General features: G+C 71.2%; 46 protein-coding genes and 1 pseudogene (3 of these 47 only partly in view). 17 read left to right on the plus strand and 30 right to left on the minus strand.

Annotation, left to right across the window (positions count from 1 at the left end; all coding sequences use genetic code 11):
* Nucleotides 1–8, plus strand: the end of a protein-coding gene (locus WMF36_RS16910; protein ID WP_437580636.1) for a hypothetical protein. It extends 949 nt beyond the left edge of the window; 8 of the gene's 957 nt are visible here — the last part of the coding sequence; its start codon lies off the left edge, out of view; its stop codon occupies nt 6–8.
* Nucleotides 1–1,402, plus strand: the 3' portion of a protein-coding gene (locus WMF36_RS16915) for a hypothetical protein (protein WP_437580637.1). The gene continues 80 nt to the left of window position 1, outside the view; 1,402 of the gene's 1,482 nt are visible here — the last part of the coding sequence; the start codon falls outside the window, past its left edge; the stop codon is at nt 1,400–1,402. The genes WMF36_RS16910 and WMF36_RS16915 overlap by 88 nt, the downstream gene beginning before the upstream one ends.
* A 184-nt stretch (nt 1,403–1,586) precedes the next feature.
* Nucleotides 1,587–2,048 (plus strand): hypothetical protein, encoded by a 462-nt coding sequence (locus WMF36_RS16920; protein ID WP_437580638.1) that lies wholly within the window; start codon nt 1,587–1,589, stop codon nt 2,046–2,048.
* Nucleotides 2,049–2,103: 55 nt separating this feature from the next.
* Nucleotides 2,104–2,787, plus strand: coding sequence for a vWA domain-containing protein (locus tag WMF36_RS16925; protein ID WP_437580639.1), 684 nt, complete (start codon nt 2,104–2,106; stop codon nt 2,785–2,787).
* On the plus strand, nt 2,784–3,539 hold the full coding sequence (locus WMF36_RS16930; protein ID WP_437580640.1) for a PP2C family serine/threonine-protein phosphatase: 756 nt from the start codon (nt 2,784–2,786) through the stop codon (nt 3,537–3,539). The genes WMF36_RS16925 and WMF36_RS16930 overlap by 4 nt, the downstream gene beginning before the upstream one ends.
* 6 nt (nt 3,540–3,545) lie before the next feature.
* Nucleotides 3,546–5,252, plus strand: coding sequence for a protein kinase domain-containing protein (locus WMF36_RS16935; RefSeq protein ID WP_437580641.1), 1,707 nt, complete (start codon nt 3,546–3,548; stop codon nt 5,250–5,252).
* A gap of 55 nt (nt 5,253–5,307) precedes the next feature.
* On the opposite strand, the gene WMF36_RS16940 is transcribed toward WMF36_RS16935, so the two are convergent.
* Genes WMF36_RS16940 through WMF36_RS16955 form a run of 4 tightly spaced genes read right to left on the minus strand, consistent with a single transcriptional unit; the run spans nt 5,308 to nt 9,771 of the window.
* On the minus strand, nt 5,308–6,747 hold the full coding sequence (locus WMF36_RS16940) for a PLP-dependent aminotransferase family protein (protein ID WP_437580642.1): 1,440 nt from the start codon (nt 6,745–6,747) through the stop codon (nt 5,308–5,310).
* A 45-nt stretch (nt 6,748–6,792) separates the two neighbouring features.
* Complete coding sequence (locus tag WMF36_RS16945; RefSeq protein WP_437580643.1) at nt 6,793–7,380, minus strand: LysE family translocator; 588 nt, start codon at nt 7,378–7,380, stop codon at nt 6,793–6,795.
* Between the two features lie 48 nt (nt 7,381–7,428).
* Nucleotides 7,429–7,842, minus strand: a complete 414-nt coding sequence (locus WMF36_RS16950) for a GxxExxY protein (protein ID WP_437580644.1) — start codon at nt 7,840–7,842, stop codon at nt 7,429–7,431.
* A 15-nt stretch (nt 7,843–7,857) separates the two neighbouring features.
* Nucleotides 7,858–9,771: a M6 family metalloprotease domain-containing protein gene (locus WMF36_RS16955; protein WP_437580645.1), complete on the minus strand. Its 1,914-nt coding sequence runs from the start codon at nt 9,769–9,771 to the stop codon at nt 7,858–7,860.
* Nucleotides 9,772–10,068: 297 nt separating this feature from the next.
* Here WMF36_RS16955 and WMF36_RS16960 point away from each other — a divergent pair, with 297 nt between their 5' ends.
* Together WMF36_RS16960 and WMF36_RS16965 are read left to right on the plus strand one after the other, a co-directional pair.
* A complete protein-coding gene (locus WMF36_RS16960; protein WP_437580646.1) occupies nt 10,069–11,490 on the plus strand; it encodes a sigma 54-interacting transcriptional regulator in 1,422 nt (473 codons plus the stop codon).
* Nucleotides 11,487–14,825, plus strand: a complete 3,339-nt coding sequence (locus WMF36_RS16965) for a protein kinase domain-containing protein (protein WP_437580647.1) — start codon at nt 11,487–11,489, stop codon at nt 14,823–14,825. The genes WMF36_RS16960 and WMF36_RS16965 overlap by 4 nt, the downstream gene beginning before the upstream one ends.
* A gap of 13 nt (nt 14,826–14,838) precedes the next feature.
* Here the strand turns inward: WMF36_RS16965 and WMF36_RS16970 are convergent, their stop codons facing one another.
* Nucleotides 14,839–15,699, minus strand: a complete 861-nt coding sequence (locus WMF36_RS16970) for a hypothetical protein (RefSeq protein WP_437580648.1) — start codon at nt 15,697–15,699, stop codon at nt 14,839–14,841.
* A 392-nt stretch (nt 15,700–16,091) separates the two neighbouring features.
* Here WMF36_RS16970 and WMF36_RS16975 point away from each other — a divergent pair, with 392 nt between their 5' ends.
* The 5 genes from WMF36_RS16975 (at nt 16,092) to WMF36_RS16995 (ending at nt 19,889) form a co-directional block, all read left to right on the plus strand.
* Nucleotides 16,092–16,607, plus strand: coding sequence for a 3'-5' exonuclease (locus tag WMF36_RS16975; protein ID WP_437580649.1), 516 nt, complete (start codon nt 16,092–16,094; stop codon nt 16,605–16,607).
* 196 nt (nt 16,608–16,803) lie between these two features.
* Entirely contained in the window at nt 16,804–17,550 is a 747-nt protein-coding gene (locus tag WMF36_RS16980; protein ID WP_437581924.1) for an AAA family ATPase, read from the plus strand.
* A gap of 181 nt (nt 17,551–17,731) precedes the next feature.
* Nucleotides 17,732–18,178: an SUMF1/EgtB/PvdO family nonheme iron enzyme gene (locus WMF36_RS16985; protein WP_437580650.1), complete on the plus strand. Its 447-nt coding sequence runs from the start codon at nt 17,732–17,734 to the stop codon at nt 18,176–18,178.
* A gap of 320 nt (nt 18,179–18,498) precedes the next feature.
* Entirely contained in the window at nt 18,499–19,275 is a 777-nt protein-coding gene (locus WMF36_RS16990; protein ID WP_437580651.1) for a hypothetical protein, read from the plus strand.
* Entirely contained in the window at nt 19,272–19,889 is a 618-nt protein-coding gene (locus tag WMF36_RS16995) for a hypothetical protein (RefSeq protein ID WP_437580652.1), read from the plus strand. The genes WMF36_RS16990 and WMF36_RS16995 overlap by 4 nt, the downstream gene beginning before the upstream one ends.
* Before the next feature lie 13 nt (nt 19,890–19,902).
* Here the strand turns inward: WMF36_RS16995 and hxsC are convergent, their stop codons facing one another.
* Genes hxsC through WMF36_RS17015 form a run of 4 tightly spaced genes read right to left on the minus strand, consistent with a single transcriptional unit; the run spans nt 19,903 to nt 23,316 of the window.
* On the minus strand, nt 19,903–21,057 hold the full coding sequence (hxsC, locus tag WMF36_RS17000) for a His-Xaa-Ser system radical SAM maturase HxsC (RefSeq protein WP_437580653.1): 1,155 nt from the start codon (nt 21,055–21,057) through the stop codon (nt 19,903–19,905).
* A gap of 4 nt (nt 21,058–21,061) precedes the next feature.
* Nucleotides 21,062–22,513 carry a His-Xaa-Ser system radical SAM maturase HxsB gene (gene hxsB, locus WMF36_RS17005; RefSeq protein WP_437581925.1) on the minus strand — a complete coding sequence of 484 codons (1,452 nt, stop codon included), beginning with the start codon at nt 22,511–22,513 and terminating at the stop codon, nt 21,062–21,064.
* A 1-nt stretch (nt 22,514) separates the two neighbouring features.
* Complete coding sequence (gene hxsD / locus WMF36_RS17010; RefSeq protein WP_437580654.1) at nt 22,515–22,865, minus strand: His-Xaa-Ser system protein HxsD; 351 nt, start codon at nt 22,863–22,865, stop codon at nt 22,515–22,517.
* A 4-nt stretch (nt 22,866–22,869) separates the two neighbouring features.
* A complete protein-coding gene (locus WMF36_RS17015) occupies nt 22,870–23,316 on the minus strand; it encodes a hypothetical protein (protein ID WP_437580655.1) in 447 nt (148 codons plus the stop codon).
* A 211-nt stretch (nt 23,317–23,527) separates the two neighbouring features.
* Here WMF36_RS17015 and WMF36_RS17020 point away from each other — a divergent pair, with 211 nt between their 5' ends.
* Complete coding sequence (locus WMF36_RS17020) at nt 23,528–25,765, plus strand: hypothetical protein (RefSeq protein WP_437580656.1); 2,238 nt, start codon at nt 23,528–23,530, stop codon at nt 25,763–25,765.
* 249 nt (nt 25,766–26,014) lie between these two features.
* Here the strand turns inward: WMF36_RS17020 and WMF36_RS17025 are convergent, their stop codons facing one another.
* The 6 genes and pseudogenes from WMF36_RS17025 to WMF36_RS17050 all read right to left on the minus strand — a co-directional run bounded on the left by WMF36_RS17025 (nt 26,015) and on the right by WMF36_RS17050 (nt 32,389).
* Nucleotides 26,015–26,170 carry a hypothetical protein gene (locus WMF36_RS17025; protein WP_437580657.1) on the minus strand — a complete coding sequence of 52 codons (156 nt, stop codon included), beginning with the start codon at nt 26,168–26,170 and terminating at the stop codon, nt 26,015–26,017.
* Between the two features lie 98 nt (nt 26,171–26,268).
* A pseudogene (locus WMF36_RS17030) lies at nt 26,269–26,619 on the minus strand (phosphotransferase); the annotation flags it as partial.
* Between the two features lie 413 nt (nt 26,620–27,032).
* Complete coding sequence (locus WMF36_RS17035; RefSeq protein ID WP_437580658.1) at nt 27,033–27,512, minus strand: hypothetical protein; 480 nt, start codon at nt 27,510–27,512, stop codon at nt 27,033–27,035.
* Entirely contained in the window at nt 27,505–27,936 is a 432-nt protein-coding gene (locus tag WMF36_RS17040) for a hypothetical protein (RefSeq protein WP_437580659.1), read from the minus strand. Before WMF36_RS17040 ends, WMF36_RS17035 begins: the two co-directional genes overlap by 8 nt.
* A 126-nt stretch (nt 27,937–28,062) precedes the next feature.
* Complete coding sequence (brxC, locus tag WMF36_RS17045; RefSeq protein WP_437580660.1) at nt 28,063–31,674, minus strand: BREX system P-loop protein BrxC; 3,612 nt, start codon at nt 31,672–31,674, stop codon at nt 28,063–28,065.
* Nucleotides 31,675–32,071: 397 nt separating this feature from the next.
* Nucleotides 32,072–32,389, minus strand: coding sequence for a hypothetical protein (locus WMF36_RS17050; protein WP_437580661.1), 318 nt, complete (start codon nt 32,387–32,389; stop codon nt 32,072–32,074).
* A gap of 51 nt (nt 32,390–32,440) precedes the next feature.
* On the opposite strand from WMF36_RS17050, the gene WMF36_RS17055 reads away from it, so the two are divergent.
* A complete protein-coding gene (locus WMF36_RS17055) occupies nt 32,441–32,674 on the plus strand; it encodes a hypothetical protein (RefSeq protein ID WP_437580662.1) in 234 nt (77 codons plus the stop codon).
* Nucleotides 32,675–32,812: 138 nt separating this feature from the next.
* On the opposite strand, the gene WMF36_RS17060 is transcribed toward WMF36_RS17055, so the two are convergent.
* Entirely contained in the window at nt 32,813–33,682 is an 870-nt protein-coding gene (locus WMF36_RS17060) for a class I SAM-dependent methyltransferase (protein WP_437581926.1), read from the minus strand.
* Nucleotides 33,683–33,755: 73 nt separating this feature from the next.
* On the opposite strand from WMF36_RS17060, the gene WMF36_RS17065 reads away from it, so the two are divergent.
* Nucleotides 33,756–34,196, plus strand: coding sequence for a helix-turn-helix domain-containing protein (locus WMF36_RS17065; protein WP_437580663.1), 441 nt, complete (start codon nt 33,756–33,758; stop codon nt 34,194–34,196).
* A gap of 574 nt (nt 34,197–34,770) precedes the next feature.
* Here the strand turns inward: WMF36_RS17065 and WMF36_RS17070 are convergent.
* From WMF36_RS17070 to WMF36_RS17135, 14 genes are all read right to left on the minus strand, one after another.
* Nucleotides 34,771–36,039: a M23 family metallopeptidase gene (locus WMF36_RS17070; protein ID WP_437580664.1), complete on the minus strand. Its 1,269-nt coding sequence runs from the start codon at nt 36,037–36,039 to the stop codon at nt 34,771–34,773.
* 89 nt (nt 36,040–36,128) lie between these two features.
* Complete coding sequence (locus WMF36_RS17075) at nt 36,129–38,003, minus strand: hypothetical protein (protein WP_437580665.1); 1,875 nt, start codon at nt 38,001–38,003, stop codon at nt 36,129–36,131.
* Between the two features lie 177 nt (nt 38,004–38,180).
* Nucleotides 38,181–39,752, minus strand: coding sequence for a hypothetical protein (locus tag WMF36_RS17080; RefSeq protein ID WP_437580666.1), 1,572 nt, complete (start codon nt 39,750–39,752; stop codon nt 38,181–38,183).
* Between the two features lie 6 nt (nt 39,753–39,758).
* Nucleotides 39,759–41,108 (minus strand): hypothetical protein, encoded by a 1,350-nt coding sequence (locus WMF36_RS17085; protein WP_437580667.1) that lies wholly within the window; start codon nt 41,106–41,108, stop codon nt 39,759–39,761.
* Complete coding sequence (locus WMF36_RS17090) at nt 41,105–42,088, minus strand: hypothetical protein (protein ID WP_437580668.1); 984 nt, start codon at nt 42,086–42,088, stop codon at nt 41,105–41,107. Before WMF36_RS17090 ends, WMF36_RS17085 begins: the two co-directional genes overlap by 4 nt.
* A complete protein-coding gene (locus WMF36_RS17095; protein WP_437580669.1) occupies nt 42,088–44,628 on the minus strand; it encodes a type VI secretion system Vgr family protein in 2,541 nt (846 codons plus the stop codon). Before WMF36_RS17095 ends, WMF36_RS17090 begins: the two co-directional genes overlap by 1 nt.
* A 5-nt stretch (nt 44,629–44,633) precedes the next feature.
* The gene (locus tag WMF36_RS17100; protein WP_437580670.1) at nt 44,634–45,539 is read right to left on the minus strand and encodes a hypothetical protein; all 906 of its coding nucleotides are present in this window, start codon (nt 45,537–45,539) and stop codon (nt 44,634–44,636) included.
* A gap of 1 nt (nt 45,540) precedes the next feature.
* The gene (locus WMF36_RS17105) at nt 45,541–49,554 is read right to left on the minus strand and encodes an RHS repeat-associated core domain-containing protein (RefSeq protein ID WP_437580671.1); all 4,014 of its coding nucleotides are present in this window, start codon (nt 49,552–49,554) and stop codon (nt 45,541–45,543) included.
* Nucleotides 49,555–49,744: 190 nt separating this feature from the next.
* Entirely contained in the window at nt 49,745–50,203 is a 459-nt protein-coding gene (locus tag WMF36_RS17110; protein ID WP_437491988.1) for a hypothetical protein, read from the minus strand.
* Complete coding sequence (locus tag WMF36_RS17115) at nt 50,200–52,383, minus strand: type VI secretion system Vgr family protein (RefSeq protein ID WP_437580672.1); 2,184 nt, start codon at nt 52,381–52,383, stop codon at nt 50,200–50,202. Before WMF36_RS17115 ends, WMF36_RS17110 begins: the two co-directional genes overlap by 4 nt.
* Nucleotides 52,380–54,581, minus strand: coding sequence for a type VI secretion system Vgr family protein (locus tag WMF36_RS17120; protein ID WP_437580673.1), 2,202 nt, complete (start codon nt 54,579–54,581; stop codon nt 52,380–52,382). Before WMF36_RS17120 ends, WMF36_RS17115 begins: the two co-directional genes overlap by 4 nt.
* Nucleotides 54,578–55,150, minus strand: coding sequence for a hypothetical protein (locus WMF36_RS17125; protein ID WP_437580674.1), 573 nt, complete (start codon nt 55,148–55,150; stop codon nt 54,578–54,580). Before WMF36_RS17125 ends, WMF36_RS17120 begins: the two co-directional genes overlap by 4 nt.
* On the minus strand, nt 55,137–56,132 hold the full coding sequence (locus WMF36_RS17130) for a DUF2169 family type VI secretion system accessory protein (RefSeq protein WP_437580675.1): 996 nt from the start codon (nt 56,130–56,132) through the stop codon (nt 55,137–55,139). The genes WMF36_RS17125 and WMF36_RS17130 overlap by 14 nt, the downstream gene beginning before the upstream one ends.
* A gap of 161 nt (nt 56,133–56,293) precedes the next feature.
* Complete coding sequence (locus WMF36_RS17135) at nt 56,294–57,154, minus strand: SDR family NAD(P)-dependent oxidoreductase (RefSeq protein WP_437580676.1); 861 nt, start codon at nt 57,152–57,154, stop codon at nt 56,294–56,296.
* 355 nt (nt 57,155–57,509) lie between these two features.
* Between WMF36_RS17135 and WMF36_RS17140 the strand changes: the two genes are divergently transcribed.
* Nucleotides 57,510–57,671: the beginning of a (2Fe-2S)-binding protein gene (locus WMF36_RS17140; protein ID WP_437580677.1), read on the plus strand. It continues 300 nt past the right edge of the window; 162 of the gene's 462 nt are visible here — the first part of the coding sequence; the start codon lies at nt 57,510–57,512; its stop codon lies beyond the right edge, outside the window.

The raw sequence follows: 57,671 nt of genomic DNA on the forward strand, positions 1-57,671 counted from the left end.
CCTCGTGAACCTCCCCGTATGGGCGGCGCTGTTGCTCCTCTCGGCTTCCCTCATCACCGCCGCGGAGGCGCGATCCATCGACGCCCACCAGTCGCGCCAGCCGGCGCCGCGATCTCCCCAGAAGCTCCCGTCGAGCCCGGGAGGCTACTCCAACTCCACCGCGCTCGTTCCGGTTCGCGGCGGCACGGACGTGTGCCCGGTCCGGCCTCCGCTCGTGCGCACCCCCGGCATGATCGGCGGCTTGCTGCCCGTGCCGCCGCGGTCCTCGACCTCGCGGATCGGCTCCTCCGAGCTCGTCGAGCTCCTGCCGTCCCGCGAAGTCGCGCTGTCTCCCGGCGAACGCTTGACCCGATCGATCTTCGAGGCGTGGCGCCCGAAGGTGAAGGCGCTCGGCAAGCGCGAGAGCCTGAAGCCCATCTACAAGCAACTGGCGACCTTTCGAGGCGGCGGCGCCAGGCTGTCGGCCATCTCCGGCGGTGATGGAGGAGCGTACTTCCTGAAGGCGGGCGGGAAGACCGGCTGGGTCGTGAAGCCGGGCGACGAAGATCTGATGTGCCCGAACAACCGCAAAGGGTTCGGCTACGACGGCAAGCGCCTCCACGCCGGGATCCCGGTGCACACGGCGGTACAGCGGGAGGTGGCGACCCACCACGTGGCGAACCGCCTCGGGCTGGGCCACCTCGTCCCTGGCACCGTGGCGGCCGTCTTCGACGGGTCCGGCGTCTTCAGCACGAAAGGGCCGAAGCTCTGCTCCGCCCAGCAGTTCCTCCCCGGGATCATGGGCGTCGGCGACCTTCGCGACGAGCTTGTCACAAAGCTCCGCCAGGGAGGAGCGCCCATCCACGAGGCGACCGACTCGGCCACCCACCTCATCGATGCGATGCTCGACGAGAACGACTTCGCCGACATGATGGTCCTGAACTGGCTCACCCACGACAATGATGCGCACGGCGGCAATTGCGTGGTCTACGTCAAGGCGGGGCCGGGCGTCTCCGCGGAGACGCCGCTGCCGGTGAGAGATCTGCTGAAGAAGCCAGTCGACGAGATGGGCAGCTACAAGCTCGGCATGAGGAAGATCGACAACGGCCTCGCCATGCCCGAGGAGAACACCAACGGGCGGAATTACCTGTCCGTCTTCCCGAAGTTCAAGCAGCCCGTGAGCGCTCGTGTCCACGACAAGCTCGAGGCATGGACGACGTCCGCGAAGGGCGGCCTCACGCCCGTCCAGGCCGTGGCGGCGGAGCTCGACGAGCTCGATCTCAACCCGGAGGGGATCAGCACCGCCGGCGACGCCATGGTGGAGCGCGTCCGCAAGTATGCGAGCAAGGTGAAGACCGTCCAGAAACGCGGCTGGAGCTACGAGCGGTTCCAGAGCCTCGTCGGCTACAACTACCGAGGCTGAAGCGTACGTGGGCGAGGCGCGACGCGCAGAGGCTCGACAGCCCTCGCCGCCCGCGCGACGACCGCCGCCGCTCCTCCCTTCCCGCCTTCATGTTCAGATCCGGCCACCCCCCGGAGGAACGTCCCGATCGACGATGGCGCCGTAGTTGCCCGCGCGGCCCCCGGCGCGGGAAGATTGGCGCCTCATGCGCGTCGCGTATCTGATGATCCTCGGGGCGGCGCTCGCGCTCCCGGGTTGCGGCGGCTCGACAAGGGAGCTCCGCCTCACCCTCACCCCCGCGGCCGACATGAACGACGCGCGCTCGTGCTACGTGCTCGCCCGCGCGATCGACGGCAAGGCCTTCTCGACGGAGACGTACGACGACGTGGCGGGCATGGCCATGGCGCCGGACGACTCGGTCCTGAGCGCGCTGGCGGTGCTCCCGGGGGTGAGGCAGGTGCTCATGGTGCCCCTGCCGGAGAAGGGGCGGGTGGCGATCTACGCGCTGTTCAAGCAGCCGGAGGACGAGGCGTGGCGCCTGATCCTGCCGGAGGAGCTGCCGCCGGAGGTCGAGATCCGGCTGGGTCGCAGCCGGATGTGCTGGACGAGCGGCAGCGCGCCGAAGGGGGCGACGGGGCTGTGCCGGCAGCGGAGCGAGGGGCGGTAGCAAGAGCCCCGCCGCTTTCTTGTCCCTCCGCGGCCGGCTGCCCTTCCATTCCGGCATGCCGCCGTCCCTCGTCGACCGGGTCCGGGTCAACGACAACAACCGCGAGCCCCGCCAGCCGCTGGTCCTGCTCGTCGACACCTCGGGATCCATGACCGCCGACCTCCCGGACCTCGCCGCCGGCCTCGACGGCCTCCGCGCCGCGCTCGCGCGGGACACCGTCGCCCGCAACCGGGTCGAGCTGGCGGTCGTGACCTTCGGCGGCAAGGTCACGGTCCACGGTGATTTCGGCGAGGCCGCCGTCTTCGAGCCCCCCGCGCTCGCCGCAGCCGGCGATACGCCCATGGCCGCCGCGATCGAGCAGGCCCTCGAGCTCCTGGAGGCCAAGAAGCGCGCCTACCGCGAGAGCGGCCTCGATTACTACCGCCCGCTGATCTTCCTCCTCACGGACGGCGAGCCCACCGACACCGCCCGCTGGCCAGCGGCCGTCCGCCGCGTCCGTGAGGCCGAGCGCGAGAGGCGGCTCGTCCTCCTCGCGGTCGGCACGAAGACCGCCAGCTTCCAGCGCCTCAAGGAGCTCTCGCCCGATCGCGCGCCGCTCCGGCTCAAGGAGGCGCAGTGGGACACCATGTTTCAATGGCTCAGCAGGAGCCTCCAGGCGCGCAGCCGCTCCCGGCCCGGCGAGGAGGTCCCGCTCGAGGACCCCACCGGGCCGGCCGGGTGGGGGGCGCTGCCGTCGTGACGGGGTGGCTCGTGTTCGGCGCGTCGGTGCGCGGGCCGCAGCACGAGCAGGAGGGCTCGCCCTGCCAGGACGCCTGGGTGTGGGGCCCTGCCGGCGGGCGCGGGGTCGGCCTGTGCCTGTGCGACGGCGCCGGATCCGCCGCGCATTCGGAGATCGGCGCCGCCGCGGTCGCGGCCGCGGTCGTCGAGGCGCTGCGCGAGCTCGCGCCGGCCGGTCCCCAGGCCCTCTGCGACGCGGTGCGCGCCGCCTGCGCGGCCGGCCGGCAGGCGCTCCTCCGCGAGGCCGAGGCGCGCGCCCTCGCGCCCGAGGATCTCGCCTGCACGCTGGTGGCCGTCGCCGCGTGGGGCGACGCCGTCGCCGTCGCGCACCTCGGCGACGGGGCCGTGGTCGGGCGCCGACGCGGCGACGGGGAGCTCGTGGTCCTGAGCGCGCCCGATCGCGGTGAATACGCGAACGAGACCTGGTTCGTCTCCTCGCCCTCGTGGGAGGCGCGCCTGCGCGTGGACCTCCACGAGGGCATCGACGCGCTCTGCGCCTTCACCGACGGCTGCGAGGGCGCCGCGCTCGTGCGGGGCCGCGCCCTCGCGCCCTTCGCGCCGTTCTGCGCCCCGCTCCTCGAGTTCGCGGCCGAGGTCACCGACGCGGGCGCCGCCGGCGGCGAGGTGGCGCGGCTGCTCGACGCCGAGCCGCTGCGGCGGAGCTCGGGAGACGACAAGACGCTCGCCGTCGCGCTGCTGCGCGCGCCCCCGTGAGCGCGCATGAGCGCGAAGGCGTACCGGGATCCCGCGGGGAGGGTCGTCGAGCTCGGCGAGGAGCTCGGCGCGGGCGGCGAGGGATCCGTCTTCGCCGTCCGCGGGCGCCGGGCGCTCTGCGCCAAGATCTACCGCCCCGACAGGGCCGAAGGACGCGAGCGGAAGCTGCGCGTCATGCTGGAGCGCCGGCCGTCCTGGCTCCTCCGCCGCGCGCTCGCCTGGCCCGTCGCGCTGCTGACCGAGGCCGAGGGGCGCGCGGCGTTCGCGGGGTTCCTCATGCCCCTGCAGCGCGGCGCGATCGAGGTTCACCGCTGCCTCGTGCCCGACGAGCGCATGCAGATCGCCGGGTGGCTCACCCAGCGGGACCTCTGCGTCCTCGCGGCCAGGCTCGCGCGCCTCGTCGATGGCGTCCACCGCGCCGGCCATTGCGTCGGCGACCTGAAGCCGCAGAACATCCTCGTTTCCCCGCTCTCCGGGCGCGTCGCGCTGGTGGACGCCGACTCGTTCCAGATCCGTGATCCCGCTGCAGGGCAGGTGCACGGCTGCCCGGTGCTCACGCCGGAGTACACAGCGCCGGAGCTCTGCGGCGCCGATCCCGGCCGCGCAGCCCGCACCCCCGCGTCCGACGCGTTCGCCCTCGCCGTGCTGATTCACCAGCTGCTCCTCGGCGGGGCGCACCCGTTCGAGGGCGAGCTCGCGCCGGGCGGCGCCGGCGGCGCCGAGCGCATCCCGGCCCGGATCCGCCTGGGCCTCTGCCCCTTCGTGCCCGGCGTGACGGGCGTCCGGGCCGCCGCGGGCGCGATCCCGTTCGCGACGCTCCACCCCGGCCTGCAGGCGCTCTTCATCCGCTGCTTCGGCCCTGGCCATGGCGCGCCGGCCGAACGCCCCGGCGCGGCGGCGTGGCGCGCCGCGCTGCTGCGCGCGAAGCGCGAGATGGTCCGCTGTGCCCGCAGCCCGGCGCACCTCCACGACAAGGCGCTCCCGCGCTGCCCGTGGTGCGAGCGCCGGGAGCGCACCGGGATCGACCTGTTCCCGGCGGAGCAGCGGTTCCAGCGCGCGATCGCGCGGGTCCGCGATCCGGCGGCGGCGCCCGAGGCCGAGCGGATCCGCTGGCTCGGCCTGCACGCGCGCGGGCGCTTGCGGGACGGCGCGCTGAGCGCGGCGGAGCGGGCATGGCTCGACAGGGCGGGGGCGGGGCTCGGGCTCGACAGGGGCGCGGTGGCGCGGGTGGTCAAGGAGGCAGCGGGTCGGGCGACCGAGGTTGGGGTTGGGGGTCGGGCGACCGAGGTTGGGGTTGGGAGGCGGGCGACCGAGGTTGGGGTTGGGGGTCGGGCGCGCGCATGGCTCCCGCGGGGGAGGGTGGTCTTCACCTCGGTCGCGTCGATCGCCGCGGCCGGCGCCTGCGCGGCCGGCGTCCTCGTCACCTCGAGGCTGCTCGCGACTCCGGGCGCGTCCCCGATGCCGCGCCCGCAGCCCTGCGCCGTGCTCGCGCAGCGCGCGACCATCGGCCATACCGGGGGCACCGGCGCGTACCTGCGCGCGGCGCCGTCGACGGGGAGCGACAGGCTCCCGCTGCCCGACGGCACGGCCCTGCGCCTCACCGGCCGCACCCGGATCGCCGAGCAGCTGGCGTGGGCCGAGGTCGAGGTCGTCGCGAGCGGGCGCGTCGGCTGGGTGGCCACGCTGTATCTGGTCCAGGAGGCCCCCCGTTGAGCGGTATCTCGTGGTCCCAGCGGCCCTCTCGACGTTCGCTGCCCCTCCCTGCGCGCTACGCCACCGCCCCCGTCCTCGCCATCGCGCTGCGCGCGCTCTCCAGGGCCGTAAACCGCTCCGCCAGGTACTCCGCCACGCTCACATGCTGGCTGAACACCACGTTGAACCGGATATGCGGATCGCCCGCCCCATCCGCCATGAACGTCGCCCCGCGCGCGAGCAGGATCTTGTTGAGGTACGCGTCCTTCACCAGCTCGTCGACGTCCACGCCCCGCGGCACCGCGCCCCACAGGAACAGCCCGCCTTCACCCGGATGATCGAGCAGCACGCCGGCGTCGCTCAGCCGGCGCGCCGTCGCGTTCCGGGCCGCGCCGAGCTTCTGCTGCAGCCGGTCGATGTGCTTGCGCCACCGGCCGGCCGACAGCACCTCCAGCAGCACGAGCTCGTTCAGCGCGCCGGTCGTCAGCACCGAGTAGATCTTCTCGCGCAGCAGCGGCTTCAGCCGCCCTGGCTCGGCCGCGATGTAGCCGAGGCGCAGCGCCGGGCTCAGCGCCTTGCAGAAGCTGGAGTAGTAGACGACCCCCTCCAGCCCCGAGAGCTGCGCCAGCCGCGTCGGGTGCCCGGGGTGGAAGTGCCCGTGCACGTCGTCCTCGGCGATCAGAACCCCGTGCTGGTGCGCGATCATCAGCACCCGGTGCAGGTTGGCGGCGCTCGATCCCCAGCCGGTCGGGTTGTGCAGCACGCTCTGGAGGAACAGCAGCTTCGGCCGGTGCTCGCGGCACGCGGCCTCCAGCTCCCCCAGATCCACGCCGTCCGGCCTGCGCGCCACCGGCACGATCCGGTAGCCCGCCTGCCGCAGGCGACCGAACATCAGGAAATAACCCGGGTTTTCGACCAGCACCGCGTCGCCCGGCTGGAGGTAGCTCCGGCAGATCAGGTCGATGGCGTGCGTGCCGCCCCACGTGGTCATCAGCCGTCCCGCGTCGGCCGCGATGCCTTGCGAGCGCAGCAGCATCGCGATGCGCTCGCGCAGCTCGGGCAGCCCCTGCGGCGGGCAGCGCGCCGCCATGCCGGCGTCGTTCCGGGCGAGCGCGCGCTGGAGCACGGTCGCCGGGATGGCGTCGCTCAGCCAGCTCGCCGGCAGGGCGCCGCTGCTGGCCAGCAGCACGCCGGCGCGCTGGTCGTTGGACTGCTGCGCCAGCCACACCGGCTCCTGCTCCTCGCCGGCCTCGAGCCACACCTCGCTGGGCATGGCCGACGCCGCCTCGCACACGAAGAACCCGGCCGTGCCGCGCGACTCGAGCAGCCCGGCCGCCACAAGCCGATCGTAGGCCGTCACCACGGTGTTGGGGCTCACGCCCAGCTGACCGGCCAGCTGGCGGATCGACGTCAGCCGCGCGCCCGGCGGCAGCTGCGCGCCCTCGATCAGCGCGCGCAGGCGCGCCTCGATCTGATCGGCCAGGGGAACGGCGGAGTCGCGGTCGAGCGAGAACATGGGTCAGGATCAGCGCAGGAACAGCGGTCAGCGCAGGAACAGCGGTCAGCGCAGGAACAGGAGCGCCAGCACCGCCAGCGCGCCGGCCATGATGCCATTGAACACCCGCTGCCGTCGCGGGTCGGTCAGAAATCGGCGGATCGCCACGCCGAACAGCGCCCACGCCGAGATGCACGGAAAGGCGATGACGAGGCCGACGACCGACACGAGCAGCGCGCCGCTCGCCACGCCCATGCCCGCCGGCATGAACACCGAGGCCAGCGTGATCGCCTTGACCCAGCTCTTCGGGTTGACGGCCTGGAACAGCGCCCCCTGCGCGAGCGACAGCGGCCGCGGCACCTCGGCGCCCTGGACCGCGGCGCCGCCGGTCAGCTTCCACGCCAGCACCAGCAGGTACAGCGCGCCGGTCACGCGCAGCACGCTGTGCAGCACCGGGTAGGCGGTGAACAGCGCGCCCAGGCCGAGGCAGGTGACGAAGGTCTGGACCGCGCCGCCCGCGCAGATGCCCAGCACGTGCGGCAGCGATCCGCGGTAGCCGAAGTTGGCGCCCGAGGTGGTGAGCATCATGTTGTTCGGCCCCGGGGTGCTGGACATCACGAAGCAATAGGTCGCCAGGGGCAGCAGCTCGGTCATCGCGGGTGGCTCCGGTCAGGTGTGGCCCGGAGCTTAGGAGGGCGCCGTTCACCCGTGAAGGCACAGGGGCCCCGCCGCGCGAAAGCACTGTGTCAGTCGCGCGACCGGTACAGCTCGGATCCAGGCGCCCGGGGCAAGCCGGCGAGGGGATGCCGACGGCCCGAGCCCGTACGACGATGGCTCCAGCCCGTAGCACGACGGCTCCCGGTCGAATGACGGCGAGCTCCGCCTCGGATGACGAGGACTCCTCGCGGCGTGACGACGGCCTCCGCCTCGATGCCGGCGGCGCTGCTCACCACCGATCATGACATCGAGACGGTCGCCACGCTCGAGATGCGCTCCCTTGTAGATGAGTGGGAGCGGACGCTGACGCTCAAAGCTCAGGCCGCGAAGCGAAGGCTCATGGCAAAGACAGTGCTCGTACGTGGATTCAAGCAATCCAGGGCCGAGATGCCGATGCACTTCGAACCACGCCGCTCAGTCGCACTCCCCGACGCTCCACATCCCCGGCGCCTCCACGTGGAGCGTGACGACCTCGTTCTTGTCGAACCCCAGGCCCTGATGCGCGCCCGTGGTGCGGTATCCGAGGAAGATCTGGTCCTCCTCCCCGACGTCCAGGATCTGCTTCTGAACACGCCCATGGATCTCGTGCTCCGCCACCGACGCCGTGATCGCATTGCAGTCGAACGGCACATAGCTCACGTGCGCGAGCATGATCGGGCCGGAGGCGTTGAAGTCCGTGACCGAGAGCCCCGTGAACTGCCCGTCCGCGTCGTCGCTGCTCGGATCGGTGAGCGGCGTGAAGGTCCGGCCCCCCTCCTCGTTGTAGACGTTGGCCAGGGAGCTCGGCGAGCCCGAATTGCTCGCCATGAACGCGATCTTCCCGCTGCCCGCCTTCTTCGCCTCGTCGATCCGGTAGATCCCGACGCCGCCGGAGACGTCATCGAAGTTGAACCAGCGCTGCAGGCCGCGGTCGTAGCCCTCGTTCTGGCGGTTATCGACGAGGAAATACTGGTCCGGATCCGAGGTCTTGATCTTGTAGATCGTCGGCTCGACGCTCTGCCCGAAGAACTCGGCGCCGTCCGACTGGACGATCGGAATGTCCTGCGGCGGGGCCCCGGGCTCGATCACGGTCGGCGTGAGGAATCCGGCATGGAGCCGGCTCCAGGCGCCCATCGCCACGGGCACCGTGCCGGCGGGCGATCCGCTCGTCGCCCCCCAGCTCCCGCTCGCCATCACGCACCACGCCCCGAGCGGCGTCGGGCCCTTGTAGAGATCCGGCAGGCCGACCGCCGCGTGCCCGAGCTCGTGGACGATGACCCCCACGGTGGCCGGCATCGTGGTGGGCACGCCGCCGACCGAGTGGATCTGCCGCTCGCCAAGCGCGACGTAGCCGGTGAGGGACTTCCCGTCGAGGGTGATCGGCGTGTCGAAGCCCTTCGCGTGGGCCCAGACGGACGGCGTCTTCTGCGTGTTCGCGGCCTCGTAGCCGGCCACGACGAAGACCACGTTGAGCTCGTCGCCGCGGACCTTGCCGTCCGCGTTCTTGTCGAACGAGGCGAAGTCGACGTGCGGATTCGCCATCACCAGCGCCTCCTTCAGGTACAGCTGGATCAAGGAATAGTCCTTGTGGCTGTTCGGGTGCGCGAACGGGAGCCGGATCCGGACGATGCCGTCGTTGGCGGTGCCCTGCGTCTCCTTCGCGCGGGTGAAGGAGAACTTCCCGCGCGACATGTCGGCGTAATAATGGTTCACCGAGCCCGGGAGGCTCCCGTACATCGTTTGCTTCCAGTACGCGATGTCGGTCGAGAAGGTGCCAGTGAACGCGTTCGGGGCGGTGAGCCCGCCCCCCTGGGTGAACTCCAGCAGGATGGTGAGCAGCGGGCGCCGGACCCCGGTGGTCACGGTCGGACCCGCCGCGTACGAGAGCCGGCCCGGGGAATGCGCGATCGCCGCCTCCCACAGGGCGTCGAGCGCCTCGTCGTCGATGCGCGGGAGCAACGCCGGATCCACGCGGCCGCCCTGCGAGCGGAGATCGCGGACCAGGACCCCGGAGGGGACGAGCGCGAGGGCGCCGCTGCGCCTGTCCGTTCCGAGCTCGGCGACCTCGTAGTCGCCCGAGAGCTCGTTGAGCACGACGACCGTGCCGTCCGCCATCCGCAGGTAGTCGAAGTGCTCGTCGCCGATCACCTCGGCGCGGAAGGTCGCGCCGGTCGGATCGAGCGGGATCGCGCGGATCCCGGGCTCGGCGCTCACCGCGGCCGCCGGGCGGCTCACCGAGACGGCGCTCGCCAGCACGGCGAGCCCGACGAGCCCGAGCCTCGCTCCGCGCCGCGCGCCGAAGATCCCCTGGTGCTCCACTTTGCCTGCGCCGCTAGTTCGAGACGTCATGTCCGCATCCTCCTCAAGCCGCGTTTCGTCGCGTTCGAGGGGGACGTATCGCAACCCGCGTGCCGCCCCCGGCCGGCGGCGCGGATCGCCGCGTTTTCAGGCCGATCCGCGCATCTCCGGCGATCGCCGCGCCCCGCGCCGACACGCCGCCGGGACACCTGTCACGCGCGCGTGACGGCCGCTGTCGCGCGCGCGTGACAGCGACCCCGCCGGCGCGGCTTCGCAGGCGCCGGCGCGTTCTCGCGGGCGCACGGGTTCCGGGTTGACGCGGCCCTCTCCAGGGGCACCATGGCGCTCATGAGCGACGATCCCGGGGCGACCTGCACGCTCACGAGCTTCGATCAGGGGCGCTCCCTCCGGCTCCCGGCGGTCTCGGTGACGGTCACCCTCCCGGACAGGCGCACGCTCACCGCGCCGCTCGATCTGCGCCCCCTCGTCGTGGGGGCGGGCGCCGACTGCGATCTTGTCCTCTCCGATCCGCGCGCCTCGCGCAGGCACTGCGAGATCCGGATGACCGAGCAGGGGGTGCTCCTGCGCGACCTGGGCAGCAAGAACGGCACGCTGGTCCGCGACATCCGGATCCGCGAGGCCTTCCTCCCGCCCGGCGTCCCCGCCACGGCCGGCGGCTCCGAGATCGTCGTCGGCCCCGCGGGCCCCGCGGCGATCCTGCCGCTCTCGGCCGCGGACGCGTTCGGCGGCGCCGCGGGCCGGAGCCTCACCATGCGCGCGCTGTTCGCCAAGCTGGAGCGCGCCGCCCCGACCGACGAGACCCTGCTCCTGCTCGGCGAGTCCGGCACCGGCAAGGAGGTGCTGGCGCAGGCGATCCACGCGCGGAGCCGCCGCAACGACGGCCCCTTCGTGGTCGTCGACTGCGGCGCCATCGCGCCGAACCTCGTCGAGAGCGAGCTGTTCGGCCACGCCCGGGGCGCGTTCACGGGCGCCGCGGCGGCGCGGCCGGGCCTGATCGAGCAGGCGAACGGGGGCACGCTCTTCATCGACGAGATCGGCGAGCTCCCGCTCGAGCTCCAGCCGAAGCTCCTCCGCGCCATCGAGGGGCGGCAGATCCGGCGGCTCGGCTCGAACGACTGGGCGCCCTTCGACGCGCGGATCGTGGCCGCCACGCACCGGAACCTGCGCGCGAAGGCCCAGGACGGCTCGTTCCGGGCCGATCTCTACTTCCGCCTCTCGGTGGTGGAGGTCCACGTCCCCGCGCTCCGGGAGCGCAAGGACGACATCCCGCTCCTCGTCGAGCGCTTCCTCCTCGCGCGGGATCCGCCGCGCGCCCTCGCCGACCTGCCGCCGGGCGCGCTCCCGCTGCTGGAGGCCTACGACTGGCCCGGGAACGTGCGCGAGCTCCGGAACACCGTGGCGCGCCTGGTCCTCTTCCCCGAGCTGCTCCACGAGATCGTCGGCGCCGGGCCGCCGGCGCCGCAGGGGGCCGCGAGCCCGGATCCCACGCGACCCGATCCCTCCGGCGGGGCTTCCTCGGGCGCCTCGCCCTCCGGCGCGTCGGGGCCCGGGGATGCCCGCCTCCGCACGCTCCTCGAGCTGCCGCTGCCCGAGGCGCGCGAGGTCGTGCTGGAGGAGCTGGAGCGCGCCTACGTCACCGAGAAGCTCCGCCAGCACGGGGGCAACATCTCGCAGGCGGCCGACGCGATGGGCGTCTCCCGCCAGCTCGTCCACCGGCTCATCCAGCGCCACGGTCTCCGCGCCCGATGATCCCGCCCGCGGACACCGACGATCCCCGCGTCCCGGCCCCGCCGAGGCCGCGGCGCGGCCGCGACGACGCGACCCTCACCGGCCCGGCCCCGTCCGGCGCGGCCGAGGCCCCGTCCGGCGCGGCCGAGGCCCCGCCCGGCGCGCCCGAGGCCACCGCCGACCTCGGCCTCGGCGAGGAGGGCCAGCGCGCCGCCGATGCGCAGGAGGCGCCCTCGCCGATCCCGCCCTCGCTCCACGCCCGCTTCGAGGACTTCCACCTCCTCGGACGCGGCGGCATGGGCGTCGTCTACCGGGCCCGGGATCTCCGGCTCGGCCGGCGCGTGGCCATCAAGCTCCTCTCGGCGGGCGCGCAGGTCGACGGGAGCCTCCTGCGCGAGGCGCGCTCGCAGGCGCGGCTCCGCCACGAGAACGTCTGCGAGGTCCACGAGGCCGGCGTCGCCGATCGCGTGCCCTTCCTCGTGATGCGCCACATCGACGGCCCCTCGCTCCAGGAAGCCCGCGGCGACCTGACCCTCGAGGAGAAGGTGCGCGTGGTCCGCGCCGTCGCCGCGGCGCTCCACGAGGCGCACCGGCTCGGCCTCGTGCACCGCGACGTCAAGCCGAGCAACGTCATGCTGGAGCGGGGCGAGGACGGCGCCTACCGCCCCTACCTCATGGACTTCGGCATCGCGCGCGACGCGGGCGAGAGCGGGTCCACCCTCACCGGCGCGCTCCTCGGAACCCCCGCGTACATGGCGCCCGAGCAGGCGGCCGGGAAGGTGCGCGCCCTCGACCGGCGGACCGACGTCTACGGCCTGGGCGCGACCCTCTACGCGCTGCTCGCCGGCCGCCCGCCGTTCGTGGGGGGCACGGTGATGGACGTGCTCCGTCAGGTGCTGGAGGCGGACGCGCCGCCGCTCCGGACGCTGGACCGCGACATCCCCCGGGATCTCGAGGCGGTGGTGATGCGCTGCCTCGAGAGGGAGCCCGGCGCCCGCTACGAGTCGGCGCGGGCGCTCGGGGACGACCTGCAGCGCTTCCTCGACGGCGATCCCGTGCTCGCGCGCCGCGCCTCCCTCGGCCGCCGCCTCGCCCGGCAGGCGCGGCGCCACCGGGCGGCCGTCGCGGGCGCGACCGCGCTCGTCGTCGCGGCGCTCGTCGTCGCCGGTCTCTTCGTCCGGGACCGGCGCGCCGCCGCGGAGCAGGCCACGCTGGCGCGCGAGCTCGGCGAGACCGTGAAGGAGATGGAGCTCTTCCTCCGCGGCGCCCACGGGATGCCGCTCCACGACGTCGAGCGCGAGCGCTCTGTGGTCCGCGCCCGGCTGAAGACCGTGGAGGCCCGCATGGCGCAGGCGGGCGGGCCCGGCCGCGGCCCCGGGGAGTACGCGCTCGGCCGCGGCCTGCTCGCGCTCCAGGAGCCGCGCGCCGCCCTCGAGCACCTCCGCGCGGCCGAGGAGGCCGGCTACCGGTCGCCGGGGCTCGACTACGCCGCCGGGGTGGCGCTCTCCGAGCTCTACCGCCGCGGCCTGGAGGAGGCCCGCCGCCTCCGCACTCCGGCGCAGCGCGAGGCCCGGATCGCCGCGCTCGAGGCCGAGCTCAAGGCCCCGGCGGTCCAGCACCTCCGCGCGGCGCTCGGCGGCGCCATCGAGGCGCCCGGGTACGTGGAGGGGCTGCTCGCGCTCGCCGAGGGCCGGCACGAGGAGGCGCTGGAGAAGGCGCGGGCCGCGTTCGCGGGGGCGCCCTGGCTCCACGAGGCGAAGAAGCTGGAGGGCGACGTGCTCTTCGCGATGGGGAGCCGCTACCGCCACGACGCCGCCTTCGATTTCGAGAAGATGAAGGGGTATTTCGATCGCGCCGCCGAGGCGTACGGGATCGCCGCCGATCACGGCCGCTCCGACCCCTCGGTCCACGCCGGCGCGTGCGAGCTCTGGACCCAGACCATGAACGCCGCCGGCAAGCACGGCGCCTCGATGCGCCCGAGCTTCGAGCGGGCGCGGGAGGCCTGCGGGCGGGCGCTCGCGGCGAGCCCGCGGAGCCCCGAGGCGACCGTGAAGCTGGCCTGGGTGCACAGCTGCTTCGCCTGGTGGGTCGCGAGCGGGATGCAGGAGGGCGAGGACGCGGAGGCGGCCCTCGGCGAGGCCACCGCGCGCGCCGAGGAGGCGCTCGCCAGGAGCCCGGACGACGCCATGGCGCGGTACGTGGCCGCCCTGGTCTTCCGGGCGCGGGCCTACCACGCCGACGGGATCGGCCGCGACCAGGGCGAAGCCCTCGAGCGCGCCATCCAGGGCTACGAGGCCGCGCTCCAGCGCGATCCGGACTTCGTCTGGGCCCTCAACGACCTCTGCGTCGTCCACGCCGAGCGCGGCCGCTACGAGTCCCTGCGCGGCCTCGACCCGAAGGGCTCGTTCGAGCGCGCCCAGGCCCGCTGCGACCACCTCCTGGCGCTCGATCCCGGCTTCGGCAGCGCGCGCACCTCCCGGCTGACCACCGGCTTCTACGAGGTCGAGCACCTCGTCCGCGCCGGCCGCTCCCCCGAGGAGAGGGTCCAGCGAATGCACGGGGCAATCGACGCAATGCGTCAAAACGATCCCTCGTGGACCGGGGCTCCCTACTGGCGGCTCTGGCTGGATCACGCGCTGGCGCTGCACGCGCTGGACGCTGGGGTCGATCCCGGCCCGGCGCTCGCGCGCGTCCAGGCGAGCGCGCGGGAGATGGCGCCGGGCGCGGCCGCGTATCCGGAGTCGCTGCGGGCGATGCTCGCGATGCTCGAGGCGCGCGTCCGGCTTGCGCGGGGGGAGGACCCGGCGGGCGCGATCCGGATCGTGCGCGAGACGCTCGAGCGCCGGCTCGCCGAGACGCCGGGGGACGTGTGGGACCGGGTGCAGCGCGCCGAGGCGGAGCTCCTCGCCTTCCAGTGGAGCGCGCGGCGGGGCCGTCCGGACGCGGCGCGGCTCGACGCGGCGCTCGTCCCGCTCCGCCCCCTGCTCGTCGGCGAGCCGCGCGCCGATCCGTTGCCTTACGCGCTGCTGGCCGAGCTCCACGAGGCCCGCGCCGCCCTCCGGGCGGGGCGCCGGGAGGATGCCGCCGCCGACATCGACGAGGGGCTCAGGCACGCAGGCGCGGCGCTCCGGCTGAACCCGCGGTCCGACCGGGCGCTCGTGGCCCAGGGAGGGCTCTTTCGTCTGCGCGCCGCGGCGGCGCCCGGCGCGGCCGCGCGGACGGAGGCCACGCTGCGCGAGGTCGCGGCCCTGGAGGCGGCGATCCAGGCGAACCCGCTGCGCGCCCGGACCGTGGGCGCGCGCCTCGCCGAGGCGCGGCGGCTCGCGGGCGAGGCGCCTGGCCCCGCCGCGCCCTGAGCACGCCCGGAGCTCAGTCGCGACGGGGACGGAGGTCGCGCTCGCACCAGTGGGGCTTGGGGTTCTTCAGCCACGTCATCGTGCACGGCTTCCCCTTGCAGCGGTAATGGCCGTCCTCCGCCGGGCCCATGGGCTCGCATACGCTGTTTTCCGTCACGAGCCCCATGTACTCGAGGCCGCAGGAGCCCTCCTGGTAGCAGTACCGCCGCTTCAGCGCCTCCTCGATGTCGTACCCGCACTCCTTCTCGAAGGACTCCGTCGCATAGACTTCCACGCCGACGAAGCCCGGGAGCGGGGGGAGAGGGGAGGTGACGTTCGCGCACCAGACCGCCTCGCTGTAGATGAAGCCGTCGTGATCCCCCTTGTCATCGTTCACATTGGCGCCCGTGAGCAGGACTTCGACCCCGTCGGTCTTGTCGTTGACGAACGCGATCACGCACTCGAGCACGTTGTAGATCACGTCCATGTCGAGCCCGCCGTTCACCCAGCCCGACGCGCCGATCACCGCCCCGCGCCCCTTGTACTCGCGGTCGCCGTGGATCACGACGGTGTCCTTCGCGACGGCGCAGCGGAAGGCGTGATCGAAGACCTCTTCGCCCTCCGGATCGTCGAGGAACCCCACGTCGACGATCTCCGGGTTGAACGTGCCATCCTTCTGGAGCAGCGGGCGCTTCAGCGCCCCCACCAGCCGCTCCTTCCATGTGTGCCAGGCGTGCTTGGGGGTGCCGTTGGGGTCCTGCGTTCCGGGCTTGCCCCACATCACCTCGAGCCCCGGCCCCTCGAGCTCGCCCTCGAGCTGCGACGCCTGTCCGCAAGCCGTCGTGAAGAACCCGACGCCCATCACGATCCCGAGCGCACCAGCAGAGCGCATCATTGCGATCTCCTCGTCCAAAGAGTTTCGAGCCTTCGTTCCGGCGACCTTGCCGAGCAAGGATGCAAGGGGCCATGCTCGCCGCCCTGCGCGCCGGACACAAGGAGCACGCGCCGTGCCACGCCCGTGAGCGGCGCGTCATCCGCGGATCGTCCGCGCTCTCCGCGTCGAGGTGGTACGGCGGCGTGACAGGTGACCGCCGCGCGGACAGCGGCTGTCGCGCGGCGGTGACAGCGCTGCCGGCCGGCGGGGAGCGCGCCCTCCCGGAGGGCGACGTGCGCGCGCGTCGGCGCGCAGGCCTGGTGCCTCGAGCGGTACGACGAGCGCCGGCAGGAGGTGACGCCCCCGTGCGAGCGGTTCGACTACGAGGTCTGGAAGCCGTATACGTCGACTCCGTGACGTACGATCGGCACACTTCGGCCCGCATGACCACCTTCGTCGCCCTCGACTTCGAGACCGCCGACCGCTACCGCGACAGCGCGTGCGCTGTCGGCGCGGTGCGGGTCGAGGGCAATCGCATCACCCACCGCGTGCATCACCTGATCCAGCCGCCGCGGCGAACCTTCGAGTTCACCGGGGTACATGGCATCTCCTGGGCGCGCGTCGCGGGCGAGGCCCGGTTCTCGGAGGTGTGGCGAAGGGTGACTCCGCTGTTCGAAGGTGCCGAGTTCATCGCCGCCCACAACGCGAGCTTCGACCGCTCGGTCCTCCGGGCCTGCTGCGCCGCCTTCGCCATGGAGCCCCCGCAGCTGCGCTTCGAGTGCACGGTGCAGCTCGCGCGGACGCGCTGGCAGATCCGCCCCACGACCTTGCCGGACGTGTGCCGCCACCTCGGCCTCGCGCTCCGCCACCACGACGCCCTCAGCGACGCCGAGGCCTGCGCGGGGATCGTGCTGGCCGCGCGGGCCTGAGCTGCGCGCCGAGCGCCGGGGGGACGCGCGTCGCCGCCGTTCGATCGACCCGCGGGGGCGTGTATACTCGCCGCGTGCGCGCACTCCATCCTGCATGCAACGCGCTGTCTCGGTGCGCGCTGCTCGTCGCCGCCGCCGCCGCCGCCTGCTCGTCTGGCGAGGAGACGGGCACAGCGTCTACGGCCTCGATCTCCTCATGAAGCGCGCCCAGCTCCCGGGCGGCTTCATCCGCTCCGTCCAGCTCCTGCGCGAGCGGGTCGAGGACTTCTCCAGGTATCCGTTCAGCATCCCCGCCGTGCGCGCCCTCGAGGAGCTCGCGCTCCATCCCAAGGTGACCTTCTTCGTCGGCGAGAACGGCTCCGGCAAGTCGACCCTCATCGAGGCGCTCGCGCTGCTGGCCGGCTTCAACGCCGAGGGCGGTTCGAAGGGCTTCAATTTCGCGACCCGGCGCTCCGAGTCCGAGCTGCACACCGCGATGCGGCTCGTGCGTGGGGCGCGCCGGGAGAAGAACGGCTTTTTCCTGCGCGCCGAGAGCTTCTTCAACGTCGCAACGCAGGTGGACGAGCTGGCCGCGACCGCGTTTTACGGCGGCACGTCGCTGCACGAGCAGTCGCACGGCGAGTCGTTCCTGGCCCTCGTGAAGCACCGGTTCAAGCCCGAGAGCCTCTTCCTCCTCGACGAGCCGGAGGCCGCGCTGTCGCCCGGAAGGCAGCTCACGCTGCTCGCGCGCATGCACGAGCTCGTCGAGAAGGGGCGATCGCAGTTCATCGTCGCGACGCACTCGCCCATCGTGCTGGCCTATCCGGACGCGACGATCTACCGGCTCTCCGAGGACGGCATCGCGGAGGTGGCGTATGAGGAGACGGAGCACTTCGCGTTGACGCGGGATTTCCTGCTGCACAGGGAGCGGTTCTTCCGGGAGCTCTTCAGGGGGGATGAGTGAAGATCGCGCGAGGGCCCTGGGCTCGTGCGGTTCGAGCTCGACCGTGGACGGGCGAGACCTCGCAGAGATGAGGGGATCGCGCGACCGGCTTGACTGGACCGGTTCGCGTGTGGTCCAAACGATGGGGAATCCCCGATGAACGCTACCGGCCACGCTGTCCGCGCGGTGGCAGATGCTGGACATGGTGTCCATCCCGGCGGGCCGGTTCTTGATGGGCAGCGAGGCGGGGGAGCCCAATGCGTTCGATGACCAGCACCCGCGCCGCGAGGTGGTGATCGCGGCGTTCGAGATGGCGTCCGGTGGGTTCGAGATGGCGCCCGGTGCGTTCGATGACCAGCACCCGCGCCGCGAGGTGGTGATCGCGGCGGTCGAGATGGCGCGGGTGCCGCCTGGACATGGCGGGCAACGTCCTGGAGTGGTGCTGGGATCGCTACGGTCCGTACCGGAAGACGACGACTCCCGAGGTCGATCCGACGGGTGCGGCGAAGGGGAGTTCCGCGTCCTGCGCGGGGGGTCGTGGTTCAGCATGAGCCCTGCGTGGGGGCGCGCGGCCGACCGCGAGAGGCATGAGCCGTCGTGGCGTGGTAGCCGCGTTGGGTTTCGCTGCGCGCGTGGACCTGTGGAGTGAACGCAGATCTATGGCGGCCGGAGCGAGCGCGCGTCTGGCCCGGGCAACGGTCTCAAGAAGGCGCATGTGTGCGCCATGGTGCGGTATCGACGCGCGGGCGGAGGCGTTCCCCCTGCGCGCTCTGGAATCCTGCCGAGGTGAACCTCGTGCATGATCAAGGCGGCGGGGGTGCCTTTCAGGCTTCGTTCCTGCGGCGCGTGCGCGGCTGCCATCGAGGCGCAACTGCCGACAGGTCTGGCACGTGCGGCGGCGCGGCGTACGTGGCGAGCACGTTGCCATGGATGACAGCCGGGTCATCAAGGCTGTAGCCTCAGTCGTGCATGCTGAAGGCGCTTCTGCACGGGAAGCTCGGCCGCGTTGCGGTCGGCGTCGGCGTTGACGAGGAAGGCGGCGGAAACACGGAGGAGGACGGCGACGCGCAGGGGACGGCGTCGGACGGGCTCACGGAGCTCGAGGACCCGCTCACGTCGGCGGTCTTCGAGCGGTTCGAGTACCTGCCGGCCGAGCTCGCGTGGGACATCCTGCGCGGCGCGAGCAAGCCTCTGGGGGATGGCTCGGCGATGCCCGCGGTCCCTCCCGCGGGGAGCCCCTCCTGGTCATTCTGGCCCGGGCTTCGGCCCGGCGATGGAGGGCGGAACAAGCAGCGGGTCGAGCCGGACGTGCTCGTCTCGTGGGGCGACACGCTGCTCCTGATCGAGGCCAAGCACCGGGGTCTCCAGGACCCGGCGCAGTGGGTGGAGCAGATTCGCGCGGCGCGAGCCGCGCCCGCGCATGCAGCGAAGCAGCTGTGGCTCATCGCGGTCGGAGGGATCGTGGCGCAGGAGGGCCATGGCAACCTCGCTCATGTCCGTCGCGAGCTCGCGGGTGAGCTTTGCGGGCTGCTCACGGTTCGCTGGGAGGACCTGCGCGAAGCGCTCTATGCAGTCGAGGCTTCGACGCGTCCGTCAGTGCAATCGGCGGTCCTGCGGGACATGGCTGCGGCGCTCGCAGCGTGGGGGTACCGAAGGAAGGTCCGGTTCTCGTCGCTGCCGGCGGCCGCGGGACGACTCCGGGCCGAAGACGCGATGTCCGTGCTTCATGCCTGGAGGATCCGATGAACGAGATGAATCTCGACTTGGCTGGAGCGCTCGCCGAGGTGCGTCGCGCGTACAGGCTCCTGCACGCCTACCACCGGCGGCTGTGCGATCTGCTGCAGCTGACGGATGAATTCCTGGCAGAACGGGGCTTCGAATTCGAACAGTGGGAGCCCCTCAACGTCGCGCGGATCCCCCGATCAGCGAAGCCGTTCTTCAGACCTGAACGTTGGGCATGGGATCTGACTCCGGCCTACCAGGTCGAATGCAGCTGGCTCGGATCGAGCAACGGGATCCACTGCAACGTATACATCCATGCTATCGCGGACACCGGATACGATGACTCCTGCGACGGCGAGCCGGAACCGACCCGCTTCAGGGCCGCCGAGATAACGGCCTCCGAGCTCCGGGTCGGCTTGCAGCGCACGCGAGCCAGAAAACCGGATTGGAGCGCTGCCTGGAAGCTGTTCTCGCGCATCACGAACAGGAAGGATGGAACCGACCATCAGGTGTGGGTCGACGGAGATGAGTACACGTACCGTTACTTCAACCTGAACCTCGCAGAGCTCGGGGACGAGGGGGCCATCAACGGTAGGCTGCTCCTTCCGCTCGACAACTGGCGGAGGGGCGGCGCGTGATCAATCCCGCCGATCAAGTGTACGCAACGATGCTCCTGCTGCGCCTCAGCGTCGCAGACGCAAAGAACCCCCCACAGTCCTCTTTCCGACGGCATCCTTCGCACGCTTCGACGTAGATGTTCTTCCAATCCGAGATGCTCTTTCGCGCGAACCGATGCAGCCTCGGATCTAGCGCGCATAGCTGATGGTTATAGATCGACGTCGCCAGCCCGGCCCGCTCCAGCGTCATGACGGCCTCGCCGAGGGCACCCTGGTAGTCGACCGGATCAATCCACAGCGTCTCAAGGTTGGCCCTCGCGAACCCCACGGGCTCGAGGCCCATGAGCGCGACGTGATCCACGAAGGTCAGGTTCCTCGCGACGAACCGCGCGAACTCGGGCATCCGCTCGACCGTCTCGCGATGGATCACGAACCGTAGCTCCACGCGAACACGCCGCCGCTTCAGGTTCAAGATCCCCCGCACCGTCTCGTCGAAGGCTCCCCTGGCCTGTACGATATAATCGTGCTCCTCGGGCAGGTCCGAGTAGAGCGGGATACCGAACATCAGGTCCGGATGCTTTACGTCACCTATGCCACGCGCAAAGCTGCCATCGGCGAACCTCCGACCGTTCGAGAGCACGTGCAAGCTCGTGCGGGGCAGGTGCCGGCGGAGAAGCGCGAGAAGGCGGACAAGGCGCTCGCCGAGAAGAGCAGGCTCGCCTCCGGTGATCCCGATCTCCGTGGCCTCCGAGGAGATCAAGGGAATAGCCTGCTCGAGATCGTCCACGAGCCAGCTATCGTCGTGGAATTTCGGCGGCTGAGAGCACATCACGCAGAAGTTGTCGCATCGCTCGGTGACGAGGAACGTGTTCGACCGGGATGCCGTTCTGTAAAGCGCAGAGACCGAGCCCCGCGCGGGGTCAATCCGCACGACGTCCCCGGTCCGCAGGTAATGGTGGTCCGAGCCGAGGAGATAAACGTCCTCTCGATCCGAAATCGGGGTCGCCCGGCGTAGGAGGTATCCTCGAAATCCCTGCGGTAGCTCGGATGCTTCCCCGGAGAGCAGAAGCAGGTCGCTCGCTCGCTCCGCCTCGGAAAGAGCCGGATCTTCCGAGATCCGCGCGACGAACGGCGTGCGCGACGTCGCCGACAACGCCCGCAGACCTCGCGCCGATAGCTTCACGAGCATGAGCTCATACCCATCGCAGCAGGATGTCACGCGCCTCGGCGTCGGTCTCGAGGAGCCCGATGACGTGTCGCAGCACGCCCATCTGCTTCGCACAGAATGCGCTGAATGCCTTGTGCCCGACGGCGTCGCCCTGCGTTGCGCGGTGGAACACGGGATCCGCGCCGCAGTAGGGCAAGAAAGGACAGTCGGCACACATGGGCATGCCCTCGAGGATGGTCTCGCCCAGAGGCGAGAGGAGCGCTTCGGATGTTATCAGGGCCTCGTAGCTGTCCTCGTCGAGGTGCCCCAAACGGAAGGTCTGGTCCCCCATCTCGGCCAGCATGCGACCCTCATCCGAGGCATACACCGCCCCGTCGTAGTTGTATACGAGCGCCCCGATCCCGATCCCCGCAGGGGACTGGAGATCGACATATCCCGAGCCGAGTGGAGAGAATATCTTCTGAAGCAGGATGGTCGTGTATTCCTCCCGCAAGAGGTGCCCTCCAGCATTGATTCGCAGGATGTGCGAGAGGCCGCGCTTATAGAAATCGAGCCAGTCTTCGACGCCGTACCGCTTCACCAGGCTCCGCGTCGCGAATCCATAGGGGCTGAGGCTCCGGAGGAAGATGCCGTGGAAGCCGAGGCGCACGTACTCGTCGATGATCTCGTGAACGCGGTGCAAGCTTCTCGGCGTCGTCGTCATCAGCGCCGAGATCCGGTCCGGCCCGAGGACCTCTCGAGCCCTGTGAATCCCCTGGATCGTCTTCTGGTGGCTGCCGCCACCGCGTGTCGGCCGCTGGGTATCGTGTAAATCTGGAGGCCCGTCCACCGAGGTCGATAGGTACACACCGTGCTCGTTGCAGAACGACAACACGTCGTCGGACAGACGCGAGAGGTTGGAGGCGATCACGAACTGGAGATCGCGCCGATGGTCCTGGTTGAGCTCCTGTGCGCGCTCCACGATGTGGCGGACGAGGGCGAAGTTGAGGAGCGGCTCGCCTCCCTGAAGCTCGATCTTGATGCGCTCGTTCGGGCTGCAGAACACGAGATCGAGCGCTTTGTTGGCGTGCGCGACGGTCATATCGTACTGGGTGCTGTCCTCCGATTGCCTCGAAACCTGGCAATACTGACACGAGTGATCGCACCGCAGCGTGACGACGAAGATGTGGAGCCCCGTGAACTCGGCGATACGTTCCGCGCGGCTCCGGTACTTCAGCGCTAGAAGATCGAAGGCAACGGAGGAATCATCTTCGTAGAGGAGATGGCGCGACTTCAGGGCCTTGTAGGCGCTCGTGTCCGGTGCGAGCCTCCGCTCGACGAACGCAATGAGCTCGTCGCGATCGAGGCGAACATACTCCCCGACGTCATTCGTTACGACGTAGGTGGTCTCATCAAGATGGCCGAACCTGAGAGGCAGGAGGCGATATCCTCCGCGTGGTGCGTAGGCGCTCCTCGGCTGGAACACTGCGTGCGCCATGTCATTCACGAGGAGGAACACGCGCGCGAGAGAAGGCATGCGCGAGGATGAGTGCGCGGAGCGATGCCGTCTCTTCTCCAACCTTCTCCCGGAGCTCCTGATCAAGCAGCTCCTGAAAGAAGAGCCTCGCTGCTTCGCACGCGGCCCGCTCACCTGTCGAAGGGGGGAAGGCGAGCGTCACGTCGAGCGAGTGATCGTGGACCTCGCCAATCACGGCGGTGCACTTCGCGGCCATCCGGTAGGCGGCCTTCTGCACGGCCGCGAGGCGGTAGACACGGAGATCGACGATGACCGCGATGCGTCCGTCTCGAAAGGCGAACGGAGCACTGGTATCGGCACCCAGGGGCGTCATGCGACTACCACTGGACCACGATCATGCCGGTTTGTCCCTCGGACAGGGAAATGCTGGTGTTCGTGTCGCCAACAAACTGGTTTAGCACGCGGACCTCGTGCGTGCCCGGCTTCAGGATGAGCGGCGCCGTGGAGTCGGTGCCCACGAGCTTTCCATCCACGAAGATCCGGCCACCAGGGTATGCCACGAGCGACACGGCGGCCGGCTTCGGCGGCGGGGGCGGTGCCTCGGGCGCCTCGTACGAGCCCATCGATCCCGACCTGGAACTGCCGGAGTAGTGGCTGCTGTGTGATCGGTGCGACTGATGGGAGCGATGGGATCGATGGGCGAGGTACATCGGCTGCTCGATGCCGGGCGCGGTGAGCAGCAGCGGGTCGTCACCGTCGACGTCATCGTCGGGCCTTCGAGGCGCCTGCGCGAGCGCGCTCGGGACGAGCGTGTTCGAGGACATCGCTCCCTGGATGATCGCCATGACGGCCGTTCCGAGAGCTAAGAGAGGGGACCGCGGAGGCACACCGTATTCTCGTCGGGGGTAGGCCTGCGCGTCAAGACCACGTGGTTGGCGGACACCAGCCTCGACGGACGATGCCGGCGGGGCGGCATGGTGTAGGCGGCTCGCGAGATCTACACGGATCGCCCGAACAAGGGTACGCTTCTGCGCGATGGGTTCAACGCCGTACCGGGGCGAGGAGCAGGACAACGCGGGCTCGAGCGTCGACGTGCGGACCGCGTTGCGATCGTGGGGGCGCACCGAGCTTGGCGCTCCTCGACGGCTCGACGAGTTGATCACGTCCGTGACCGAGCGCGACGAGTTGATCACGCGCGTCGCAACGACGGTGATCCGCCGCGACCTCATCCCGCAGGGCATGCCCACCCACGAGCGGAGGAGCCGCAGCGCGAACCCTGTGGATCCTGCGTCGCTCGATCCGTTCAGGGGCCCCTTGGAGGAACTGCGCGCGCGTACGGAGCACGTCGGTCGCTGCGCGCCGTGCAGCGGCAGCGGCATCGGCCCGTGTCCAGCATGCGGGGGCAGCGGCAGGCAGCGCTGTGGGAACTGCTCCGGCAGCGGGAGGGTTCTGAAGCACTACAAGAAGTCAAGTAAACACATCAACTGCTCGGTCTGTCGTGGCGGCGGCGCCGTCGGGTGCGGCGGGTGCTTGTCCAAGGGGACGATCTCGTGCGCCGGCTGCTCGGGGAGTGGCCAGCGGCTCGTCTGGTGGACATACCAAGAGAGTGTGCGCGTTCTCGTACAAATTTCCACCGACAGCCCCATCGTTAAAGCACACCCGCAGCTGCTGGAGGAGCGGTTTCTTGGGCCATCGGATCTCGAAGCCTTCGTGCAGCTCGCCTCCGCAGAGGGCGAGGGGAGCATCACTGGAGGAAGACTCTCGCCGGAGGACGACGCCATGGTGCGACGGCAGACGCCCGCGCTCGATCCTCGGCTCGAGCGGATCCGGGCGCAGCAGCTTATCCGCTTCGGCGTCCTCCGACGCGACGTGCACTATGAGATGTGTGGCGCGAAGGGGATCGTCGTCCTGTCCGGCGCGAGCCTCGCCGGGTCCTCGACGCCGGAGGCGGTGAGCCCTATCCGTCGCCGTCTGGTGCTCTGGGGGCTCGCGTCGTTCGTGCTGCTCATCTGCGGCACCTGGTACATGTCGGCCCTGCTCGGCCCGACCAGTTACTTTCGCTCCGGCAACCGGGTCATCGTATTTTCCTCGTTGACCGGCATGGCCGCGGCGATCGTGGCCATCGGGGGTCTGCTTCGGGCGCTTCGCCCCGGCTTCCGCTTCTGGTCCCCTGGGGTCGTCGCGCAGCTCGCGACCGGGGTGAGCGTCGTGGCGTTTCTGCTCGGTCCGGTGGTCGGTTACTTGGGTAGGCCGAGCACGGAGGAGTTGCAGCAATCGGTCGCTGCGGGAGATTTCGATCGTGCGCGGCTCGTCGCTGAGGCTCTGGAAGCTACGGATCCTTCCGAGCTGGCGGCAGGCGCCGTCGACGAGCTCCATCTCGCAGAGGCAGAGCGGCTCTCCGGAGATGCGCGTCTCGACAAGCTGGACGCGATCGCTGCGCGAAATGGCAGTCATGCAGGCCGTGCCAGGACAAGCGCGCAGCGGGCACGCGTCGAGGCGGTCGAGGCGGCCCTCAAGGCGAACCGCGCTGCGGATGCCGTCGGCCTGCTCAAGCGCTGGTCGTCGGAGCTCTCCGATGCGCCGGAGTTTGGCGAGCTCGCGGCGCGCGCGTTCGAGGTGCAGGGGGCCGTCTGTTCCGACGACGCCTGCCGTCTTGGCGCGGCGAGGGGGGCCAAGGCGGCCCGCGGCTCTCCCGAGCGCGAGGCCGCGCTCGACAAGGCGCGGCGGAAGGTGATCGAAGGGCTCGACGCCCGAGCCGTTCCCGCGGGCGATCTCCTCTCTCGGGTGCGCTGGCTTCGAGCCTCGTCGAAGCTTTCTGCGATGGCGCAAGGGGTCGCTGAGGGCGACAGCGAGGTTCAGGAGAAGGCGAACGCAGCGTCGACCTGGGCGCGCGCCGAGCTCGGCAAGGTGGCGCTGATCGGCGCACCGACGCCCGTCGTGGACGAGCTCCTCGAGCGGGATGCGGGCTCAGCGAGCACGGGGTGGACCGGGTTGAAGGGCGTGTCCGTGTACGCGGCGAAGGTTGGAGGCGTTTGCTCTGGGCTTTTCGTGGTCGGGGCGACGCCGGGCGCGCGGTCTCTCTATGGAAACGAAGAGGGGCTGCGGCGGCTGCTCGCGCAGGCCACGGGTCGACCCGGAGCGACGTTGCGCGCCCGTTCGGCGACGTCGAAGACGCACTCGGTCTCAACATGGGCCGAGGGCAGCACGCCGGTGATGGCGCGGTGGAACGACACGACGTTGATGGAGTTGCGCATCGGGAGGGCAAGCCCGTAGCAAGAGCACGCTTCAGCGTGCTCAACTCGCGGAGTAGCGCGTTGTTGGCCCCGCGCTCGCGGGCGAACGTCTGCGCCAGGCCCCGATGCTCTGGCGAGCTGAAGCGATCCATTGTCCGGACGAGGTCGCGCTCACCATGCCGGAAGCCCCGGAGGCGGGTGACGACCTGGCGAACAGCCGGTCGGTCGCTCGCGGTACGTCCTTGGGCGTGCCCGGCGTCCCCGGTGGAGAGCCGACTCATCGTCCTCGTCACGCCTTCTCCCGCCTCGCGCTCGCCGCGCGGGCTCGCCCGAGGACGTTCTCGATGCGCCGCAAGAGCTGGTCGGCCGGCTCTCCTCCTCCGCCCCTGCCCTCGAGCGCATCCCGGTACCAGCGCCCCACCAAGCACAGCTCGTACAGGCGCACGGCTGCCGCCTCGATGCGCGGCCGCCGTGCGCGGCGTACCCATCCAGCAGCCGCCTCAGCCCATGGCCGATCTGGAACGGCCTCGCGCTGCCGCGTGTGACGATCGCCATCTCGTACGCGGGGTCGCCGCGCGTCGCATACTCCCAGTCGATGACGGCGAACGGCTGCTCCCAGTGAAGGAGGATGTTCTGCCCCAGGAGATCCCCATGGATGAGCGTCGCGGGCTCTTCCTCCGGCAGATGAGCGAGGGCCCATTGCTCCGCCTCGCGGAGCTCGGGCACCCCATGGAGGGCCGAGATCTCCGACAAGGCGTGCGCCCGCCGCGTGGCGTGTCCCCCGAGGCCGGGGATCTCGTCCGCGCCGACGGCATGAATCGTCGCGGCGACCTGCGCGACGACCTCCCAGGGAGCGACGCCGGGCTGGCGGCCGGCGCGCAGGTCGAGGGGGATCCCTTCGAGGTTAGGGTCGCACGGCGACGTCGACCTCTCCCATGGGGACGATCGCTGTCAAGGCCGGCACGCGGATCGCGCGCGCGCTGGCGGCGACCCGTTCGAGAGGTGATCGGCGTCGAACCGGGAGCGAGCCTCACCCTGCGCGACGTGCTCCACGGCGGCGAGGTCCGCGTCCGCGAGCGCGCGGGCATCCTCACCAGGGGAGGCAAGCTCGCGAAGCTCTACACGAGCTGGGGAGACAAGGCCTCCCGCACACCGGAGATCAACGAGCGGGCGAGATGGAGGGCTGAGAGCGCGGGCGCCTCGGGGCGCTCACCGCAGCCGCACGTGGTGGCGCGCGGCGAGCTCGTGGAGGATGCGGCGGCGGACCTCGTCGAGCAGGCGCTCCAGGTCGGCCGCGCTGGTGAGCTTCAGCCGCCGAACTGGATGTGGGCTTGGTGCGAGCCGACGAACGTGGCGGCGAGATCGTAGACCGGCGTGGGGAATCGCTCCGCCTTGACGCGCACATTGGCGCCAAGATCGTTTCCCGCCATCTCGACGATCTCGATCACGCCGATGCGACCGGCCGTGTCGGGCGGGTACAAGATCTCCTGCGAAATCAGGGAATTCGCGGTAGCTTCATCCTCCGTGCCCCTCACAAAGGCGATCCAGCGGAAGGGAGCCCGTGCCCCGAGGAGCTGCGGTATCGAGGCGAGCGCGTCGGCGGCTATTTTCTTGATCTGCACGAGGTGAACGTCGCCCACGCCGTCCCGATCGATGGCCAGCACGTCGACGCGACCCTGCGCCGTTCCAGGCCAGTCTGCGTCGAAGTAGATGCGTGGCACGATGAGCTGGCGAATCAGACATCGCGCCACCGGGTCTTGGGCTCGAAGCTCCAGGCGATCACGCACGGTCCGTCTCCTTGAGCTGTGCAACGTCGGGGAAAGCCTGAGAGGCCCATACGAAAAATTGGTCCATCTTCACCCTCGCGAGCAGGAGATCTCCCTCATCGACGTAACGGTCCTCGTAGGAAAAATGTGTCTTGCGGCTCAGCAGCCACTCGAAGTGCTTCACGCCGCCGTCCTGGAGCTGCTTGGTCGAGCACCAGCCGCGGAGCCGCCGCGCGGCTTCGCCATGATCTTCCGCCTTGGCGTGCTTCTCGCCGACCGCGACGAGCACCGCATCTGCGAGGGCGATGCATGCATGCACGGCGAGCAGGCCGATGGCCGGCGCGTACACGGGTGGATCGAGCATCTCCAGATCGCGGGCGGCGCGGTGGAAGCTGTCCGCCCGCTCCCGGTAGCGGAGCACGATCACCGGCTTCTGCAGGCTCACGCTGGCGACCCTAGCACGAGCGTGCCCGTCGCCATGCGTCCACGCGCCGCTACGGCGACAGCGATGGGATGAGCGCCCCGGTCAACCGGGCAGGAACCGCGGGGACATGCCGGGTCGGGCCCATGGTCACCGCAGCCGCACGCGGTGGCGCGCGGCGAGCTCGTGGAGGATGCGGCGGCGGACCTCGTCGAGCAGGCGCTCCAGGTCGGCCGCGCTGTCGACCTCGCGGCCGCTGAGGTCGAGCATCACCTCGACGACCGGCGTCTCGCCCAGCGTTTCGAGCTGGGCGTCGAGGTGGGCCAGGGCCTTCGCCTCGGCCGCCTCGCGGCGCGTCGCGAGCTGACCTTCGAGGATCTCGAGGGCCGGGACCACCGCGCGCTCGTCCGTGTTCGGCGCGGCGCCCTCGCGCAGGTGGCGGAGGACCTGGTGCCGCTGATCCGGGTCGAGGCGCTCGAAGCCGCTCCGCCGCTTGAGGCGCTCCACCGCGCCGTCGACCTCCTTCGCGTGCGCGTCGAGCATCGCGCGGCGGCGGGCGCGGTGCTCGCCGCGCAGGAGCTCCACGCGCGGCAGGAGCTCCGCCGTGTCCTCCCAGGGGCGCTCGGTCCGGAGGTGCGCCTGGATGGCGCCCGCGGCCGCGCGGGCGTCCTCCGAAGGGGACAGCGCCTCGAGGCCGGGCCAGGCGTGGTTCAGGGCGTCCTCGGCCTGGCGGAGCACCTCGCTGGCCTGGTCGGTGAGATCCGTCTCCATTCGTCGGAGCAGCGTGAGCCCGTCCCGCAGCACGTTCAGCGAGCGCTTCACGGCGAGGACCGTGGGCTCCACCCGCCGATCCCGGCGGCACGTCTCGAGCGCGCGCTCGAGGCTGGTGAGGGCCGCCGGATAGGCGGCGTCCTTCGGCAGACGGCGGAAGCGCGTCCCGAGCTCGGTCAGCCGCTCGCGCACGCGGGCGAACCGCTCCGCCACCGCATCGGCGATGGCGTCGTTGTCCCGGGCCACGTCCTTGCCGAGCAGATCCCGGAACAGGGCGCAGATGGCGTTCCGGTCGCGCGGGGAGAGCGCCTCGACCGTGTTCTCGGTGAGCTTCGCCTTGCGGAGCCCCGTGTCCTTGAGCAGCTCCCGCGCGCCCTCGTCCCGCGGGCTCGTGATCTCGCCGGCCCCGGCGATCTCGATGCGGAGCTTCCTGCCGCGCAGCAGGCCGACGACGGCGGCGCGGAGCACGTCCGGCGGCACGCCGTGCGGGGGCGCGCCGAAGTGCGCGAGGAGCGTGGCCCCGGCGATACCGCCGTGCTCCCTCACGTACGCCAGGACGTCCGTGGGGACGCGGCCGGTGCAGGTGACCTCGTAGCGCCCCGCGTCCAGGCTCAGGATGCCGAGGCGATCCTGGCCGAGCACCGGGGGCGGCGCCGTGAGCTCCGTGTTCTCGATGAGGTACAGGATGTCCTTCTCGGAGACCGAGAACATCGTCGGGTGCGGGTAAAGCTCGCTCACGATCAGGTTGCCAAACGCGGAGAGCGCCGTGGTGAAGGTGGCCCCCGCGTCGCGCGGCGACCTCTCGCGCCCGCGGAAGTAGAGCTGACCCGTCATGAACGCGCCCTTGACGGCCTCCGTGAGCTCCCGCCGGGCCGTGTCCAGGCGGTTCCGCTCCTCGATGAGCAGGCGCTGCTTGTCGTCGCCCAGCGAGCTCTGACGGGCGCCGTAGCGCTCGATCATGCGCTCCGACCGCACGAGCTTCTTCGCGGCGTGCCGGGCGGCGTCCACATCCCCGGCGACCCACACGATGCGATCCCGGTACGCCTGGGTGTCGCTGCGGGGCACCCACTGCTCGGCGCCTTCGCCCTTCGTGAACTGGAAGTCCATGGTCACCACCGTGTACTTGCGCTCGTCCTTGATGTGGACGTCCTTCGATCGGACGCTGTCCGAGAAGAGCGCGAGCCAGGGGAGCGAGAGGCCCTGGAGCGACGGGCGCTCCGCGTCGCCGAGGAGCAGCTCGAGCGCCTTGACGACCTGCTCCGAGAGCTGCTCCGCGCCCGGCTCGTAGCCCTCGCGCTCGCGCTGCCACTCCTGCCCGGCCGAGCTCTCGATCTTGTACCCGGTCTTCTCGGAGTAACCGAGCAGGCTCTCGCCGGCGAGGACGTCCAGCTCCTTCTGGACCTCGGGCTGGAGGTTGCCCTGCCCGACGAGCGCGTAAAGGCACCGCGCGATGAGCTCCGCCGAGGTCTTCTGGTGGTCCCGCACCAGCTCGAGCAGGGCAACGGCCTTGACCACACGCGCCATCAGGGCGTTCTTCTGCTTGGCGGCGAGATCGAGCGCGCGGGCGATCGTCATCTGGACGTCGGCCCCGAGCGCGCTGTGGAGCACGTCGTAGACGAGGTCGATGGTGATGAGGCGGCCCACCTCGAAGCGCGCGAGATCCCGCTCGCGGAACAGGTCGCCGAGGAGCTGGAGCAAGCCGCGGATCGTGTGCGCGTCGCCCTGCGTCCGCACCGAGCGCGACCGGAGGGCCGTGGTGATGTCGAGCAGCAGGTCGATGTGCCCCGGCAAGAGCGGGTACACCTCGACGAAGTCCGTCTCCGAGATCTCGTCGCCGCGGTAGGCGTAGAGCGCGAGCTCGGAGCGGTGGGCGTGAAAGAGCGCCTGCAGATCCGGCTCGAGGAGCCGCTTCTTCCGGAGCAGGCGCTTGTGGACGACGTCACGGATGTTCGCGACGCCCAGGTGCACGCGCAGGGAAGGCGGGAAGCGGTCCTTCAGCTTGAGGATTGGCGCGGCGACGCCGGTCCCTTCCTCGAGCTTCTGCTGCCCGGTGGCGAGCAACCAGGCCTTGCCCTTCATCCGCTGCCCGAGCGCCGCCACGAAGGACTGGAGCGCGAGCAGCCGGTCGGGGTCGTCGTGCACGTACTGGCTCACCTCGTCGACGACGAAGAACAGCGTCCGCCCGGGGCAGCGCTGGTCCATCATCTGCTGGATCGCCTGCACCGCCTCGTCCGCGGATCGCTTGTCCTCGAAGCGGGAGCCGGTGCGGCTGTCCACCCACGCCATCGCGTGCGTGAAGAGGTCCGGCTGGAGCGCGTGCAGCGCCGCGGACAAGTAGTCCTCCACGAGCTGGCTGTCCTTGAGCTGGCCCCAGGGCTTCTTGTGCACGGCGAGCACCTTGTCCATGAAGGGGGCGTGCAGCCCCTCGAGCTCCAGCTTCAGCTCGTACTCGGCGGCGAGGTTGCTGGTTGTCGAGTAGCCGAGCCGGTGCTGCAGCTGCCGCACCACGACGGCGTGGACGTGCTCGTCGTCCCGGGCCTTGCTGCCGATGTCGAAGACGACCGCGACCGGCTGGATCCCGGTCACCACGCGCTGCCAGGCGGCGCGCAGGTCGGGCGCGCCGGGGGAGTGATCCTGGGCGAGCAGGGCCTCGGCGAGCGGCTTCCCGCCGGGGAGCCTCCGGCCGTCCAGCGACAGGCCCAGGAGCTTCGCGAAGCTCGACTTGCCGGAGCCGTAGAAGCCGGAGATCCAGCTCGCGGGCAGCTCCGGTCCGCCGGGCTTCTGGAGCTCGCGGTGCATCGCGGACAGGAGGCGAACGAGCTGCTCGTGGATCCCCCCCTCGGTGGCGCGCGGATCGCCGGCCGGGTAGCCGCCCGTGACGATGTACTCCTCCACCTCGCGCTTCAGCTCGGTCGGCTCTTGCTCGTGAAAGTACACGACCGGCGGGATGGTGCGGGTGACCTCTTTTTCGAACAGGTCTCCAATCAACATCGGGTCACCGGTAGATCCTTGGGCGGTAGTAGGTGGCCCCCGGCCTCGGGATCGACGAGGTCGGACCTCCACCACCCGAGGCGAGGCGGTTCCCCGGCAGCCTCCCCCGCCCACGCCACCGTGACCTGAAGCGCGAGGATCTCGTCGAGATGGGCGGGGCTGAGGCGGTGGGACATGGCTGGAGCAGGGAACGGGCGACTCGGCCCCGGAGCCGAGCCCCGCGGAGGTCCGCCGCCGCGTTGCGGGGAGGCTACCAGGGCGCAACGCTGCGGAACAATGGGGACGGCCTCGCTCGCGGCGAGGAGGGAGAGCGGCCGGACTCTGCGGGGATCCGAGCGAGGTCTCGCTTGCGATGCGGGCACTGCGATAGCCGGCATTTCGCTCCTCATGGTGCCACTCAGCGTGGCTTGGCGCGGGGGCATCCTCGGACGAAGCCGGCGAGGTCCTTGCGCAGTTGCTCGCCGCGCTCGGAGAGACGCCCTCGGACGACCCGCTGGAGAGCGTGAGCCGGCTGATCCGGTGCGTGCGCGGACGCCGCACGATCGTCGTCATCGACGGGTTGGAGCCGCTGCAGGATGCCCGAGGAAACCTGATCGACAAACCGATGGGAATCCTCGTCCGAGATCTGGCAGCTCAGATGAACGGCGGACTTTGCGTGATCACGACGCGCCCGCCCTTCGAGGCTCTCCAGGGTACGGGTGTCGTCCTCATCCATCTCGGCTCTCTCGACTCTACGTCAGCCATCGAAGTGCTGCGGCGCCGAGGCGTGAGCGGGTCCGACGAGCAGCTCGCGCGCGCGGCAGCTCGCCTGCGCCACCACGCACTCTCGCTCGCCCTCGTGGCCGACTACCTGAGCGAGGCGCACGGAGGCGAGAGCGAGGCCTCGGCTCAGGCCCCCGCGCTCGCCGCGCGGGCTCGCCCGAGGACGCTCTCGACGCGCATCGCGTACCCCCAGTCGATGACGGCGAACGGCTGCTCCCGGGAGTACCGGCTCACATGAGCCCGGGGCGCGGGGCTGGCCCCCTGGGGATAGGACCGGCTGGGCGTGGTCAGGCAATCGCGGCGTGGGTGTCAGGGCTCTCGTTACGGATCTCTTCGCCGGATCTGGTCACCGGAATCCGCACGCCAGGTCGTGGGCTCACACTCCCTGCGCTGCAAGCGGGGTTGCGCGCGCGCTCACGAGCCAGCAGGCCGCGGTGAAGCGGGCCGCGCCATCACGGATGTACGAGTCGAAGGCAGCGTGAACCACCTCGGCCGTCCGGGCGCGCGTCGGGTCGTCCAAGTCCCGCAGCGCCAGTCCCACCGGTCCGAGCTTTGTGACGTAGGTGAGCAGGTCCTTCTCCGCGACGCCGCTCGGAACGTCGATCGCGCGAATGTCGACGTCCGTCCAGCCGCTCACGTCCAGGATCCGCTGCACCCGGTCTCTGTCCGCGAAGGCGAATTGGCCAGGTGCGTCGGGGGCCGGAGCGGGCAAATTGGGCAGGAAGGGCGCGGCGGCGCGGGCGGCCGCGGTCATGAACGGATTCTCGGCGGGGCTGCGCCAGGCCACGAACACGAGCTTTGCATTGCGTCGCGTGGCGCGCCTGATGCTGGCGAACGCCGCCGCAGGATCCTCGAAGAACATCACGCCCAAACGCGAGATCACCGCGTCGAAAGCGTCCGGCTCGAAGCCATGGGTCTGCGCGTCGGCCTGGACGAAGGCGGCGGAAGCCAGGCCCTCGGCGGCGGCGCGTGCCCTGGCGGCCGCCACAAGGGGCCCGGAGATATCCACGCCGAGACAGTGGCCCGCTGGCCCGAGGCGCCGCGCCATCAAAAGGGCCGTGGCGCCCGCGCCGCAGCCGATGTCGAGCACGCGGCCGCCCTCGCCGGGGAAGGCCTCCTCCAGGAGCGGCGCCTCGAGCGGCGCCAGCATGCCATCGAGCACTTCCTGCATTTCCACCCAGATGGGCCCGCCGACATCGTTCCACAGCGCGGCCTGGTCGCGATTCGGCTGATTGGCTTCGGACATCGGAGTCTCCTTCGGCTTGCGTTCGGCGATCATGCGCCCTAGTCTGCAACCTCAAGTCAACTTGAGGTCAAGGGTGATCGACCTGGATATCGCGGAGGTGGCCCGGCGCTCCGGCGTGCCCGCCTCAGCCCTGCGGTTCTATGAAGAGAAGGGGCTGATCGCTTCCACCGGGCGGCGGGGCTTGCGGCGCCTGTTCGACCCCGGGGTGCTGGAGCGCCTGGCGCTGATCGCCCTCGGCCGGGTGGCGGGGTTTTCGCTCGACGAGATCGCGCAGATGTTCGCGCCCGACGGCCGGCTGCGCGTCGAGCGCGAGCGGCTGACCGCCAAGGCCGATGAGCTGGACCGGACCATCCAGCGGCTGGGCGCCATGCGCGACGGCCTGCGCCACGCAGCGGCGTGCTCCGCGCCGAGCCACATGGAGTGTCCGCACTTCCGCCGTATCGTCCGGCTCGCCGGCGCCGGTCATCTCGATCCGCCTGCACCGAGAGCTCCCCGGCGGAGGCGGTCCACCTGAGCCCGGCCGGGGGCCGCCAGCGCGATGGCGACCGCCGGCGCGCGGATCCTCGTCACCGCTGACACCGTGCGCTCCGCGCTCCGCCGAGGAGCGTCCGGGACCCCCGGCGCACGCGCCAGAATGCGGTCCGGAAGGGGTCTCGAGCCCGCGCGAGCGCTCTGAATTGCGATCCGGAGGGGTCCGGACCCCCCATCTGGCACAAGATCATGCGCTTCAGAAGGGAAAATGGCACAAGTTTGCGCAAATTCGAGTGTTCTTTGGCACAGATTCTGCCGGGAAGACGCTCGGTGGAGCGCTTCGGAGGGGTCCGGAACCCGGTGTGTCGCAATGCATTGCGGTTGAGCCAGTGTTCGACCCCCCCTCCCTTGGCACAGATGGAGGTTGGCTGGCACACCTCTCCCGCGCATGGCGGACGTCACCCGGCCAGCGCTCGTCACGAACCTGGCAGGCGCGATCTCGCCAGGTCGGTGATGCCACGCGCGGGCGGCGTCGGCGCGCTGCGTGGCGGGCACGGGGGCCATCGCGGCGGGGCGTCAGGGGTCGTCATGCAAAGCGGCTGCTACGTCCCCTCCGTTCAGCGGACCGTGAGCGTCCTGGTCGCTATCGCTCCTGAATACCAGAGGGAGACGGTCGCCGTGCCCACGGCTCTGCCCCTGGCGTTGCCGTGGCCATCCACGCTCAGGACAGCCGGGGCCGACGACTTCCACCAGGTCCGGTCGTACATGCTCGGGTCGTTCAGATCCAGGGGAGCCATGCGGAACCCGGTCGAGTGGACGTGCTCGGCCGTGGCAGCGAGCTTCGTCGTGCCTCCCACGCCGAGGGAGTCGACGCTGCTGGCGAGCGAGATCACCGTATGATTCATGACGTAGTCGACATGGTACGATTTGAGCGCCGCGCCGGTGTTCGCACCCGTGTAGGCGGCGAAGTGAAGGTGCTCGGGGTAGCCCGTGGAGCCGCCTATCGTCCCAAGAACGGTCCACGGCGTCACGTAGTCTCCAGCTCTCACGTGGACAGCGCTGGCGTGGAGATACCCGCTCCACCAGCCGTCATGCTCGACCAGGATCGCCTTCGTGCTCCCGCTCCCCGGGGCGACGGCGCCGGCCCAGTCGACGACGGTGCCGTGACCGGCCGCAACGAATGGCGCCCCCTTGTCCAGGTTCGAGCCCGCACCGGTGATGTTCAGGTTGATGTCGACCGCGTAGGTGTCGTCAGCGCCTTCGATCCCACCTCTCGGCTTGTGATGTTCACTCCGATGCTCCCAGAACGACCACTCATGCGCTGTTCTGTTCGATATCGTGCTGCTACCGAGCTGCACGAGCGCACCGAACACCGGGGCGTAGACGGTCGACGGGGGAGCGCCTGCCGATCGGGCAGACATCTCGCGATCGGGCGGGTGCAGTCCCTCCGCCGCGTCCAGCGTGACCGTCCAGTCCCGGTCGAGCTCGGACCGCTCGCTCGGCGCGCTCAGCGTACCGGCTCTGTCGACGCTGTAGATGACGGCGCGGGTCCCGTCCGTCACGTCCAGGAAGTTGTGCGCTGTCTCGAAACAGCCGGCGTCCGTGCAAACCTGGTAATGGTCGACACGCCGGTCGTCGGTGCCGTCGTCGACGCTCCGACTGAAGACGATGCGCACGCGGTCTCCAGCGCGTACCCAGTGGACGCCCGTCGGCGGATGAATCGCGCTGCCGTTCGAGAATCGCTCCGCCATGCTCTCCGGCTCCGCCGGCAGCTGCTCCTGCGACGAGCCCTGCGCAGCGCACGCAGCGACGGAGGCGGCCAGCGCCGCGACCCCGAAGCCAGCAAGGCGCTGCGATCCGCGTCGATTCAGATCGTGTTGGAACATAGTCGTGAGCCCCCTTCTTGGGATGACGTTTCCCTGGTGGCCACGCTGCGTAGAGCCGGCGCGGGCCACGGTCGAAGAATGAACGGGAGCTACGCGACCTGCTTCTTACCCGAGTTCGTCGGAGGAAAACTCGACGAAGCGACAAGGCTGTAGAGACCTCGGTGGTGACGCGCGATACGCCAGGGCAGCTCGTGGTCCTCCAGGAACTTGCTCAACTGATGAATGGCGCGGATCGTCCTCTTGATCCCCGAGGCGTCAGCAGGCAACCCTGCGCACGAGACCAGCGCGTTCACCGAGAGATAGTGCGGGTAGGACAGCGCGAAGGTGCGCCAGAGGCTCGCCAGCGCTCCTGGAAGGTGCGGTAGCGACGCTTCGACCTCCGGCCCGGGCACCTCCCACAGCGCACCTCTGAGCACGAGCACACGGTGCATCGAAGGCATACCGGTCAGGTGCCATCGCCCTGTACTACGATCCAGGACCACCTGGAAGCCAAACGACCTGATGACCTGGTTCGTGCGCGTCTTGAGCACGTTCACCCTGTCGAGCCGCGCGGCGTCGAGCTCCAGGCTCTCCCGCGACTGCGATCTCCATGCCTCGGGTAGGCTGGATGTGTCCTGCGTCGCCAGCAGATCGAGCTCGAATGTCAGCTGTTTCACCTCGTGGATGCTGAGCCCGAGCTCTCCTGCTGTCGTGAGCGACGCCAGCATGTTGGCCTGGCTGCGCGTGATGGTCGCCTCGCGGCTGGTGCTCCGCTCCTTAAGCGTCAGCGTGTGGAGATCGAGCGAGATCTCCTCCTCCGTGGTCGGCTGATCCTCGCCGAGCTGCGTCCCGAGCACGGCTTGCACCGAGAGCTGCCACGGACCCGGAAGCAGCGTCGGGGCGAGTCGGGGCTCCGCTCGCGCCGCAGCGGCGTCAGCAATCTCCGCAACCCGGAGCAGAGCATCCCGCGGATCGCGGCATTCGCTGCAGCGAGACCGCGAAAGGTCCTCCACTGCGGGGTCGAGGTCAGGCGCGAGGAGGAGCGGACGCAGGGATGACCACTCGGGCGATTCCGCTAGCTCGAGCAGCGCGTCGCCGTCGAGGCGCAGCAGGCTCTCCGGATCGAGCCCCAACCGGCTCAGCCGCGGGACGACGAAGGACGGATGCGCCGCCCAGTTGTACGGCGGCTGCTGCTTGGCCGTGAGGGAGCACGCAGGTTGGCGCAGCATCCGAGCAAACCGTCCTGGATACAGCGTGCAGCCTCCGGAGAGCTCCTTGCTGTCCCAGGCGTCGTGCCCGGCAGCACCCATCCTGAGGTAAGCGGCCTGGATCGCGAGCGCCAACTGGGAGAGCTCCCGGGGCGGCCGGGCTCCCCGGAGGTGAGCGAGGCAGGCCAGGAGCGAGCCGCGATCTATCTTGTCTCGGCCGGACTGAAGAGTGCGATCGATGAGCTCCAGCACCCGCGTGCTCGCGACCGAGGTGTCGGCGGTCGTTTCACAGAACTGCCGTACGTCGGCCACGAACCCGACCACCTGGGACGCCGTGTCGCGATGGATCGTCCACCGGTCGGGCAACAGGTGGCGCCAGGCGATCCTCAGATCCTCGAACTCTCGGCGCCGCCGCGTCTCGCTGGGTCTTTGCCGCGGCGCGGGACTGATCCATCCGCCCCGCTCTTGAAGAGCATGGCCGTCCTCGTGACGGCGTATGAGCTCGTCGATGTAGGTCCGTGGGCTCCGACTGGAGGGGTCATCCGTGGTGCCCAGCTTGCCGGCACGAACGAAGGGGGCGAGAGCCTCGAAGGCGGGGAGCGCCAGGCCGTGCTCGACGAGGTTTCTGGGCGGCACAATCACGAGATCGTGTAGAACACACGACAGCCTCAGCTCACGCACGAGCAGCGCGAGGTTGGCGTGTCGCTGCCCGACGCCGCCGCTGAACGGGTCGAGCTCCCCGTAGTAACATATGCTCCTGGTTTCCCGAGCGCTCATGTCGTCCTCCGATCGCGAGCGCTGCGCGGGCAACAAGAGCGCCAAGCAGGACCTGCGCGGGCGCGATCGGGCAACCGCATCTCGTTTCGTCCGGCCTACGGCGCGAGCGGCACCTGGCGTCCGTCCGGCGCGCGCCCGAGTGCCGGAGCGCCCCGGGCGCTCGTATGTGGCACCGTATCACTGCCTGCTCGTGCTCCGGAGGCGCCACGCCCGGTACGAGCCGCAGGCCGCCTCGAACGCGCTGCGCTCGGCGGGGTTCTGGGCGAGCCTCGCCGTCCAGGTGGCGTCGACGAGCGTCCTCTGTGCCGGGGTGAGGCCGTAGCGACGCAGCGTCTCCGGGGCGCGCTCGGGCTCGAGCGCGAGGTCGACGGTGAGCGACGCGTACTGCTCGAGCGAGAACTGGACCGGCCCGCCGGCGGCTCCGTCCGCGGCCTTCGCGGCCGCCGCGGGGGCGCCGGCGGGCGGAACCGGGCGCGAGGCCGGCGCCGACGGGGGCCCGGGGCTCACGAACGGCAGCGGGTCCGCGCTCTTGCCGCCCGGGCGTGCGGCCGCTCCCGGAGCGACGGTCGCCCCGTGATCGACGCTCGCCCTGGGACCGCCTGGCGGCCTCGACGGGGGCGAGGAACCGGCGATGAACGGCAAGATGGGCGACATCACGACGTCTGTCGGATCGACGGTGCTGCCGAAGTCGACGCGCGGCACCGCGGCCGGAGGCGCCTTCGCCTGCGCGATCGCCGGCGATGGCGTGGCCGAGCTGGCCGGAGCGCGCTCGCCCGCCTTGGTGCGGGCCGCCTGATAGCGAGTCACCACGGCCTTCACGCGACCCTGGAGCGCGGGATCGGCGTTGATTCGACCCTGCCAGTACTGGAACGCCTGCGCCCGCTGCGGGGGCGTCAGCCGGTGCTTCTCGCAGAGCTGCGCCTCCGTCATGCCGAAGAGCGTGTGGTCGGCGAGCATCACCGCATACCGCTCGAGCGGGATGGGCGGCGGTGACTCCTCCGCCGGCGCCTGGCCCCGCGGGGCGGGGTCCTGGAACGGCAGGCCGTCCGTGAACGGGACGGCCGCCATCGCCGTGGTCGCGCCCTTGCGAGCCCTCGCCGCCGGTAGGGCGCGCTCCTCGCGCATCGCCGGAGGCGGAGGCGGCTCCACGATCGGGCGCGCGACCTGGGCTGGCACCATCGCGGGCCGCACCCCGACCGGCGGCACCCCGACCGCCGGCACCCCGGCCGCCGGCACCCCGACCGCCGGCGCCTCCACCGCCGCCGCAGCGAGCAGCGGCGACGGCGTCCGCGTCAGGGTCGGACATTCCTCGAGCGGCCCCTCCATGTGGCTCCGGAGCGTCGCGGCGAGCGCCTCGTCCGCCAGGACCCGGTTCGCCCAGCTCGCCTCGAGGCTCGCGTACGTCGCGAGCGGGAGCTCGTGGCGCGAAAGGAACGCGATTGGCTCCGCCGCGGTCACGAAATACCGGCGAAAATGGGCCCACGCGCGCACGTCCGACGCGATGGGCTCGAACGTGGGCTCGAACCGCCGCTTCGCGGTCAGCAGGGCGGTGTCGAACGCCACAAGCAGCTCGAGATCGGAGGCGGCGCTCTCGTCGATCCTCGCCTGCCAGTGCTCCGATGCCCGCTCCCACGCCGCTGCAGGCACGCCGGCGTGAGCGAGCGCCCGCCCCAGGTCGAGCCCGGCCCCGAGCCCGGCCATCACGGCAGCATACGACTCCAACGAGATGACCGTCTCCTGGTTCGACATAAGCCCTCAGCGCGCGAGGCGAGCCAGATCCGACAACGCACCTTCCAGCGTCGCCCCGAACGCATCCCACGCCACCTGCGCCGGTCGGCCGGCCCGCACGAGCAGCTCGTCGGCGCGCACGCGCACGGCCCCGGCCGAAAGATCCGGGCGCCGCATCTCCGCGAGCACCGATCGCGGGGAATGAGGCTCGCCCCCCCGGAGGCGCGCCGCCTCGGCGACCGCGGGGAGCGCCGCGATCGCCGCCTCCCACGCCGCCACCGAGGGCCCCTCGACGCGAGCTCCCAGCGCGGTCACGAGCGCGAAGTGCGCGTCCTCGTCGAGCTCGTCGCTCCCCAGCTCGGCGAGGAGGCGCGGAAACAAGGACGGCAACCCGATCCGCCCCATCGCGTCGAGCGAGCCCGGGGTCGAGGGAAACCCCGCCGCGAGGTCGCGCGCGAGCTCCTGATCGGCCGCGTCGCCCGCGAGCGCGATCACGTCGAGCGCGTGCGGTCCGAGCGCGGCCAGGGCGCGAGGATCCCTCCTCCGCACCCGGTCGAGCGGCTCGAAGTCCCGCTGGAGGATCCGCGCGCGCGCCACCTCGTACGCGAAGGCAGGGACCGCCACGTCGATCCACGAGGCGCGTCCCGGCGCGGGGCGCGCGGCGTCGAGCGGCGCGCGGGCGTCGGGCGGCGTGCGCGCGAGGTACCGCTCGACCGCCGCCTGGACGAGCGGGCTCCGCACCCGCGCCAGCGCGGCGAGCGCCTCACCCGCGACCTCGCCGGGCGGCGTCATCTCCAGCGCGATCCCCGCGAGCACCGGCTGCTCCACGCTCGCCACCCAGCGCCGCGCGCGCTCGCGCAGATCCTCGCTCGGCTGGGTCGCGATCGCCTCCGCGATCTCGAGCACGCCCACGTACGTGGGGAACGCCGAGCCGTCGAGCGACGCCAGCCACCCCTCGAACGCGTCCTCCACGCCCGCCGCGTCAAGGCAGCCGAAGAGGACCGCCAGCGCCCACGCCGCGCCGGGGTGCTCGAGGTCCGCCTCGCCCGCGAACGCGGCGAGCTCCGCGGGCGTCAGGCCGGCCTCGGCGAGCGCGTCGATGTGCGCGAGGAGGCGGCGCGCGACCTCGGGCCGCGCGCAGTGCGGCCCGGCCCGGTGATCGGCCCCCAGCGCGACCGCCCGCTCCAGGAGGCCGGTCCGCACGTGCTGCTGCCACAGCGCCGCGGACAGCCCTGCCGCCCGCCCGGCGTCGAGGCGGACCTCTCCCTGCCAGTCGAGCGCGCCCAGATCCCGCTCCGCTGGCGGCGGATCCCGCCCGGCGAGGGGCGCCGCGGAGACCACCCGCTGGAGCCCCACAGAAGCCTTGCGGAGGCTCATGACCGCTCGTCCCCCACGAGCGCGGCGCCCACGGTCCCGTCGCCCGACCGCGCCCAGGCGAGCGCCACGCGGCCGCCGACCTGCCCGGCGCCGGCCGGCCCGGGGAGGGGGAGCCCGTGCCGCAGCCAGGCCAGCGCGAACACCGCCGACATCAGGCCCGCGGCGCTGCCGAAGAGGCCGATCTGCCCCTCGAAGCTCGGCATCTCGGCGCGCTCGAGCCGCGCATGGTGCCGCACCGACGCGAGATGGAAGTCGCGGATCCGGAGCGGATCCACGTCGAGCGGCCCGACCACCAGCGGCACCGCCGGGCGGAGCCGGAGCGCCGCGAACACGCGCGTGAGCGCGGCGCCGTCCGTGGGCAGATCGTTGTCGTCCCGCGCGTCGCTCTCCGCCGCGGCGTACGAGTGCACCTTGCCCGCGAGCGGCGCGCCCTGACCCGCGCCCGCCACCAGCCGCACCGCGGCCGCGCCCTCCGAGGGGGGCAGGGGATTGCGCGTGAAGGCGGAATAGCGCTGCTCCAGCCACCGCTCGAGGTCCTGCCGCCGGATCTGCGAGTCGACGGCGAGCACCACCACCTCCGGCTCCCTCCGGAGCAGCTCGTGCGCCTCCTGCAGCGCCGGCACGTACGCCGCCGCCCCCGAGCGCCGGCTCACGACGGTGTGCCCCGCGAGCGTCAGGAACCGCGCGACGTCCGCCTCGCCCTCGAGCGCCTCCGGGGGCGCGACGAGGAGGATCGGCGTGCTCCTCGACCCGGGCGCCGCGCGCGCCAGCGCCTGCTTCGCGAGCAGGCGGATCCGCGACGACCACGGGCGCGAGGGGGCGATCCACGGGCAGTGGTGGACGGGGAGGGCCTCCCCGTCGCGCGTCGTGAACGCGCCGCCCGCGTGCGGGTTGACCTCCGCCCGGTGGAAGAAGACATGCTCGCTCGGGCTCAGCCCGAGCGGCGAGACGAGGGAGATCTCCGCGACGCCGAGCGACATCAGCCGGCGTTCTCCTTGCCTGTGTGCTGGGTCTTGCCGTTGATGGTGATCGTCGCGGACTCGAGGGTGAGGCCGCCGCCGTGCACCGAGACCGTGGACGCGCCGTCGCCCACGTCGAACACCACGGTGCCGCCGTCGAGGGTGAGGGGACCGCCCGCCTGGATCGACAGCGCGCCGCTGGCCTTCACCGCGAACTCGGCGCCCGCGTCGAGCCGGATGGCGCCGCCCGCCTTGAGGGTGTGGGCGGTCTTGACGTTGCGCCCGAGCCCGGAGGTCGCCCGCAGGGAGGTCGCCGCCGCGGTGTCCGACGAGGCGGCCATCGTGAGGCGCGAGATGCGGACCGCCGACGTGGCGTGGCTGCCGCCGATCGCGAAGCTCGAGGCGCCCAGGGTCGTCCACTTGAGCGCCCCCGGCGTCTGGATGGCGTGGATCGCGCCGATCACCTCGGTGACCGCGCCGTTCACGACGAGCTTGCGGTGCCCCGGCGCCGCGGCGGCCGCGCCCGCGCCGGCGCCGCCGGGGCCCGCCGCGCCGCCGCCGCCCTGCTGCTCGGCCGCGCGTTGCTTGGCCTGCTCGGACCACGGCGTGAGGCCGGCGCTGTCGGCCGCCGCGACGATGGCGTCGCCGCCGGGGATCCGGCCGGCGACCTCGCCGAGGCCGGTCTGCACCGCGGCCGTCGCCAGGCCGCTCAACCCGCCGTTCCGGTATCCATTGCCCAGCGCCTTGCCCCACGAATAGCCCTTCGTGAGCGCGGCGCCGACCCCGGGGATCTGCCCGACCCCGGCCAGCACCGCCGCCTCGGCGAAGCCCTTGAGGCCGCTGATCGGATCGCCCACCTGCTCGACGAGGTTGGCGCCGATCGAGACGGTCTCGCTCCCCACCTTCGTCGTGCCGGTGGCGTTGATCGTGATGTCCTGATTGCCGCCCACCGAAGCCGTCTGGCGGTCGACGCCGACCGTCCACGCGTTCTCGAGCGACAGCGTCTCGTTGCCGCCGATCTGCCACGATTGCGCGCCCTTGATGTGGATGTTCTCGAACCCCACGGTCTGGTTCTGCATGTCGGCGCCGACGGTGGTCGTCTTGCCGAAGCCGGCGCTCCAGACCATGTGCTGCCGCCCCGCGGCGTCCTCCAGCGAGATCATGTTGGCCTTGCCGCCCCCGGGAGAGCTCACCGTGCCGATCGCGGTCATCGTCTTGTTGGCGGGCAGGCCGAACGCGGGCAGCTGCCGGCCGTTGAAGGAGCGCCCGAGCACGTAGGGCCGATCCGGGTCGCCGTCCTCGAAGCCGACAAGCACCTCCCAGCCCACGCGCGGAAGGAGCATGGAGCCCGGGAGATTGGCCTGCATCACGCGGATCGGGAGGCTCGATGTCCCGTCCCTCGGGCCCCCGCGGTCCCAGGGGAACGTGACGCGCACGCAGCCGGCCGCGTCGGTGTGGATCTCCTCGCCGCTCGATCCGGTCACCGTGGCGCTCTGGATGCCCGGGATGCGCGGGCGCGGGGTGACGCGCGGGAGCCGGTACGGCACGCCGAGCGGGATCGCCCTCACGTGCAGCCTGCCTTCCGGATCACCCGCTCTCCAGGTGAGCGAGGTCTCGACGACGAAGTACTTGCCGCTCGGCGAGACGCCCACCGAGAGCGCGGCGTCGGCCTCGATCTGCACGCCGGGGCGGAGCTCGAGGGCGGTCGTGTCGAACTCGAGGACATCGGCGTCGGCCCGCAGCGCCTCGAGCCGCAGCCGCGCCTCGCGCTGCCCCTCGTCCTCGGTGCGGAACCGGCCGGGCGCCTGGTAGACCTCCACGGCCCTCTCCGGATCGAGGCCGCCCTCGGCCTTCGCCTCGAGCTTCACGGCCGGCTTCGCCGGGTCGTGATCGCGCAGGGCTACCTTGCCGGGGCGGCGCCTGCGGATGTGCCTGGCGGCGAAGGCCACGCGCTTCCCGGGGTAAAGGCCCGACTCGTCGACGAACATCAGCGGATCCGGCAGGACCTCGGGCGCCGCTTCGGACCTGTCGCAGAGGACGAACGCGTCGAAGCCCTCCCTGGGATCGAACCGGAAGTACAGGCCCTCTTCCTCGCAGATCCGGCGAAGGAAGACGTCGACGGTCTCGTTCCACTGGGTGACGTGCTCGCGCTCCGGCGGCGGCTGCGCCTCGTTCACGAAGGCGTCTCCCTGGATGCCGGCGCCGGCGAGGAGCTCCTCCACGATCGCCGCGGCGGTCGTCCTGCGGAACACCCGCGCGTCCTTGCGCAAGGTGAGCCACTCGATGGCCGAGCGGAGGTCGATCGTGTAGAGCCGCTGCGCGCCCGGGTCGGCGGTGGCGACCGCGGCGAGGCCCGCGACGACGCCGTGGTGCACCGCGATCGCGCCGTCGTCGCCGGTGATCTCGATCCGCGCGGGCGTCCCGAGGAAAGCCTCGCCATCGAGCGGCTCGGGCGCGGAGACGTCGACCTCGGCGCGCGTCGCGCGGCCGAGCGCGCTCGCGAGGCGGAGCTCGATGATGTGCGTCGTCGCGGGGGGATCGAGGGAGAGGGTGACGTGCATGGGAGTCAGCCCAGCCTTCTTCGCTCGGCCTTCGGGGGCCGCACGAGGAGCGCGTCCAGCGCGGGACCGAAGCAACGCCAGCCGTGCTGCTCCCGCCGCCAGAGCTTGCCATCGCCGGTGAGGACGTAGCCGATGGCACCGAGCGACCAGCTCGTCTGCCGATCCTCCTCCGCGAAGAGCTCTTCCTCCTGAAGATCGCGGTCGAGCCTGGGCCGCACGCTGTACAGGGGACCCAGGGGCTCCCCGGTCGCGCGGCAATAGACCCTGTACCGGTCGGGGTAGCCCGCCGGAAACGCCGCCTCCAGGCGCGCCGTGGAGACGCCGAGGCGCGAAGGCGGCCAGTGGCCCGCGGCGACGAGCGTATCCCTGGCAAAGCCGGGCGCCACGAGCTCCGCGGCGAGCCGGAGAGCGGTCAAACTGCCGCCGTGGAACGCCGCGCTTACCTGGACGAGCGCGCTCCGCAGCAGCGGCTCCAGGTGCCTGTCGCGCGTCACACGGCTCAGCGCCCACCAGTCGATCAGCCGGAGCCATTCTGCGCTCTGAAAGCGTCGGTCCACCGACCGGAGCTCCTTGAGCGCGCGTCCGAGGGGCGATCTCGGCGAGATCCGCGGCGCGAGCGACTGCACGTGCGCTCGGTACTCCCGGAACGTCCTCGGCCGCGCCACGCCGTCCCATGGGACATCGTCCGTCGTGACCTCATGCGGATGACCGAGCACCCGGCTCCCCTTCAGCACCACCTCGCACTCGCGAGGCCCATACGTGAGGAACTGAACCTCGCAGGGAGGGTCGGACAGCTCGCCGCCCGTGAAGAAGAAGTCCGGGAAGCCAAGCTCCTGGTAGAGCTCGATCTCCGGCGCGCGGCGCGCGGCGAGCTCGTTCATGAATTCGACGGTGGGCTGCGGCAGAAGCATGTCAGTGGCCCTTGTGGGCGATGAGCCTCGCCAGAGCGGCCCTGACCTGCTCCATCCTCGCGGCCAGGGCCCTGTCGCTCGGGGTCCCTGTCGAAGCGCGCTGGATGCCCTCGGTGAGGTTCCGGAGCAGCTGCCATCGCCAGCTCGCGTCGGTCCTCAGCCGCTGGTTCGCGGCGTTGATCTGATCCTGCACCGGTCCGGGCCTCCTCTCCGTGCCGGTCACCCGCTCGAAGGTGACGTTGCCCCTGCCGTCGGTCCGGACGCCCAGCTCGACGCCCGGATTGCCGGTGTAGAAGTGCGTGCCTTTCCCGTCGTTCCAGTCGCTGGTGCCAGCGGAGTGCGGCTGCCAGGGGTCATACGCCAGACCCAGCGGATCCCACGTTTGGGTTGGCGCCCCGCCGAACGCCATCAGGTTCAACCCGCCATGGACGTTGATGGGATCCGGCGAGAGCCATCTTCCATGGGCCGGCTCGAAGTACCGGAACCTCGTCGAGCAGAGGCCCGTCTCGTCGTCGGCGATCTGGCCGAGGAGCCGAAACGGGCTCTCCACGGGCAACGTGTGCGGATCCCGCTCGACCGACACGACGTCGCCCCACGCGCCGTGCTGCGCCCGCCACGCCACGCGCCCGCGCTCGTCCACGAGCTCCGTCGGCGTGCCGACCTGGTTGACGACGACGCCGAACACAGTGCCCTGCTCGACCTGGAGCAGCGGGGTGAAGCTGCCCGGATCGTGGACGTGCACCCGGGCTCGCTCCCCCTGCGCCGTGACGTGCCTCTCCTCGCAGACGACGTCGCCGTCCCACAGGAAATCGACCGACGCCTCCACCGGGGCGCCTCCGCTCGCGCCGCCCGCCAGCGCCGCGTCGAGGGCCGCGCCGTCCCATGCAGAGAGCACGGTCTTCCGGACCCGCCGGCCAAAGGCGTCGTACGTGAAGCGCACCCGCCTGCCGTCGGGGAGGACGACCTCCCTGAGCCGATCCTTTGTGTCCCAGCCGTAGAGCGTCACCTTCTCGCCGCCGCCTCCGGCCCCGCCTTTCTCGATGCGCTGGATGCGCCGGCCGCGGCCGTCGACCAGATAGCGCGCGCCGCCCGCCGCTCTCAGCACGTTCCCCGGGCCGAGCGACCAGCGTTGCGCGAGATCCGGTGATCCAGCGCCGCGCACCGCGCCGACGAGCGAGCCCGTCGGGTCGTACGCGAACGCCTCCCGGCGCTTGCCGCTCGCCGCCTCCAGCAGCTGATCCGCGCGATCGTAGCGGTACGTCGTGGTGGCGCCGCCCTGGCCGTCAGGCCCATCGCTCACCGACGTCAGGCGGCCCGCCGTGTCGTAACCATACCGCCGCCTCACGGCCAGCCGTGCGGCGCCCGCCGCCCCCGCGGAGATCACCTGCTGCTGCACGAGCCGCCCCAGGACGTCGCGGTCCTGCTCGAGCCGCCAGGCGCCGAAGTCGCGGCGCCGCTCCTGGCCCTCCCCGTCGCGCTCAATGGATATCGCTCGTCCCTCGTGCGTGATCCCCACGAGCAGATCGTCGTCGTCATAGCGGTACTCCGTCCGCTCGCCTCCCGGCGCGACGCGCGCCGTGCGCCGGCCGCAGGCGTCGTACTCATAGCGGACGGTGCGCCCGTCCTGGCGCTCGGCGATGACCTGTCCCAGCCTGTCCCGCTCGAGCTCCGTCACCACCTTCGCCGTCGCGTCGGCGCAGACCGCGCGCACGATCCGCCCGAGCGCGTCCCGCTCGAACGTGATCTGCACGTCGGGCCCGCGGTCCTCCACGACATTGCCCAGCTTGTCGTACGCGAATTCCCGCCATTCTCCGTCGGGATGGTCGATCCGCGTGACCCGCCCCCCGCGATCGCGGCGGTACGTGATCAGCCGGCCATCGAAGGTCCGCTCCGATACAACGCGATCGGCGCGGTCGTACTCCAGGCGATAGCGCTCGAGCAGCGCGTTGATGATCTCGACCGGGCGCTCATCGGCGTCGTGCAGGAGGGCGACCACCTGCCCGTCCGGCGGGACGATCTTCGCCAGGTGCCCTGTTCCGCTGTACTCGAAGCGGGTGGTCCTGCCGGCCGCGTCGGTCGTGCTTGTGACGTTTCCCACCGGATCATACGTCACCGTCAGCCGCGTCCCGTCGGCCCGCACCCTGGCGAGCACCTGGCCGAGCCGATCGTGCTCGGTGTGCGTGACATGGCCCGACGCCTCGACCCGCGCCACGGGCCTGCCGAGCGCGTCGTGGCGGTACCAGGTCGTCTCGCCGCGCCCCGAGGTCTCGGACGCGACGTTCCCGTGCTCGTCGTAGGTGAACGTCGCGAGCGTGCCGTTCGGGCCGAAGGCGCCGGCGACGCGCCCGTCCGTGTCGCGCGCCAGGCTGAAGGACGCGCCGGTCGGGAGCGTGACGCTCACCAGCGCGCCGCGGGCGTCGTACCCGTAGCGCGTCTCCAGGCCCGCCGCGTCGACCTGCCGCACCGGCGCGTCGCCCTCGATCTCCCACGCGGTGACGTTGCCCGCGGGGTCGGTCTCCTTCACAAGGTTCCCGCGCGCGTCGTGCTCGTACGTCATCGCCTCGCCGGCGGCATTGCCCCGGCGGATCAGGAGTCCGTCCTCGTCGCGCCCGCGCTCCGACGCCCAGCCGCCGTCGAACGTCTCCTCGCGCACCACGATGCCGTCCTTCACGTGATATCGCCGCGCGCGGCTCGTGCCGTGGGTCCGCACCTCGCCCGCGTCGTCGTCGGTCGTCAGGCGGACGTCGTGCAGGCCTCCATCGCCCCAGGTCCGCACGCACCGGCCTGTCTCCTCGTCGTACTCGTACTGGAACGAGATCCCGTTGCGCGCGGTCGTCTTCACCATCCGGTGCAGGCCGTCGTATTCCCATCGCTTGATGTGCGAGAGCGCATTTGTATGCGAGGCGAGCGTGCCCTCGACGTGATAATCGTAATCGAACCAGGTCTGCAGCGCGGGCGCCCCCTCGCTCCCCGGGGCGCGCGACCAGACCTCGACCCGGACCACCCGGTCTCGCTCGTCGCTCATCACACGGACGTCGCGACCGCAGCTGTCGGAGATGCGCGCGAGCACGCTCCCGCGGTACTCGAGCTCGATCCTGTGGCCGTACGGGTCGGTGATCGAGACCAGCGCGAAGCGGCCGTCCGGCAGCGCGCTGAACTCGCGGACGAGCCGGTCGTCCAGGCTCCGGATCAGGTAGCGCTTGCCGGCCGCGCGGAGCTCGAGCCGCCGGCCGCGGTGAAAGCTGACCTCGTCCGGCGCGGGGACCGCGAAGTCGACGGGCAGCCCCTCGTCGTCGTGGAGCCGGATCACCTGCTCGCCGGGCTGCACCCACGGCTCGAAGGAGTGCACCCAGCCGCCCTTGCCGAGCGCCGTCCGCCGCTTGTGGTAGCCGGACGAGTACGTCCGCCGCCATACGAGCTCGATCGGGCCCGGCAAGGTCAGGTCGACGCCGTCGTCGACGACGAAGCCGGTGCCGACGTCGATCGGATCGCCGACGTTCGTCTGGTTCGCGCGCTCCGGGTGGAACGCTCGATAGTACTCCTCGTTGACCGCGTGCGCCTTCGCGGTCGACTTCGACGCCCGCGCGAGATCGACCTTGTTCAGCAGGGGCACGACCATCTGGGGGGTCTGCTGCTCGGCGGTCAGGACGTTCATGTTCACGAGATCGCCCGTGCCGCACACGTTCTTGCCGGCCGCCTTCACGACCATCGAGCCGGTCCGCATGACGGCGATCTTCGTGTCGGCGTGCGTCACGAGGTCGCCGCCGGCGGTCTTCGACGGCGCGTTCGCGGGCGGATCGACGTCCATCTGGCTGCCCTCGACAAGCGCCTGCGTGTCCCAGATCCAGTAGCTGGAGTTGTGCTCGGTCCCGCTCTTGTTGGCGCTGCGCGCCGTGTACACGAAGGGCGTCGGGACGGGGGGCGCCGGCGGGCTGACCGGGCTGATCGCGCCGGGGGCGACCGCGCCGTGTCCGCTCTTCTTTGTGGCGATCTCCTTCTTGCCGACGCTGCTCATGGTCGCTCCGGTGGGCTCATCTAGAGCGACAAACGGGTTGAAACCCCGAAAAAAAGCAGAAATTTCACAGGGAGGCGAGGAGGCGGGGAGCGAGAGACGGCGAGAGAGAGAGATTCTTTTTTTCTCATCCTCCCCGCCTCCCCGCCTCCCTGTGAAATTTCTCCCGGTTTCAACATGATTGATTGGTGTTCTAGGGGATCTCGACGTGCGCGCTCGCCAGCCGCACCTCGCGCGGGGCGTCCACGGTCACGGCGTCGGCCGACAGCTTCACGCGGCCGTCGGCCGACAGCTCCAGCCTCGATTTGCCCGCCCGGAGCACAAGCCGCCGCGGCGCCTCCACGACGACCTCCTCCGCCGTGCGCTCCCTCGTCTGGAGCGCGCCGAAGATCACGGCGTCGCCTCCGGCCATGCCCACGAGGACGATGCCCTGCTCGGCGAGGCACCTGTCGGCGAGCTCGAGATCCACGTCGGGCAGGACGCCCACCTCGATGGGCTCGCCGCCGAAGAGCGAGGCCTCGTACCGCCCTTCGGCGAGCTTCCTCAGCAGCTTCGCGAAATGGGCGCCGCCACCCAGCGGCGGCGCTGTCTCCGTGCGGTGGCCGAGATTCACCACCTTGCCGGCCCGCTTCATCGTCCTCGCAGAGCTCATTTGACCTCCTCCTTCGTCGTCACGACGCTCGTCGAGTCGCCCTTGAGCTTTCCCTTCACCGTGATCGACGCCGGCGTGATCGTGACCGTGACGCCGCCCGCCTTGAGCACGATCCTCGTCTTCGCCTTGAAGGACACGTCGGCGCCCTTGGCCCGGATGGCCCCGCCCGCCTTGAGCTTGATGACATGTGCCCCCACCGTGAAATCTGCCCCGGCGTGCGCCCGGTACAGCCCCGCGTAGCTCTCCGAGAGCACCGACGCGTTGATCGACACGTTCTTCGCGCTCACGGTGAGGGGGCCGCCGGCGGTCAGGGTGCTGGCGCCGAGCACGCCCATCGACGCCGTGAGGCCGCCTATCTCGGCCCACGTGCCGCCCACGGCGAGGGTCGAGGCGCCGGTCACATGCCGGTTCGTGCTCTGGATCGCGACGACGTTCTCCGCGGCCCCGACGATGCGGCTCAGCGTCGCCGCCTTCATCTCGTAGTCGCCCCCCACCGTCAGCTTCCGCGTGGCGCCCACGCTGACGCTCTCGCTCGCGGCGAAGATCCCGAGCACGCCCGTGGTCGTCACGTCGCGATTGCCGCCCACCGAGTACGTCTGCCCGGACGTGACCGCCGTCACCTGCTGCAACGTCACCGTGCTCGTGTGGTTGCCCGCGACGATGTTCTCCTCGTCCGCCGTCACGCGGACGACCTTGTCGTTCTCGGTCCTCTCACCCGCGTCCTTCGACGCGGCGAAGTGCATCCCCTCGTTGCCCGTGGCGTCGTCGAACCGGATCTGGTTCTGCTTGCCGCTCCCCCCGGTGCTCTGCGTCCCCCAGTTGGACCGCACCTTCTGGCCCGGCAGGCTCTCGGCCGGGGGCGCTTGCCCGTTGTCGAGGCGCCCGAGCTCCAGCGGGGTATCCCCCGTCGGCGCAGGATCGTTCATGAACCCGACAAGCACCTCCCAGCCGGCCCGCGGCAGGAAGAACCCGCCGCTCAGCGGCGGCTGCACCGGCCGGATCCACGCGCTCGCCGTGTCGTCCTCCGGCGAGAGGCGATCCCAGCGGAAGCGCGCCTTGACACGCCCCTGCGCGTCGGTGTGCATCTCGGCGCCCGGCGGCCCCATGATCGTCATCGTCTGCAGTCCGCCCAGCCCCTTCGCCGGCTGTCGCCTCGGCCGCACGGGCCGCGCCGCGGGGACCGCCACGAACTCGGCCTCGTAGCGCAGATCGCCCGGGCCATTCGCGGCGAAATCGCTGCCCCGATGCCGCACCTCCAGGATCCGGAAGCGCCCGTTCTCGTCGTCCCGCGGCGCGTCCTCGAGCTCCACGATGAACCCCACCGCGACGTGCCGGCAGGTCGTGCGTGCCCGGAGGACCACGCCCTCGGTCTGCTCCTCCTCCAGGAGGAGCTGCGCCCGCGCCGCGCCCGCCTCGGGCGACCGATGGCGCCCCGGATACGCGAACCGCTGAAAGCGCTGCCCGCCCACCGACGCCGCCTGATCGACGGTGGGTCGGTCAGGATCGTAGTCGGAGACCGCCACCCCGTCGTGCGTCACCCGATGGATCAGCCGCACCTCGGTGACCACCTCGCCGGTCGCCATCCCGCCGTCCTGCACCACCCGGAGGCGCGCGCCGCCCGGCAGATCGTGGCAGGCCGACGTGTCCTGACCGAGCACCACGACGTCCTCGGACTCCTGGTGCTCGACCCAGAGCGATATCCCCTCTTCGGCGAGGATCCGCCGCACGAACGCGAGCACCGACTCGAACGCCTGGACGCACTGGATCCGTGGCTCCGGCCGGGCCGGCACGCGGATGTCGAGGGTGAGGCCCGCCTCGAGCAGCAGCTCCTCGGCGAGGGTCACCGCGTCCTTCTCCAGGAAGATGCGGTGATCCGACCCGTCCTCGAGCGGCATGAGGCGCGGGACGATCGTCAGCAGCGCGCCGACCCCCGAGCCCTCGATGGCCTCGACGACCCCGTGGAACCGCCGCGCCACGTCGCGCAGCGCGTCCTTCGGCGTGATCTCGAGCGTCGCCTTCTTGCCGAGCAGCTCGTCGGGGACGAGCGCCTCGTCCCGCCCGGGCGCGACGCGCGCGAGGACACGCACGCTGCCGCCGACGTGGGTCCGCTCGAAGGCGTCGAACGACTGGACCGCGAGCGGCGGGGCGCCCTCGACGGTCAGCTCGAACGCGGCCCTCACGGCCCCACCTTGACCTTGTCGTTCTTCTTGACCGACGGCGCGTCGAGCTTGACCGTGGACGACGACTTCAGCGCTCCCGCGAGCTTCATCGTGCTCCCCCCGTTCGCCGTGAGCGTCGCCGCCTTGACCGAGATCGTGCCCGCCTCGAACACGACCTTGCCCCCGCCCTCGATCGACAGGACGCCGCCCGCCTGGAGGGTCGCCCGGGCGCCCGCGTTGAAGGCCACCTTGGCGTTCGCGCTCTCGTTCGCGGCCCCGGCGGTGATGCTCTTTCGACCCGTGGTCCCGTCGGCGTAGGCGAGGGCGGCCGTGAAGCTGCGGACGCCGCTCACGAGCTCGGTCCGGGCGCCCGCCACCGACTGGTTGCTCCCGAGCCCCGCGGTCGTGGAGAGCGCCGCGCCGATGACCTGCGTGAAGGCCCCCTGGACCTTCGCGTTGTACTCGTTGCAGCGCAGGCTGTAGAGGGCGCCTATCTGCTCGACGTACGCGCCGTCCACGGCCGTCTTGTAGGTGCCTGTCACGCCGATGGTCTCGTTGCCGCCGATGCTCTCCGAGCGCGACCCCTTGACGACGAGGTTCCCGTCCGCGCCCACGACGATCGATTGATTGCCCCCGATCGTCGTCGTCTGCCCGCCGTCGACGAGGAGCTGCTGCCCTTTCTGGACGGTATCCAGCCGGTTCGCCCCGACCTCGATCGAATGCGAGCCGCCGACCGATACGGTCTGATCCTTCGTCGCATGAACGAAGGTCTGCTCGCTCCCGCCGTCGTCGCCCATCCGGATCTCGTTCGTCGTCCCGCCGCCCGGCGAGGTGGCCGATTGCAGCGTGCTCGTCGCGCACCGGTCGGGCAGCGCGTAGGGCGGGGCGGCCCCGCCGTTGTAGATGCGCCCGAGGACGAACGGCCGATCGGGGTCGCCGTTCTCGTACACCACGGGGACCTCCCATCCGACGCGGGGCAACATCTGCGGCGCCGTCAGGTTCATCTGCAGCGTCCGGACCCAGCGCGAGCTCTTGTCGTCGCCGACGCCCGAGCGATCCCAGAAGAAGCGCACCTTGATCCGGCCGAGATCGTCGACGTGGATCTCGTCCCCCGCGGGGCCGGTGACCATCGCGCTCTCGATCCCCGACACGACGGGGCGCGAGCGCGGGATCTCGGGCCGATACGGGGCCTCCGGGGCGAAGGGGACGAGGGTGGCGCGGCTCTTGTACGGCGCGCCGCGGGGCTGCTCCCGCGAGGCCTGAACGAGCTCGTGCTCCACGGCGGTGATCAGGAACCGGCCCGAGAAGCACGCGTCCGCGGCGCCGGTGATCTGCACGACCCGCCCGGCGCGGAGGCGCGCGGTGCCGCTCTCGCCCACGAGCGTCGAGCGATGGCGGCGGAGCTGCTCGAGGCGCACCTGGGCCCGCGCGGTCGCCGCCTTGGGGTTCACGAGGCCCGACGGGTATTCAAAGACCTCCAGCGCGCCTTCGCCCGCGTCGCCGTCCACGGGGACATCGGGGTTCTGCACGTTGATGTCGCGCAGGCTCGCCCGGGTCGAGACGATCGACCAGCTCCGCCGCAGCGCGTGGAAGGCCAGCGCCATCGTGGTCCTGCCGCTCGCGTCCTCGAACGGCACGACGGGGCTCGGCCCCTCGATCCCCTCATGGGAGCTCGGATGATCCCCGAAGACGAGGAGCGGCGTGTCGTCGTCGCGATCGAACCAGGCGTTGATCCCCTCGTCGGCGAGCAGGCGCGCGATGAACGCCCACTCGCTCTCTCCGTATTGCACCGTGTAGTCGCGCTTCGCGTACTGCCCGGCGAGGCGCCACCTCACCTGGGAGGCGGGGAAGCCCGCGCGGAGCAGGAGCTCGGCCACGATCTCCTGGGTGGTCTTGTCCTGGAAGATGGCGTGACCCGCGCGCAGGGCGAGCCGCTCGGCGGGCGGCCCGAGCGTGATGCGATAGCGGTCCTTGCCCCGCGAATGGCCCTCGTGGGACACCTCGAGGGCGACGAGGTGGAATGTCGTCGTGAAGCCGCTCGCGTCGGCCAGCCCGAGGACCGCGTCCTTGTCGACGAGCGCCGCCGTGTCGAGGTGCGGGTCGGGGAGCAGCGCCTCGACCACGAACGCGCCGAGCTCGTTCATGGCCTCACGCCCGCTGACCCGGACGATCTCGGCGCCGTCGAGCCCTTCCAGCTGGAGCTCTGCCTGGTTGATCACGGGCGCTCTTCTGCCGGCGCCGGCGCCGGCGGAAAGACGAAGGGGGGCACGGCGAGCGCGGGTAGGGGCGCGAGCGGGCCGGACATCGCCGCCTCGGCCAGGGCGAGGACCTCGGGATCGGCCAGGCGCGCACGCCAGAGGCGCGCGAGGCGCAGCTCGTCGCCCGGGGTGAGCCCGGCGCGGCGGGCGAGCTCGCCCGGGTCGATGGCCTCGAGCGCGTGGCGCTGAAACGTCATCCAGGCGCCGATGTCGCGGTCGAGCGGATCGACGGGCCGCGCCCAGAGCGAGAGCGCCCGGCCGAGGGCGTCCTCGTACAGCGCGTCGAAGCGGTCGTCGTCGCCCGCGAGCGCGTCGGACACGCGCTCGCTCCAGAGCTCCTCGGCGCGGGCGAACGCCCGTTGCGGGACGCCGAGCCACGCCAGCACGGCGGGCACGGGGAGCCCGTCGAGCCGCGCCGCCTCCACGATGAGGTAGTGCCCGAGCGAGACCCCCTCGATGGGCGCGCGGAGCGCCTCGGGGAGCCGGCCGTCGGCGGGCAGGGCGCGCAGGAGGGCGTCACGTGTCGACATCGAGCCGCGCCTCCCGGAGCAGCGTGTCCCCTCGGCCGAGGGGGACGACGCGCCGGTACGTGAGCTCGACGCGCGCCGCGTCGGGCTCGAGGACGGCCGTGTCGAGCACGAGCTTCAGGGACACAGGCGGCCCCCTCGTCCGGCGGAGGTGCGCGACGAGCGGGAGATCGGGGATGGTGACGTCGAACAATCCCTCGGGACACAGCCCGTGCGTGGCGATGACGTCGCCGGCCGCGAGCGGCCGATCCAGCTGCAAACCGGGGTGGGCGACGTGATGGAACCGCCTGTCGAAATCGAGCGGCGGCAGCGGCATCCGCTCGCGCTGCCAGGCCGCGTCCATCGTGCCGGACAGCGCCCGTCGCGGCAGCCACCACATCGGGATGGCGCCGAATCCGGCGGGCGCCGTCGGGTCGGTGTCCGTGATCGGGTAAGCGGGATCCTCGATGCACGGGGCCGGAGCCCCGTCGAGCTCCGAGGCCGACCTGTGGACGCCGCGCCCCACGGGGTTGTGCCAGTCCACGACGGTGCCGTCCTTCGACTTGCCGCCATAGGCGCGCTCGTAGGTGATCGCGGCGCGCTCGAACCGCGCCGCCGGGGAGATCTTGATGCCGAGGCCGCTCTCGTAGAAGACCCGCTCGCCGTGCACGGTGAGCGACATCGACCGCCCCGGCGCGCGCACGGCGACGTCGAGGCTCGTGACGGCCTTCGTGGAGACCGCGCTGCCGACGATCACGACGTCGGCTCCCGGCTTCTCGCACGAGACGTCGCCGGGATAGCGAATGCTCGACTCGCGCCCCTCGCGGACAGCGCCCTCGTCGGTGGGGACGTCGCTCAGTCGAACGGGAGCCTGCTCGTCCAGGAGAGTGAGCCCGGGGCCGCGCTTGCCATAGGTGGCCTTGACCAGGAGAACGACGACGTCGACGCCCCGCTCATCGTGCAGGGGAACCGCCAGAGCGGCACAGGGCGTGGCGTTTGCAAACATTCGGCGGCCCCTGGCAAGCTATCCGAACGCGCAGCGGGGTACCAAGAAACGCGCCTTGAGCCGAGCGTTGACTCAGAATCATTGCATTTTTCGAGCGATGAAGATCCGCCGAGGAGGACGGCGCCTGGCTTCAGGCCTCTGCTCCCGAGGAGCCCTGCGCCTCAGGGCTTCGCCTTGCCCGCCATGAACGCCGCGAACGCGTCCGCGTGGTCGGGGTGCCAGCGCGACAGCGCAGGTCGGTTCTGGATGAGGTCGTCGGCCGCCCACTGGATTCGGCGCTCGTCCATCTCGCGCGTGACCGCGTTGTCCGGACAGAGGATGTAAAAATCACCGCGGCCCATGCCGGCGAGCATCCTGTCCACCACCTGATCGGCGGTCCACGCCTCGGCGGGCTTCTCCGGGCCTCGCGCGGTCATGCCGGTGAACGTGTACCCCGGGATGAGCAGGTGGGCGGTGACCTTGCTGCCGGCGACGTTGCGCAGCTCGTGAGCGAGCTGCTCGGTCAGCACCTTCACGCCGGCCTTGGAGACGTTGTAGGCCGCGTCGCCCGGCGGGGTGGTGATGCCCTGCTTCGAGCCCGTGTTGACGATGGTGCAAGGGGTGTCCTGCGCCAGCATCGCCTCCGTGAACGCGTGCACGCCGTGGAGCACGCCCCAGAGATTGACCTCGATCAGCCGGCGCCAGCGCTCGTAGTCCTTCCACGGTCTGGCGCCGTTGCCGACTCCGGCGTTGTTCATCAGGACCGCCACCTCGCCGAACGCGTCGTAGGCGACCTGCTTCAGGCGCTGCACGTCCTCGAGCCTGGCGACGTCGGTCGGGGCCGCGCGCACGTCGGCCTCGCCGCCGGCCGCGACGGCGGCGACGCGCGCGGCGGCCTCGTGCAGCGCCGGCCCGTCGAGGTCGGCGAGACAGACCTTCAGGCCCATGCGCGCGAAGCGCTCGGCGGCGGCGAGCCCGATGCCGCCGGCGGCGCCGGTCACCACGGCCACGCGGCCAGGTGTCAATGCGGGATGGTGGTTCACTGGGGATCTCCGTCAGGCGTTGGTTGGGGTCGCGCCGGCGATGGCGCGCCGGTCGCGGCGAGTGTACCGGGCGCCGGCGCGTCGAGCCACGATCATCCGGCGCGAGGGGTCGCCACCTGACGCGGCGCCGGCGCGGCCGGAGGCCCTCGTGGCCAATCACCTCGGCGCAGCGGCGTCTCGTTCATGAGCTCGACAGCCCCAGCCATCCATGTTCCCTGGTCAAGCGCGTTCGTCGCCGCCCGATGGTATGCGGTAGATTGGTTATCGTCCGTAGGATGTTGGTGATCGTCCGGATTGATGGACAAATGGTTGATGTCGCTTGACCGCGCCCCCACCGAACCTGATGGTGCGTGCCATGAAACTCGACATCAACGGAACAGTTCGCGAGGTCGACGCCCCTCCGGAGATGCCACTGCTCTGGGTGCTGCGCGATCTGCTGGGATTGCCTGGTACCAAGTACGGCTGCGGCATGGCCCAGTGCGGCGCGTGCACGGTCCACCTCGACGGCAAGCCTGCT

It is taken from the genome of Sorangium sp. So ce887 (assembly GCF_051521455.1).
Taxonomy (GTDB): domain Bacteria; phylum Myxococcota_A; class Polyangia; order Polyangiales; family Polyangiaceae; genus Sorangium.

Excerpts from the sequence above, each read along its gene's own strand:
- WMF36_RS16920 (WP_437580638.1), top strand. The coding sequence starts at position 1,587 with ATGCGCGTCGCGTATCTGATGATCCTCGGGGCGGCGCTCGCGCTCCCG.
- WMF36_RS16925 (WP_437580639.1), top strand. The coding sequence starts at position 2,104 with ATGCCGCCGTCCCTCGTCGACCGGGTCCGGGTCAACGACAACAACCGC.
- WMF36_RS16935 (WP_437580641.1), top strand. The coding sequence starts at position 3,546 with ATGAGCGCGAAGGCGTACCGGGATCCCGCGGGGAGGGTCGTCGAGCTC.
- WMF36_RS16940 (WP_437580642.1), bottom strand. The coding sequence starts at position 6,747 with ATGTTCTCGCTCGACCGCGACTCCGCCGTTCCCCTGGCCGATCAGATC.
- WMF36_RS16945 (WP_437580643.1), bottom strand. The coding sequence starts at position 7,380 with ATGACCGAGCTGCTGCCCCTGGCGACCTATTGCTTCGTGATGTCCAGC.
- WMF36_RS16955 (WP_437580645.1), bottom strand. The coding sequence starts at position 9,771 with ATGACGTCTCGAACTAGCGGCGCAGGCAAAGTGGAGCACCAGGGGATC.
- WMF36_RS16960 (WP_437580646.1), top strand. The coding sequence starts at position 10,069 with ATGAGCGACGATCCCGGGGCGACCTGCACGCTCACGAGCTTCGATCAG.
- WMF36_RS16965 (WP_437580647.1), top strand. The coding sequence starts at position 11,487 with ATGATCCCGCCCGCGGACACCGACGATCCCCGCGTCCCGGCCCCGCCG.
- WMF36_RS16970 (WP_437580648.1), bottom strand. The coding sequence starts at position 15,699 with ATGATGCGCTCTGCTGGTGCGCTCGGGATCGTGATGGGCGTCGGGTTC.
- WMF36_RS16980 (WP_437581924.1), top strand. The coding sequence starts at position 16,804 with ATGAAGCGCGCCCAGCTCCCGGGCGGCTTCATCCGCTCCGTCCAGCTC.
- WMF36_RS16985 (WP_437580650.1), top strand. The coding sequence starts at position 17,732 with ATGGTGTCCATCCCGGCGGGCCGGTTCTTGATGGGCAGCGAGGCGGGG.
- WMF36_RS16990 (WP_437580651.1), top strand. The coding sequence starts at position 18,499 with ATGCTGAAGGCGCTTCTGCACGGGAAGCTCGGCCGCGTTGCGGTCGGC.
- WMF36_RS16995 (WP_437580652.1), top strand. The coding sequence starts at position 19,272 with ATGAACGAGATGAATCTCGACTTGGCTGGAGCGCTCGCCGAGGTGCGT.
- hxsC (WP_437580653.1), bottom strand. The coding sequence starts at position 21,057 with ATGCTCGTGAAGCTATCGGCGCGAGGTCTGCGGGCGTTGTCGGCGACG.
- hxsB (WP_437581925.1), bottom strand. The coding sequence starts at position 22,513 with ATGGCGCACGCAGTGTTCCAGCCGAGGAGCGCCTACGCACCACGCGGA.
- hxsD (WP_437580654.1), bottom strand. The coding sequence starts at position 22,865 with ATGACGCCCCTGGGTGCCGATACCAGTGCTCCGTTCGCCTTTCGAGAC.
- WMF36_RS17015 (WP_437580655.1), bottom strand. The coding sequence starts at position 23,316 with ATGTCCTCGAACACGCTCGTCCCGAGCGCGCTCGCGCAGGCGCCTCGA.
- WMF36_RS17020 (WP_437580656.1), top strand. The coding sequence starts at position 23,528 with ATGGGTTCAACGCCGTACCGGGGCGAGGAGCAGGACAACGCGGGCTCG.
- brxC (WP_437580660.1), bottom strand. The coding sequence starts at position 31,674 with ATGTTGATTGGAGACCTGTTCGAAAAAGAGGTCACCCGCACCATCCCG.
- WMF36_RS17050 (WP_437580661.1), bottom strand. The coding sequence starts at position 32,389 with ATGGATGAGGACGACACCCGTACCCTGGAGAGCCTCGAAGGGCGGGCG.
- WMF36_RS17060 (WP_437581926.1), bottom strand. The coding sequence starts at position 33,682 with ATGTCCGAAGCCAATCAGCCGAATCGCGACCAGGCCGCGCTGTGGAAC.
- WMF36_RS17070 (WP_437580664.1), bottom strand. The coding sequence starts at position 36,039 with ATGTTCCAACACGATCTGAATCGACGCGGATCGCAGCGCCTTGCTGGC.
- WMF36_RS17075 (WP_437580665.1), bottom strand. The coding sequence starts at position 38,003 with ATGAGCGCTCGGGAAACCAGGAGCATATGTTACTACGGGGAGCTCGAC.
- WMF36_RS17080 (WP_437580666.1), bottom strand. The coding sequence starts at position 39,752 with ATGTCGAACCAGGAGACGGTCATCTCGTTGGAGTCGTATGCTGCCGTG.
- WMF36_RS17085 (WP_437580667.1), bottom strand. The coding sequence starts at position 41,108 with ATGAGCCTCCGCAAGGCTTCTGTGGGGCTCCAGCGGGTGGTCTCCGCG.
- WMF36_RS17090 (WP_437580668.1), bottom strand. The coding sequence starts at position 42,088 with ATGTCGCTCGGCGTCGCGGAGATCTCCCTCGTCTCGCCGCTCGGGCTG.
- WMF36_RS17095 (WP_437580669.1), bottom strand. The coding sequence starts at position 44,628 with ATGCACGTCACCCTCTCCCTCGATCCCCCCGCGACGACGCACATCATC.
- WMF36_RS17100 (WP_437580670.1), bottom strand. The coding sequence starts at position 45,539 with ATGCTTCTGCCGCAGCCCACCGTCGAATTCATGAACGAGCTCGCCGCG.
- WMF36_RS17105 (WP_437580671.1), bottom strand. The coding sequence starts at position 49,554 with ATGAGCAGCGTCGGCAAGAAGGAGATCGCCACAAAGAAGAGCGGACAC.
- WMF36_RS17110 (WP_437491988.1), bottom strand. The coding sequence starts at position 50,203 with ATGAGCTCTGCGAGGACGATGAAGCGGGCCGGCAAGGTGGTGAATCTC.
- WMF36_RS17125 (WP_437580674.1), bottom strand. The coding sequence starts at position 55,150 with ATGTCGACACGTGACGCCCTCCTGCGCGCCCTGCCCGCCGACGGCCGG.
- WMF36_RS17130 (WP_437580675.1), bottom strand. The coding sequence starts at position 56,132 with ATGTTTGCAAACGCCACGCCCTGTGCCGCTCTGGCGGTTCCCCTGCAC.